This window comes from Pontibacter aquaedesilientis (assembly GCF_014773225.1).
Lineage (GTDB): Bacteria > Bacteroidota > Bacteroidia > Cytophagales > Hymenobacteraceae > Pontibacter > Pontibacter aquaedesilientis.
Genome location: NZ_JACXAJ010000001.1, coordinates 1 through 57,427, shown reverse-complemented (window position 1 = coordinate 57,427; position 57,427 = coordinate 1). Strand labels below are relative to the sequence as shown.

Genomic DNA, 57,427 nt, shown 5'->3' with positions numbered 1-57,427 from the left:
AATAGAATAGCGATGGAAAAAGCAACATTTGGAGGCGGCTGTTTCTGGTGCACAGAAGCCGTTTTTCAGGATCTGGAAGGGGTTGCCAAAGTGGAGTCTGGTTATGCCGGTGGCCACATGGAAAACCCTACCTACAAACAGGTTACCTCCGGCACCACCGGACACGCAGAAGTATTGCAGATCACCTATGATCCGGACAAAATCAGCTTCGAAGCACTGCTCGAGGTTTTCTGGAAAACACACGACCCTACCACGCTCAACCGGCAGGGCAACGACATTGGAACCCAATACCGCTCTATCGTGCTGTACCACAACGAGGAGCAGCGGCAACTGGCCGAAAAATACAAGCAGGAGCTGGATGCCTCCGGAGCGTTTCCGGCCCCGATCGTGACGACGGTGGAACCGCTGCAGGAGTTCTACCCGGCAGAGGACTACCACCAGAACTACTTCAACACGCATGGCCATGAGCCTTACTGCAGTTTCGTCATCCGCCCCAAAGTCGAAAAGGTTCGCCAGGTGTTTGGCGACAAGCTAAAGGCAGGAAGCAGGCAGTAATTTACATCAATACTAAAAAAAGGCGTCAGCTACCACTAAGGTGACTGACGCCTTATCTATGTTATACCTGTACTGTCTGCTTACCCCTGTAACTGCACCCACTGCTGGGCAATAATGGTCTTGGCGTCTGCAAAGGCTTCTTTCAGGAGCTCTTCTCGGGTATAGGCCACCAGTTCGATGTGCTCGTGTTCTTCGTCTTTGCCACCGCCGTCGGCATGCTGGTGCGATACCTCGGCGTAGTAAAGATGTACCTTCTCGGTGGTGCCGCCGGGCGATGAGTAAAAGGTATGCAGGTGTTTCAGACTGTCTACGCTGTAGCCGATCTCCTCCTCTATCTCACGGGCAATGCTGGTTTCCGGGCTTTCCCCTTCATCCACCATACCGGCTACCACCTCCACCAGCTCCGTCTCCGGGCCTACCCGGAATTGCCGTGTCAGGATGTACTTTTCCTGCTCTGTATCATAAACCATGGCAGCCACAGCCACTCCCCTGTCAAACTGCTCCCGCTCAAAGGTATGGCCATGCTGCTCAACCGTGAGTTTATAAATTTTGAAATAGCCGTTGTAAGCTTTCTCTCTTTTCTTGATTTCCATAAGGGCGAATATAGCCAAAGCCAGGTATAGCCTGGCTCTGCAAAGTAGATATTATATTGCTTGATTAAAGTTCGTTGTTCCGGAAAGCGGCTTTCTGAGTCCGCTCCGTCAGACTAGACATGGAGAGTGGCGTTTCACTTTCATAGCCTTTTTTGGCCTTTTGTTCACCGGTTGGCCCGGGCAGCAGGCGGTTCAGTATGGCAAAGAAGTCTGTTGTCGCGGCAGGAGAAATACCATGCACGAAGGCTCCGATTTTGGCAGGTATAGAAGTCACCACTTCCGCATCGCCGTGGCGGCAAGCGTCCAGGATCGTTTTGGCCGAATCCTCGGCGCTGATGGATGTGAGCGGACTGGAATCTGCCAGTTTGAACAAGGCGTACTCCTCTTCATGCTGTCCTTTCACATTGGCATGGCGCGGGCTGCCAGTTTGCATGAGTCCGGGCGATGCACAGGTCACTGTGATATTATGTTGTTTCAATTCTGCCCGAAGTCCCTCTGACAAGCCCACCAGTGCAAACTTACTGGCACTGTACGGCACCAGATGAGGCACCCCCAACTTCCCACCGATAGACGCGATGTTGAGAATGCGGCCTTCTCCCCTATCCTTCATGGAGGGTAGCACCGCCAAGGTGGTATAGAGCGGTCCCCAGAAGTGTGTCTCCATGGCTTCCTCAAAGTCCTTGACAGTCATTTCTTCCAGTGGGCCGGCCGTGATGATCCCGGCATTGTTGATGAGGACATCGATGCTGCCGAAACTGCTTTGCACCTGGTTTACCATCGCTTGTACTTGAGCCTGCTGGGTTACGTCGCAGGGCACTACCATCACGTCGGCACCATTGCCGGCCAGTTCCATGAGGGCATTCTCCAACTGTATCTCATCACGGGAACAAAGCACCAGCCTTGCCCCTTCCCTGGCCAGTTGGCGTGCCATCACAAAACCAAGTCCACGGGCACCGCCTGTGATCAGCACTACTTTATCTTTGAAATTGTATGCGTTGAGTTTACGGTTGATAGCCCTTGCTGCCAAGAGAGCGCCAGCGCCTGCAACCAGCCACCAAAGATTTCGTTTGTTTTGTGTTTCCATAGCTCAGGGTTTTGCGGGTGGTAGTACCAAGACCGCGATACGAAGCCCTGGACAACCATTTTAACTACGGTGAAGAGATGTGGTAGTTCGGTGTTACTTCTTCTTTTTATAGCCGCCTATACCCTGGTTTTTTCGGGTAAACACTTCATTTTTGATAATCGGGGTATAAAGAACTTTGACGGAGGCGACACCATAATGGTCTTTGGTATGCTCAAACCCTACCGGGGGGCCGATATTATCGAGGTAGTCTGTCGTTGTGATGTGATACATCACCTCAGGGGCTACACTCCATTGGTCGGAGAAACGGAAACGAAGCCCGGCACCAAAGGGCAACACGCCGGCGATGGCTGGGTATGGACGCATACGGTCATAGGTCTCCTGCGAGTTTTCGGCCCTGTTTGTCGGGTATGAGCTCGGCGTATAGTAAACAAAGCCGATACCGCCTTTCACGAAAGGAACGATAAAACGCTTACGGGTAGAGCGGTAGTTATTGGAACCAGCATAGCTATCCATCAGGTTGAGGACGAGCAACGTGGAGACCTCGATCACCTCAGACTCAAAAGTAATGTTATCTTTCAGAGTTTTTTCAGTAGCCCCCAGCTTCACATATTCCACTTCGCCACTTAAGGCCATGTATGCGTTGAACTTGAATTGGGCACCAATGCCCATCGCCGGACCAATGTCGTTGCAACCATAGCTGCCGCAAATATCGCTTTTGACAGCTGCCAAGCCTGCTCCAGCCTGAATCACGAGGCCACGCTCAGGAATTTTGCTCATCCCCAAGCGTCTTGTAAAGCTATCTTGCCCGTAGACGGAGGTGATAGAAAAAAAAGTGATCGCCAATAAAAGTACAAGAAGGTATGGTCTCCTGCTCATCTGCCAGACAGGTTTTTTCATTGTGTATTTGTGGATCGCCTTGTTATCAATCGGCGCAGGTCAGTCGTGTTTCTGCGCGAAGAAAGGCAAAAGCAACATTGCTTTCCACCTATCTACGAACTGGGAAAAGAAAGGATAGGGATTTCACTATAAATACATCACTATGCAGGAATAATTCTACCGAATCCTCAAGCAAGCCACTGACTTTCAGCTTATCTGAAGAAAGCCCCAAAGCTGAATTATTATTGCCCTGTCGCCTTTACCTGCAGGCGTTTTTTATCGATAACACGGATAAAGTCGATCACCAGCGCAGCGGCATCCGGGTAAAAGACAGGATTGATATGGGCGAAATCGTCTGTTGGTTTGTGATAATGCGGATGATCCTCCACACCAAAGTACACGAAAGGAATCTGTCGCTTATGAAACTGGAAGTGATCTGACTGCCTGGTCCAATCGTTTTCGCCCTGATCAGGACGGTCATGGCCCAGCAACAGCCTGGCTTGCGGCCGCGCTGAAACTTGCTGTAGGTAAGGTATAAGGAAAGGGTGATGATAGGTACCGCTGGCATACAGTTCGCCCTGCTGGTTAATGCTCAACATGTCCATGTTCACATTCAGCAGGATGTTATACAGTGGCAGCGGAGGATTTTCCAATAGGGCGTTGGCACCCTGCAAACCCAGTTCCTCCCCGTCAAGTGCTGCAAAAACCAAGGTATAGTAAGGTTTTTGCTTCTTGAAATAGCTGGCTGCTGCCAGTAAAGCAGCTACTCCCGAGGCATTGTCATCGGCACCGTTGTATATTTCCCCCTTGCGCACTCCCACGTGGTCGTAATGCGCCGTGATAACGATGGCCTGTTTGGTCTTGCCCGGTATGTAGCCAATCAGGTTGGTGGCATCCTCCACCGTCACGCCCCTGCTTTCCAGACGGAAGGTATGGCGATAGCTTTTGTTATATTGCTGAAGCCCAATTTCGCTGAAACGGTTCAGGATGTAGTCCTGAGCCATTTTGCTGCCCGAGCTGCCACTAAGCCTGCCCTCCATTGAGTCGGTAGACAACACCCGCACATCCTGCAGTAATTGTTGTGTATCCAGCACAGCCTTCTGTGCAGTGACTGAAAGCGTGCTGAGAAATACTAAAACAGCAGCAAAGGCAAGTTTTCGTTTCATACCGGGCGATTATGCGGCGAAATTAGCAAAAAGACTCTATTCCGCCTTCAAAACATTTTATGCATTGAACGCTGGCCATGCCACCCAACTACGCTGGCTGACAGCCTTTTTCTGTTTGGTGTTATTAGCAAAGCGACGCTCTACTTCCTGTGTGAAGCTTCCATCCTTCTCAAATACTTCTCCTTTCAGCACCCAACCGGTCTTTACGTAGTCCTGTACTGTGTTAACAAGTGCCTGAAGGTCTTTTGCTACAATTACATCGAATTCCATGGTGTTCCCTGATTTAAAAGTCATACAAATGGTTTCTTGGATGGTATTTAAACAAGGAGCGTGCCACATACGTTCAACACAACGTATAGTTGCAATTTTATTAAGAAAATTTACAAAGCAGCAAATTTCTTCCGAAAGCCTGCTTTTCTCTTTAAAACAAGTATAGGCTGACATTACCGCCAGCCTATACCTATTATCTATTTAATTGTACTCTAGTTCTTTACATTGATAAACCCCGGCATCTCAACCGGCCCCACAGATGTTTGAATTGTGGGCTTGATCTGAAGCACAATCTCCGGTCTGCTGGGGCCATCTGATTTAGAAAGCAGCGTCACCAGGCGTATCAGGTTGTTATATCCTGGCTTGCCGTTCTCTTCCGATAGCATGATGGGGGTGCGCACGTTAATCGTATTGAGCCCGTGCCGCAGCTCGACTGGCTCATCCACCAGTCCGCTAAGTGTCTGCTTGCCGTCGAGCAGCAGCTGCCACTTGAGTTTGGTCACGGTCATGCTGCGTTCTTTGCTCCCTTCGTCCAATTCCACATTTAGTCCCAGGTTAGAGTAAGCCAGGAGGTTGTTGTCCGAGAAGGCCGAGAAAAGCATGGCTGCCTCACTGAATGAGAAATCCTCCGGTCGCTTCTTATTGAGCACATTCACCCCGTTTAGCTTTATTTCGTTTATACCTGACAGGCTATATTTTGCCTCCTTAAAAGCATCCAGATCGTTTTTGGTACTGCATGAGAAGGCAAAAAGGGCCATACCCAGCAGCAGTACGATACTCATCAGCTTGTTCTTTTTTCTCATATCTCTGAAAAATCATTAAATGTATGAAACGTAATGGCCTTTGCATTGATTCAAATCAATGCAAAGGCCAAGATACTGTATCTGTTTTGAATTACTAAGCCTGAGCAGCCTGTTCCGCTCACAGTCCAATCCGGATAGGCCAAAAATCTATGCTTAGGCTGCGTCGAATTAATAAATACAATCCAACATTAGAAAACTCACCCGGAAATCACCTTTTACTCAGGTGAAAGTTAGCGTTATTCCCGCGCATCAATTGGATCATGTAACAAAGCAACTAGGGATTTACCCGAAGTATCCGACCTGTTGACCTCGTTTGTTGACCAGTATGCCGCTGTCTGTCACAAAAAGTCCCTGCAGGTAATCGCTCTCGAAGTAGAAGGGATAGTCCCGGCTGTTGGTGCGGGCCAGCGTCCCGATCACGCGCGCGCCATCTTCGGTCAGGTGCACCAGTTGCAGGCGTGTGGTCAGAAAGAACTGCTCGCTGGGCGCATTATTAAAGATCACTTTCCGCAAAACCAGTCGGCTGTCCATCCCCGAAGAAGCAGCCCTTGGTTCCAGTTTTACGGTTGCCGGTACACGCTGTGCTGCCTGAGAGCTACCCGCCATTGGTTGAGACTCGCGCTGCTGACCGTGTATACTGGCCATAAGCTGCGTGTCAGCATTGCCCCAACCCCTGCTGATGGCGGCCAGACGGTAGGCCCGCCCCGGGTGCGTGGGAGAACTTCGCTCATCCGACAGCAATTTCATGGCGGCCTGTGCCTCGTCCAGACTAGCACCCATCTTGCGAAGCACAAAGCCTGAGAACTCATCCGCCTCCAGTTCATCGGGGTGATTACTGCCCGCACGCGACAAGGTATGACCATTCAGGTGATGGCCGATCTCGTGCGCCAGTATGCTCACGCTGGCCCAATCGGTATGCACCGCACTGTTGATGGCTGCCAGAAAACGTTCATTATACAAAATATAGCGTTTGCCATTGTAGATCACGGCAGCGGCATTCTCGATATTGGCGGTGCGCACTTCGAAGCGCGGCTTTAGCCCCACCACATCGATGATCTCTCCAATAATATCGCGGGAGCCTAAGTCAGAGACAGAATAAGTGGTCGTAGCCAGGGTCGGCACTGCCTCGACTGCCAATATCGGAATGAAGACAAGGGACAAAGCCAGGCTTACTTTCTTTATGTAATTCATTTTCTTCTGTTAGTTAGACCGATCAGACATGCTTAAAACGAGAACCAGCAGGAAACTGGTATACCTGAGGTAGCAAGTACTTTGCCAAAATCCGCCCTTTTTACCTATTGCCCAACTTAATTTGCGGCTGACATATTTATACCTAATTTAGTCCGATCGTTTTTCGGGTATGCTGGTATTTTTTGTAGTACTCTACCTACTCTTCAACATTGGGGTGGGGTTCTGGGCTTCGAGGCGGGTGCGCGACACCAAAGACTTTTTGCTGGCAGGCAGAAGCCTGCCTTTCTACATCTCCACGACCGTCGTGTTTGCCACCTGGTTTGGTTCAGAGACGCTGCTAGGCGCTTCCTCCGAATTTGCCTCCCATGGCCTTTTGGGTGTGATTGAAGATCCGTTTGGAGCAGCCCTCTGCCTGGTGCTGGTCGGTCTGTTCTTTGCCAAAAAGCTGTACCGCCTCAACCTGCTTACCATTGGAGACTACTACCGCATCCGATACAATCGCACAACCGAACAGATCGCTGCTTTTTTCATGATCATCTCCTACTTCGGATGGATTGCGGCCCAAATGGTGGCCCTGGGCATCGTGATGAACCAGGTATTCGGCATTTCAACATCGGCAGGTATAGTAATTGGTAGCCTGATCGTGGTGGCCTACACCTACATGGGAGGTATGTGGTCGGTTTCAATCACCGATTTTGTGCAGACCATCATGATCATCGGTGGCCTCCTGCTCATTACCTATACCTTGTTGCAGCGTATGCCCTTGGAGCAAATCACCGCCTCCCTCCCTGACGATTTTTTCCGGATGACGCCAAAGGAACGCAGCCCAACTTCGTGGCTCAACTACTTTGCCCTTTGGATCACGATCGGCTTGGGCTCCATACCGCAACAGGACGTATTTCAGCGGGTGATGTCGGCAAGATCGGAACGTGTAGCGGTGGCTGCCTCACTAACGGCTGGCTTGCTATACCTGACGGTGGCCTGCCTGCCGTTACTTCTTGCGCTATACGCCCGCACGCTGCATCCTGAACTACTGCAAGAGGACGAACAACTGCTAGTGCCCGGCCTCATCATGGGTCTCGATTCTCTTTTAATGAAGGTATTGTTTTTCGGAGCGCTCATTTCAGCGATCATCAGTACGGCAAGTGGCGGTATACTGGCCCCGGCTGCGGTTCTCAGCGAGAACATGTTGCGGCCACTTCTTGGCAAACCTAGCGACAAACAGATGCTCCTGCTCTCTCGGGTAAGTGTGCTCCTGGTGGCGGCTGTATCACTGGCCATGGCACTGCTGCGCAGCAACATCTACGAACTGGTCAGCGAGTCTTCGGCGCTGAGTTTGGTGTCGCTCTTTGTGCCGCTGGTGGCCGGACTCTACTGGAAGCGTACTTCTTCGCTTGCGGCTAATTGCTCTATATTGGCAGGAATAGGGGTCTGGTTGCTTTGCCTCTACCTGAGAACCAGCATCAACCCCATGCTCTACGGCCTGGGTGCCAGCATAGCCGGCCTGCTGATCGGGCAGCTTATTTCTTTCTACCACACTCCTGACCCGAAGGCTGAGACTGCCCGCATGAAGGTATAGACAGAGGTACTGACAGTCTTACCTATACCTGATTATAATTGCGCTACTGCTCCTGCAGGTTTACTTACCGTGATAAAGGTTGGCGACTCTATATCACCAACCGGGGTTTTGATGGTAGGTTTGATCTTAAGCGTGACCCGTTGCCGCATATCGCTGCGCTGACCCAATAGCGTAATCAGCCGTGACAGGCCGGTATAACTGGGTACCTCACCATCCGTAGCCAACCCGACGGGCGTTTGAATCGGCAGCATATTCAGTCCCTCCTGCAGCACCAGGGTTTTCTGAATGGTACCTGTCAGGGCTTCCTCGCCGTCTACTTCCAACAGCCATTTCAGTTCGGTGATGGTCAGGTTGCGCTCTTCTGCTGTCTCTTCCTGCAGGGCGACATGCAATGCCAGCGTAGAGCTTACCTGTAGCGAGTTACTCGTCACGGCAGCCAGCAGACTATCCCGCTCTTCATTGGAAAAGCCCCTTCGCTCCTGTATGCGCTCCTCCACATCAATGCCGTTCAGCTTAATCTCCGACACACCCTGCAGACTATACTTCGCCTCTGTGAATGCCTTGATATCCTGTGCCTGCTTGCAGGAAAGCCCCACCAGCGCCAAAATCATCAGCAAACCTACATTCCATATTCTGTTCATCTTCTGTTTTTTATCAATCGTCCTATTCATGCAAATAACGCACCAGCCAGGTAATAGTGTTTCAGGTATAGCGGCAGATCATAAAAAACCAGGTATAACGACATCAGCTATACCTGGTTCAAATATATTTTGAGGGACAATACCTTAAGTAGCCCCGAGTGGCTGATGATGTTGGTGCAGATCCTCGCCTGTCTCCATAAACCGCTTAAAGTAACGCAGGTCTTTTTCGACCATGCTTTGAAACATCGGGTTCAGCAGCTTGGCAGCCAATCCGCCTACAGAGCCCACGGGCGGACTATAGGAAATAATGGCCTGCACGATGGTGCCTTTTCCGTCAGGAGAGTCCGAGAAGCGTACCTCTCCGGCATTGTCTATGTCAGAATTTGGAAGCGAACGCCAGGCGATGAGTTCATTTTCCTTTTCATTGATGATATCGGCGGCCCAATCGATGGTGCCAATCCCACCCGGAATTTTGGCTTTCCAGTGAGATCGCTGCGGGCCGTCCTGCTGCACGCTTTCCAGATGCTCCATAAACTTGGGCAAATTCTCCAGCATGCGCCAGAACTGGTAAACTTCAGTACGTGGTCTCTCTACCGTGATGGTCTTGATGATGTCAACTGAGATATCTTCATTTTGTGCGTTGTTTCGCCCCAGCATTTGGTTTAGCGGACAATAACCGGTAGCGCCCCTAAAAAGAAGCACACCGCCTGCTATTGCTGCAGCAGCCCCTGCCATACCTGGCCTTCGGAGCCCCAACAAAGTAAGCGCCGCGCCACCCACGGCGGACAGCACGCGTTCCGGTCGGCTCACATTGATATGGCTCGACCCGGAAGCCGGCGGAAAAATATGCTCCGTGTGAAGCATTTTAGAGTAATCGGGATTGTATGTATCCATAGCTTATTGGTTTTGTTCTATTTCGTTTTATAGGATACGTGCTTTGGGACTGTTAGTGTTGCTGCTAGCGCGTATTAATAAATGAAGAACAGGATCGGTTGGGGTAAAACAACAAGAGCCCCAGATTTACCGGGGCTCTTGTTGTTGAAGAGGTATAGCTCTTATTTAAATCTGCCTTTCAGCATGGCCAACTTCGCCTGGAAGTCGTCCATAGGCGCTTCTTCTTTTTTGGCATTGCCTTTTTTGCTGTTGCCACCGCCCATTGGCCGGGCCGCATTTGGGTCGCCTTTCATGCTTAGGGAGATGCGCTTGCGCGGCACGTCCACTTCCAGCACCGTTACGTCTACCCTCTGCCCTACTTTTACCACGTCATGCGGGTTGGTCACAAAGCGGTCCGACAGGTGACTCACGTGTACCAAGCCATCCTGGTGCACCCCGATGTCGACAAAGGCTCCAAAAGCCGTGATATTGGTCACGAGTCCTGGCAGCTTCATGCCTTCGCGCAGGTCCTTCATCTCGTTCACTCCTTCCGTAAAGCTGAAGGCTTCGAACATCTGACGCGGGTCGCGACCGGGCTTGGCCAGTTCGCTCATGATATCCTGCAAGGTTGGAAGCCCTACGGTATCGGTTACGTAGTTCTTCAGGTTGATTTGCTTGCGTAGCTCATCCTTTTGCATAAGATCCTGCACGGTTACACCCAAATCTTTGGCCATCTGCTCCACAATCGGGTAACTTTCCGGGTGTACAGCCGAAGCGTCAAGCGGATTCTTGGCACTACGGATACGCAGAAAGCCTGCAGCCTGCTCAAAGGCCTTGTCCCCCAAGCGCGGTACTTTTTTGAGTTCAGAGCGGCTGCTGAACGGACCGTTCTGGTTGCGGTACTCTACAATATTCTGTGCAAGCGATGGCCCCAATCCTGACACGTAAGTCAACAATTGCTTGCTGGCTGTGTTTACTTCTACCCCTACTGCGTTCACACAGCTCATCACCACATCATCAAGCGAATGCTTCAGGGCGGTTTGGTCCACGTCGTGCTGGTACTGGCCCACCCCAATGGATTTTGGATCAATCTTCACTAGTTCAGCAAGTGGGTCCATAAGGCGGCGGCCGATGGATACAGCACCGCGCACAGTGACGTCCTTATCGGGAAACTCCTCACGGGCTACGTCTGAGGCTGAGTAGATAGACGCACCGCTCTCGTTTACCATCACTACCTGAACCGATGCCGGCAATTTCAGACTCTTCACAAAGGCCTCCGTCTCACGGCTGGCGGTGCCGTTACCGATAGCGATGGCTTCTACTTCAAAGCGGGTCACCATATACCTGACTGCCTGTGCAGCTTCGCTTTCTTTGTGCTGGCCGGTGTGTGGGTAAATCGTTTCGTTATGCAGCAGTTTGCCCTGCCTGTCGAGCACCACCGCCTTCACACCGGTTCTGAAACCCGGGTCAAGGGCCAGCACCGTCTTTTGTCCGAGTGGCGACGAAAGCAACAGTTGGCGCAGGTTATCGGCAAACACACGGATCGCTTCTTCGTCGGCACGTTTCTTAGAGGTCAGGCGCACTTCGGTTTCCATGCTCAGCTTAAGCATGCGCTTGTAGCAATCCTTGGCGGCGAGTTTCACCTGCTCCGATGCCGCGTTGTTTCCTTTCACGAACATGCGTTCCAGTCTTTCTAAGGCTTCTTCCTCATCTGGCTGGGCACTCAGCAAAAGCACCATCTCGGTTTCGCCACGGCGCATAGCCAAAATACGGTGCGAGGGGGCCTTCTCAATCGGCTCTTCCCATTCAAAGTAGTCTTTGAATTTCTGTCCTTCCTCTTCCTTGCCCATCATCACACGGCTCTTGAACGTGCCCTTCTTCTCGAAAAGCTGGCGCATGGTGGCGCGCGCCTCGGCGTTTTCGTTCATCCACTCGGCCATGATGTCGCGGGCTCCGGCTAGTGCCTCTTCAGCATCCTTTACCTCTTTCTCTTCAGAGATAAAATGGGCGGCTTCGGCAGCTACATCGATGTTCTCCTGCTCAAAAATGCGCTGTGCCAGCGGCTCCAGGCCCTTTTCGCGGGCAATGGTGGCACGGGTGCGGCGCTTCGGCTTGTAGGGCAGGTAAATATCCTCGAGCACGGCCATCGTTTCAGCAGCCATAATGCGGGCCTCCAGTTCCGGCGTGAGCTTCTCCTGGTCACGGATGGACTTGAGAATGCTCTCCCGGCGCTTGTCAAGTTCGCGCAATTGTTCCAATCGGTCGCGAATGGCCGCTACCTGTACTTCGTCAAGGGAGCCGGTCGCTTCTTTTCGGTAGCGGGAAATGAAGGGCACGGTAGCGCCTTCGTCGAGCAAGGTTGCCGTGGCTTCCACCTGTTTGATGGTGATGGACAGCTCAGTGGCAATCTTGAGTAAATGGTCAAGGTTTAATTCCATGTATTTTGGTAAAGAATAATCAGTAACAATGCCGAGTGAATCGCAAAGGCAGAAGGTGGCCGCCCCACATTTTCACCCGCTATCCCCGATTCGCCGGGAGGTCCTCAATCGTTTAAGGAACGTCAAATTTAAGCGATATTGCCTGAAACCGAAAGCAAGTTTTCCGGGTAAATTGGCCTGACCTCAAATTAACTGCACGACTGGCTTCCTGTTTTTTTATACCTTGGCCTGATTGAAAGCCCTGTACATTCATAAAAACACCCGTCTGGCATTGCTGTGCAGCCTGATTCTCTGCCTCACACAGGCCTGTGTGATACAGCGTATAGACCACATGCCCTATCAGCAAACCGATTACTACCGCCATACCTTACAGACTCTTAAAAATGTGCCACCGGTCAAGAGCACAGCAGAGGCGCTGCGGGTGGGCTGGGCGAAAGTGAACATCACACCGCCCGTCGGTACGCCATTGGCTGGGTATGGCAAACGCAAAGGGCTTCGGTACACAGAGGTGCATGATTCGGTTTGGGTACGAACTTTCGTTTTCGAGAACGGGCAGGCTGAGGTAGCCGTTGTGACGCTGGACATGCTCATTGCCCCCATGACCGTGGCTGCCGCCCTCGAGAAAGAATACCAGGCCCTGGGCCTGAGACCTGAGCAGGTATACCTGACAGCCACCCATACCCACACGAGTTTTGGGGGGTGGGGCCAAAAGCTGGCAGGATGGCTGATGGCCGGAAAGCGGGACAAGAAACTGGTGCAGGAAACCACGGCCCGCATTGTGCAGAGTATTGTGGCGGCCCGGCAACAAAGCCAACCTGCCCGTTTGGGCTACGGCATAGCCTATGCTCCCCATTTGGTTCGCAATCGGCTGACAGGCTCGGCAAGTGGTCGCGATACGACGGTGCGCTTCCTAAAAATTGAACAAAAATCCGGGAAAACGGCCGTGCTCACCACTTTTGCGGCACACCCCACCATCCTGCCCTCGATGGCCCGGGCACTCTCCCGCGACTACCCGGGTGAGTTGGTGGATCAATTGGAGCAACAAGTTGACTTGGCGGCTTTCGCAGCCGGTGCCGTTGGGAGCCAGGGGGTTGTGGCACCATATGGCGACACTTACGAAAGCACGGCAGCAGTTGGGCAGCAACTGGCACAGGCTGTGCTACAGAGGTTGCCTGAGGTAAAGACGCATGATACAGTTACGATTGGCTTTGGGCGAGTCGACCTCAGATTGCCTGCACCGCAGTGGCGCATCAACACCACCCATCGTTTCGCCCCGTTTCTGTTCCATGCCTTGTTTGGGAGATACCCTGCCTTTGTCAGTAGCCTGCAACTGGGCAGCACAATACTTGTAGGTGTGCCAGCAGACTATTCGAGTGAGCTGTTGCCCCCGCTTGAAAAACAGGCGGCACAGCAGGGACAGCAGGTGGTGGTAACTGGATTTAATGGTGGCTATATCGGCTACGTCACACCAGACGAGCATTACAAACTCAAAAAGTATGAGACCCGGTCTATGAATTTCTATGGCCCACAAACCGGAAGCTACCTGACGGAAGTAATCCTGCAGGTCATCCAGCAATACCAGAAATAGTTGCCGACTATCGTAGAAAATTCAAAAAAAATAATTTTTTTCTCTCCTGCTAAATACAATATTTTAGCAATTTGAATCCTGTTTATTCAATTTGATTTTGTTTATAATATCCAATTATAAATTATCATCATAATAAACTGTTTGCACGAGAAGCATGCTTTTTTGTATTTATTCACAATACTCCAACGCTATACAAATCGCTCCTATAGGTAAATACCTTGTATTCCAGCGCTGACACATCCCTTTACTGCCATTTTATTCAACTCTCTTTGTACCCCATCCACTGTTACCCTTTCAGCACTTATCAGGATGCAATTATGGACTTAATCTAACATCAATCAGTGTTACAACCCATAAATCCAGTTAAAAACAACACTCGTAATTTCGTTATTGTCAACTGCTTATATCAAATCTTTACAAGTAAAGAACTGTAAAAATCACAAGTAAAAAACTGCCATCAGATTGGCGCAACATCACCATTGTACAATTTAAAGCAGTTAGTATTAATTCTAACCCCCAATTTATAGTACCATATGTAACATTTTTAATTTAACTCATTTTCTATGACTGTAACACTCAAAAACAAACTAATGTGTTTACTTGGGCTACTGCTCATGCTAACCCCAGGGTTTGTACACGCCCAATCTGCACTGGATGTGGCGCTTCGGCATATTGACCAGCAAAAGGCCAATTTCAAACTGAACGCCGCTGACCTCTCCGATTATGTAGTAACAGACCAGTATGTCAGCAAAAAAAGTGGCATCACGCACATTTACCTGCGTCAGCGCTTTCAAGGCATCGAGGTCGTAGACGCGAACATCAACATCAACATCGATCGTGATGGCAATGTCATCAACATGGGGAACCGCTTTATTCCCAACCTGCGAGGCGCCATAAAGAGCAGTGCAGCTTCCCTCTCTCCCGAACAGGCTGCCAATGCTGCAGCAGCAAGTCTCAAACTGAAAGTAAAAGACCCCATCAAAATCAAAGAGCGCAAAGCACCCACCCCTAAACTAGCGGTTGCGGCCAAGGCTGTTGTACTCAGTGATGGCGGTGTATCGCTTTCGCCTATACCTGCCAGACTTGTCTACCAACCCATGCCAAATGGCGATGTGCGACTAGCCTGGGAGGTTGACATCTACAATCTGGATGCACAGCACTACTGGAATATGCGAGTAGACGCTGCGACAGGACAAGTGCTCAAAAAGGAGGATTTGGTCATACACGACAATTGGGGCCTTCCTGTCGTTACGGATGCCCCGGCGCAAGAGAAGGCCTTTGTAAAACAGAGCACTACCGGCAGAATAGCCACAAAAGCAGAGCGTCTGAAGGCACAACAAAATTTCTATACCCAGACGATCGCACCACGTAGCGTGGCGGCTGCAGCAGTAGCCACAACCGGTTCTTACCGGGTATACGACATACCTTTCGAGACACCAAGCCATGGCGACAGAACCCTGGTGACTGGCAAAGAAAATGCGGCGGCTTCGCCACTGGGCTGGCACAACGACGGCCTGGCATCCTATACTATCACAAAAGGCAACAATGTGCATGCTTACGAAGACCGTCTGGGGGCCAACGCCGGCACCAGCCCAGATGGAGGCGCCAATCTGTCTTTCGACTTCCCGCTGGATCTTGCCAAAGAACCTGACACCTATGTAAAAGCGGCAACTACCAACCTGTTTTACTGGAATAACATCATACATGACCTGTTTTACCTGTATGGCTTCGATGAAGCGAGTGGCAACTTCCAGCAGACCAACTTATCAGGCGAAGGTCAGGGGCTGGATGGTGTAATGGCCGAAGCGCAGGACGGCGGCGGCACCAACAACGCCAACTTCCTGACACTGCAGGACGGTGTTCCCGGCCGCATGCAGATGTATCTCTGGACTTCTTCTCTCCCTGCCAAGTTGCTCCACATCACCTCACCTGCCTCTGTGGCTGGTTCTTATACTGGTATACAAGCGGCATTTGGACCAGCAATTGATGAAAACGGCGTAAGCGGCAAGATCGTAATGGCTGACCCTGCAACTGGGTGCGGCACGGCCCCCGCCCTTCCTAAAGGATCTGTTCCAGAGCCTTTTAATAACCAGACAGAAGTTTCCGGAAACATCGCTTTGATTGACCGGGGTGGCTGTTCCTTTATATCAAAAGCGCTCAATGCGCAGGCTTCCGGAGCTACAGGTGTTATCGTGGTCAACAACATAGATGGCCCCGCTTTATCCATGGGCGGCGATGAAACTGGCAGTTTGATACTTATACCCACCATCATGATCAGCAAGGCTGATGGGGACAAACTGAAGGCAGCCCTGGCAGCAGGACTGAACGGAGCGTTGCGACGCGAGGGCGGTGTGCCTCCTTTGCGTGATGGCGACCTTGACAACGGCATTATTGCGCATGAGTACGGTCACGGCATCTCAACGCGCCTGACCGGTGGACCAAGCACCCAATGCCTCTCAGGCGCTGAACAGGGCGGCGAAGGCTGGAGCGATTTCTTCGGTTTGATTATGACCATGCGTGATGGCGACACCGGACCGAAACGCCGCGGTATCGGCACTTATGTTCGCTCAGAGGGTACAGACGGCGACGGCATCCGACCTGCACCTTATACCACCGACATGGGCATCAACCCCTATACCTACCGCATGATCTCTAACCCGGAAATATCGGTACCACACGGCGTTGGTTTCATTTGGGCCACTATGTTGTGGGAAATGACCTGGAACCTAATTGATGAGTATGGCTATGACGCCGACCTTCACAGTGGCAAAGGCGGCAACAACATCGCACTGCAATTGGTAATTGATGGCCTTAAACTGCAGCCTTGCAGCCCTGGCTTTATCGATGCCCGCGACGCGATTCTGGCAGCTGACCGCATCAATAACGGAGGTGCCAACCAATGCCACATCTGGCGTGCTTTTGCCAAACGCGGACTGGGGTACAGTGCCACACAAGGCAGCAACAACAGCCTTACCGATGGTACCGAAGCATTTGACATGCCACCATCATGCGAGCCCCAGTTTGCCATTAACCTAAAAGCTACTCCGACGCCGGTAACGGATGGCGAAGAGTTGCTGTATAAGATCACCGTTAAAAACGAGACAGCCGGCTCTGTAAACAACGTTTCCATTACGAACCCGCTGCCAGAGGGTACCGTTTTTGTACAGGAATCTACGCCAAATGCTCCTAAGCTTACAAAAGGCGTAGTTACTTTCAAAGCCGTTAAAATGGCTCAGGGAGAAACGATTGAGCGCTCCTTTAAAGTACGGGTGAATAAAGGCACAGGCAGCACCCTGTATTTCCAGGATGATATGGAGAAAGGCGCCGCCAAATGGAAGACTTCCCACGGAATAGGACTAAACGACTGGAAGCTAAGCACCAAAAATCCATTCAGTGGCACATCGTCTTGGTTTGCAGCAGATCCCGACGCTTTCAGTGACCAGTACCTGGTAACAGCTCAGCCTGTGAAAATAGGTGAGAATGCCCTGCTCCGCTTCTGGCACAGTTATGCCACCGAAACCGAGTTCGACGGCGGTGTGGTGGAGATCAGCACTAACCAAGGACTAACCTGGAGTGACCTGGGCAGCAAAATGATCCAGAACGGATACAATGGCAATATTCCGTTGGCCAATGCCTCTACCATCGCGGGTCCTGCCTTTACAAGAGGCAGCAACGGCTATATACAAACAATTGCCGACCTCAGCAGCTACAAAGGCCAAAGCGTATTGATCCGTTTCCGATTCGGATCTGATGTACTCTCGGGTGCTACCGGATGGTATGTGGATGATGTCGACATTGTGTCTAATCCAACCGTGGTGAAAAGCACGGCGTATGTAACCTCCCGATTTGGGGGAGATGCCAGCGCTACCATCGAAACAGTGGTCCTCAAGGCTGGCACGCTATCCCAAACTGGTTTGTCAACTGCATTGGCTGCTGAAGCGCGCGAGATACTTTTCCCGAACCCTACGCAGAACAGAATTAACCTCAAGCTGGCAGAGAAAGCAGAAGGAAGCGTTCTGATCAAGGTAAAGAATGCACACGGCCAACAGGTATTCCAACAGGAACTGACAGCTGACGAAGCCAACGATGGAGCTGTGCTATCGCTGGAAGGTTTAGGGAACGGACTCTATTACTTCACCATCAGTACAGGACAACAAACATCCACCCACAAAGTGATAATTAAAAAGTAATCGAATTTAAATCGCAAGTTAAAGCCGCCTCATGATTGGGGCGGCTTTTCTATTTTCAGACCCCTGTTTCACTTAAATACAAAAATTTACCTTCCATATCATCCATATTCAAATATCTATCTTGAGATAGTTATAAACTAAAATACCTTAAACAGGTTTATACTATAGTAAGAAGCTGATAAACAGCTCTTTTTGTGTTATTTAAATCAACTACAATGGAAACTTCATTGCCTGATATTGCAAGTATCCTTTTCTTCCTGACTTTCGCGGTTTATGCTGTCTTGGTTATGTTTATACTGGTATGGATGCACCAGGACGCGGAAAACAGAGGCATTCGGGGATTGCTGGTAGTACTACCAGCTTTTATGACAGGCACACTGCCAGGTATGGTGCTATGGCTGGCGTTCAGACCATCGCTCAAACCTGAGCCAGTTCTGGTAAGGGTCAGAAACGATTAATTGACATAGTGATAACCTGAAGGCAGCTGGAGATAATTCAGCTGCCTTTTTAAATGATCTACGGGATTAAGTTCGTTAATTTGTGGTATAGCCATCCCAAGCATTATGAAACAGATCTTTACCACCACTACTTTAGTGCTCTTTGCCATCCTTCTTTTTTTCAGCTCCTGTAACGACTGTAGCGTTAGTGTAGCGCAGTTTGAGAACGGCGATAGCAACTGGACTGTCTACAACTCTGGCGATACCCTGCACCTGGTGGATGAAAAGAATACCGTTTTCCGCTTCGTGAATACCCGCATCACCTCCGATCCCGTACCCGGCGAGGGTTTCAGCCCCACAGACGCCTGCATTGAACAATACGATACCCGACGTGCCAGCGTGATGCAGGAAACCACCAACCCCAAGCGGCTTCCGGGCCTCAGTGTGGTTGCCCTCAAAAAGCCTAGCGTTATACAGGTCAGCCTGGTGGTTGTCAATCGGGGAGAGCTTCCAATTCCAGATCTCAACACGCCGCAGCATGCTTCACTACAGGTAAATGGCTTTACTTACCAAAATGTATTCGACTTGGTTAGTAATGACAGTATACCGGATGGTGTTCGCCGTATCCTGTTTAACAGGGAGTACGGCTTCCTGCAGGTAGAGTATTTTAGAGGAGTGACCACACACGGACGGGTATTGAAGCGCGTGCCTTAGACTTTTTATTCCTGAAACAGCTTATACTGTAGGCAGGCAATGGCTAATCCTTTTTTCTACAGCTTGCAACCCCGCGCTCCGAAATCGGGTCATGTAGCTGGAGTGCCTCAATCCTCTAAGTAGACATTCCCTAAATAATTTTAGCTTACTTCACATTTTTCATCCAATGATCAAATCATTAAAACTTGCGAGCGCCATTATAGGGGCCACACTACTTTTTACTTCCTGCAAAGATTGCGACACGACCGTCATACAGGTAGCCGACGATGAAGCCGAGTGGCTGGTGTACGACCGGAACGATTCCGTGACCTTTATAAATGAGAAAGCAGAAGAAGTACTTTTTGTCAATACCCTGCTTAATGCCCAGCAAGTGCCCGGCGAAGGTTTTAATGTGTCCGACGATTGCATTGAACGCTACGATATGCAGGCGATGAGCATTATCCAGAACACCCAGAGGAGCTACCCGGGTCTTGCCACCTATTTTCTCAAAAGGCCTGATACCTTTGAAGTCATACTGCTCGTGGAGAACCAGGGGGAATACACGATTGACGAGACCCAGCCTACCTACCCTAGCTTGGACGTTAACAATACACTGTATACCAATGTGTTTGAGGTTACCAACCCGGATGGTTCCAAGGCTACCAACATGAAGCGACTGCTTTTCAACAAGGAGTTCGGTTTTATAAGCGTGGAGTATTATGATGGCAAAAAACTGGAGCTGAAGTCATAATCGCTATACCTGCGCAAAAAAGAACGGGCCCGGTATTTACGAATACCGGGCCCGTTTGTCATCAGGTTTATTTATTTAGTTCTAAGCATATTCGGCCACACTCTCGTGGTTGAGGTCGTGCAGTACGTCCAGCACCTGCTGCACGTGTTCGGCGGGTTTCGAGAGGGAGTTGAAAACATATTGCACTTCTCCTTTTTTGTCTATCACGTAGATGGCCCGGCCCGGCATGATACCGAACTTGCGTGGTACCCCGTACAGGTTTCGGATTTGGCCATCGCAGTCACTCAGCAAGGTAAATGGCAGGCGATACATGCGCTCGAAGCGTTTATGGGCATCTGCTTTATCATAGCTGATGCAAACCACCTCGGTCTCCAGATCGCAGAACGTGTCGTAATGGTCTCTGAACTCGCAGGCTTGTTTGGTGCATTCCGATGAACTATCCTTCGGGTAGAAGTACAGTACCACATTTTTCATTTTCAACAACTCGTAAAGCCTGAAAAAGCCACCATCCAGACGCTGCAATTCAAAATCAGGGGCCTTGTCACCAATCTTAACTACTTCTTTACTCATAATATAAAAAACTACTTACTAAAGCCCTTTCGTTTGTGAAAGGTTCAATTTGCAAAGTTACTACTCTTCTTATCACAAAAACCACACCCAAGGCGCAATAGTTTGTAAGATTTTTTTTCGACAACTTGCGTCATGCCCCGAATTCACGTCATCATACCCGCCTACAACGAAGAAAAATCTATCTCTCACGTAATCAACGCTATACCTACAAACCTTGTGCAAGAGGTGATCGTGGTGAACAACAATTCGAGTGACCAAACGTCAGCGGTTGCCCGGGCTGCCGGCGCCACGGTGCTCGACGAGCCGCGGCCTGGCTATGGCAATGCCTGCCTGAAAGGGATAGCCTATGCTGCGAACAAGCCCGTTGATGATCAACCAGACATCATCGTGTTTCTGGATGGCGACTTCTCGGACTTTCCGGAGGAGATGCCGATGCTTGTTGAGCCTATTGTGGAAGGCCGGGCTGACATGGTGATCGGGTCGCGGGCGCTCGGGAAGCGAGAAGGCGGTGCTATGATGCCCCAGCAGATTTTCGGCAACTGGCTGGCCACTACCTTGCTGCGTTGGCTCTATGGGGTCAGGTATACCGACCTGGGGCCTTTCAGGGCCATCCGTTTCGATACCTTGCAGCAACTGGGTATGTGCGACCGTAACTATGGCTGGACCGTCGAAATGCAAGCCAAGGCCGCCAAGCAGAAAATCAGGTATACCGAAGTACCGGTAAGTTACCGCAAGCGCATTGGCATATCCAAGGTGTCGGGTACGGTAAAAGGCACCGTGCTGGCAGGGTATAAAATTATTCTCACTATATTTAGGTACCTGTAAGCCGAATAAAAGCCAAAGCGCATGACAATCCTCCAGTTTCTGATCGTTGCCGTGTATGGTCTTTGCCTGGCCTTCATTTTCTGCTACAGCCTGGTGCAGCTACACCTCACTTACCTCTACTGGACACGCAAAAAGCAGCCCGCTATACCTACTCCCATACCTGACCAACAGGTATGGCCGCCCGTGACGGTACAGTTGCCGCTTTACAACGAACGCTATGTAGTCGAACGCTTGATTGACGCAGTGGCTGCCCTCGACTACCCTCCTCACCTGCTGCAGATCCAACTGCTCGACGATTCGGATGACGATACCAGCGCACTTATCCAACGGCGGATTGAAGCCTATACCTACAAGGGGATTGACATGGAGCACATCCGTCGTCCGGACCGTGTTGGCTACAAGGCAGGCGCCCTGCAATATGGGCTGGAGCGGGCCACCGGTGAGTTTATCGCCATTTTCGATGCCGACTTCGTGCCTGACCCTGATTTCCTCAAGCGCACCATACCTGCGTTCACCCACGAGAGAACAGGTGTCGTACAAACCCGCTGGGGTCACCTCAACGAGAACTACTCACTCCTTACCCGGCTGCAGGCTTTCGGACTGAACGCCCATTTTACGGTAGAACAGGCTGGCCGGAACAGCGCCGGCCATTTCATTAACTTCAACGGCACGGCCGGGGTATGGCGCAAAAGCTGCATTGTGGACGCTGGGGGCTGGCATGCCGATACCCTGACTGAAGACCTGGACCTGAGTTACCGGGCGCAGTTGCGCGGCTGGCAGTTCCGCTACCTGGAGGGGGTAGAGACACCCGCTGAGCTTCCGGCAGCCATGGGGGCACTTAAGTCGCAGCAGTTCCGCTGGACAAAGGGCGCCGCCGAAACAGCCCGCAAACATCTGTTGCGAGTGTTGCAAACCCCTTTGCCGTTTTCAACTCGTCTCCATGCCGTTTTTCACCTGCTCAACAGCGGAATTTTTATCTGTGTGCTACTCACTGCCTTGCTAAGTTTGCCTATGCTGCACCTGAAGCACGACTTGCCCGGATTGGAGCCTCTTTTTAAACTTGGTTCCCTGCTTATCCTGAGCCTCTTGGCCTTGCTGGCATTTTATTGGACTTCCCTTTATCAGCACCATGCATCTGTTTGGCAAACCACCAGGCGTTTTGTTCCGGATTTTTTTCTGTTTCTGTCTATGTCGATGGGCTTGTCGCTGCACAACACCGTGGCGGTGATAGAAGGGTATCTGGGACGTAAGACCCCTTTCATCCGGACGCCCAAGCACAACCTGGTGCACCAGCAGGACTCCTGGCGTAAACATGCCTATGCCATGCGCAGGGTTCACCCGGTAACCTTGCTGGAGGGGGGGCTGGCTATTTACTTCGCATATGGCATTGCATTGGCCTTTGAACTGCAGGATTTCGGGCTGTTGCCATTCCATGTTATGCTCACGCTCGGATTCGGCTCCGTTTTCGTTTATTCCCTGTACCACAGCTGGCGCGCATGACCCTGCCTCGTAATCAAATAGCGTCTTATACAGCCTTGGGCATTTCAGCACTGCTATACCTGGCACTGGGCTATGCTACGCCCCGCGAGAACTTCACCCAGCTGCTCCTGTTTACACTGCTCGCCTTTGGGGCTTATGCCTATGTGACGAACCATAATATAAACGTGTGGCACGGTATAGGCGCAGGGCTGTTTTTCCGGCTGTTGCTGCTCTTTGCCATACCTGCTCTCTCCGACGACTACTTCCGTTTTGTGTGGGATGGGATTCTACTGGTGGCCGGAGAAAACCCATATCGATACCTGCCGGCTTATTATTTAAGTGAATCAGCTCCCACCTTGGTCGGTATCACACCCGAACTGTTCCGCCAACTCAACTCCCCTGAATACTACTCAGTATACCCACCGGTGCTGCAAGCGGCGTTCTGGCTGGCTGCCACCCTCTCCCCAGACAGCCTGTTGGGCAGCATTATTGTGATGCGGGTGATCATACTAGCCGCAGAAGCTGGGTCTATACTGTTGTTGCTTCGGCTGTTGCGCCGTATGGGACTACCTGACCGGCATGTGCTCCTCTATGCCCTAAACCCGCTCGTGATCCTGGAGCTGACTGGCAACCTGCATATGGAAGCGCTCATGATCTTTTTTCTGCTGCTCTTTCTGTACCAGTTGCATTTCCAGCGCCACCTGGTCGCGGCTATACCTTTTGCATTGGCCGTAGGTGCCAAACTGCTGCCGCTTATGTTTCTGCCTTTTGTATGGCAAAAACTGGGATTCAGGCGCTTTGCCGCTTTTGGAGCGGTGCTGCTGGCTACGTTATTTATGCTGTTTTTCCCACTGCTCTCTTTGGAGGTGCTGCGCAATTTCTGGCAAAGTATCGATCTGTATTTTCAACGCTTCGAGTTTAATGCGAGTGTATACTACCTGCTGCGCTGGCTGGGGTTTCGACTAACTGGCTATAACCAGGTTGCCATAATAGGACCACTGCTTTCCCTGGCAACCCTGCTTAGTGTGCTGGCGTTGGCGGCCATTAATAAGCTTGGCTCTGTGCGGCGTCTGGCTGGTTACATGGCCGCTGCCCTGACGGTATACCTGTTCCTCTCCACCACGGTACACCCCTGGTACCTTACCACGCTGGTAGCCCTCACCGCCATGAGTCAGTTCCGATTCGCCACCGTATGGTCCTGCCTGGCCATTTTCAGTTACTCCGCGTACCGCACCAGCGCCTACACGGAGAACCTTTGGCTGGTTTTGCTTGAGTACTCCTTGGTAGGCTTGTGGCTGATAGCGGAGCTATACCTGTACAGGCAGCATAAAAAGCATGCGAATCTGGCGCAGTAAGTTATAGGTTTATTAATCGAGCCATGAGATGAGAGTATTGACTAATCAATAAAATGATCTCCGGCCTTCTTGAGCTCAAGAGGATTTAAGCTTATTAACCGTCAAAATTGAACGAGTAAGTTAGTTAGTGGACGTGAATGCTTCTTTAAGCTGCTAGTTGGGTCCACCCAACTTCTGACCCCATCAAGATATCTTCCATTACTCCTCTCCCAAATCCCGCAACGGTGCTGTCAGGAAATCATTGAATGGTTTCACGGTTTTAAACGCCTCCAGCACGACGCCCATAAAATCCTTACTTAGCACCACTTTATCCGATAGCGGCATCACGGCGTTCCAGCTTTTGAAGCGCAGGTACTCGATGGCCGGGTTTTCTTTGTCGTAACCTTTGGGTGTCGTTTTGAGCTGCTCTCCTTGTATGCTGCCGAAACGCTCTTTGAAAGCCGGAGCCTGAATGATGCCCTCCAGCTCCTCCATGCTGTAATCAATCTCCTGCCGCACGGCTTTGAGGTAGTTGGCGGGAGGCATCCAGAGGCCACCGGCTACGAAGGAATTGTTGTTGGCAGCCAGATGCAGGTAATAGCCTGGCAAGATGGATTTGCGTCCGCCTTCGGCAATGTAGGCACCGAAGTGGTCTTTGTAGGGTCGCTTGTCGTGGGAGAAGCGCACATCGCGGTAAATCCGGAACACCAGGTCCTTGCCCTTCTGCCCATGCGCCACCGGCTCAAAGGGCTCCATGCTTTCGAGTAATTCGTCCAGAAAAATCAGGAAGTTTTTGCGGGCCGTTTCGTAACGGGGTTTGTGCTCTTGAAACCACTCGCGGGTGTTGTTTTTAGAAAGATCTTCCAGGAAGGAGATCGTGCTTTTATCTATCGTTGTCGCCATGGGCTGTTGGTGCTGTGCTTATACCTTGTAAGATAAGAATGGCCTTTTATACTGCCAAGCAGATTGCTTTGTTTGTAAGCCTCACGACCTAATTTCCATAAATCTCTCGTTTGAATATCCACCCACAAACACTCTTGTACAAATAGCAAAGACTCTTAACGCACTGATTCCGTACACATTAATAAGTCTACCTATACCTTACGCACATGCCACGCCTGCTTCTTTTGCTCCTGTTGTTCCTGTCCCCAATCTGGGGGATGGCCAGCGATTCTACGGAAGTATGGCTACTAGTGCCGGACCAGAAACAGCGGTTACGACTGGCTATCGCGCAATATGAGGAACTGAGCAACCATACCTGGCATACCTTCCCGAACAAACTTCTAATACGGCCGGGCGACTCCAACCGCTATGTGCCCCAGTTGCGGGCCAACCTCCTGCTCTCAGGCGATCTGTCAATCCCTGACAATGCGGAAGACTCTCTGCATTATACCCGAACGCTGGCCTCGGCGGTGGTGCATTTTCAGACCCGGCACGCTCTTAAGGCCGACAGCATTATTGGTCCCCGAACGGTAGCGGCTCTTAACGTGCCACCAGCCCAACGCCTGCGGCAGCTGCAACACAGCCTAGAGCGCTGGGACAACTTCAGTCAGAACATCAGCCAGCCTTATATCATCATCAATATACCTGACTACTCGCTGCGCCTGATCGAGCATAACACCGTGCTCCTGCAGTCGCGGACTATCGTAGGCAAGCCGGACCTCCCGACTATCGTGAACCGCACTGACTTGCACACCATCGTTTTCAATCCTTTCTGGTACATTCCCCGGTCTATCGCTTCGAAAGAGATATTGCCTATTATCAAGCGCAACCCGGCTTACTTGGCCAGTCGAGATATGGAGGTGTTTCGGCCTACGGCACTGGGCGGTTGGCAAAAGGTGGATCCCTGGAAGATAGATTGGAGTGGGGTAACTGAAGACAATTTCAACTATAGGATTGTGCAGGTAACCGGGGAGCATAATGAACTGGGAAAGATGAAGTTCCTTTTCCGTACCCGTGTCAGCCAATACCTGCACGATACCAAGGACAAGCACTTATTTGAGCTCGACAAACGGGCATTTAGCCACGGTTGTATTCGCCTGCAGAACCCCGAAGAACTGGCGCATTACCTGTTACAGGAGCGCTCTGGCTTGTCTGACAATCGCGTAGAACGTGTGCTGGAGACAGATAAGGATGAGCAGTTTATACGTCTCAAGAAGCCCGTTCCGATACTTATTGTCTATATGACTGCTTGGGTCGATCAGCATTCCGGACTTCAGTTTCGGGAGGATATTTACGGCTATGACAAATTGGAGCAGGTAGTGCTGGGGCAATAAAGATTTAGTTGAGATCCGGCCAGCTTTCCTGCAAGTCCTCCAGCTTGTCTATATCCGACAGGTATGGCAACAAGGTATGCGACAGGTGCAGGCGTTCGATGTCGTAGAGCGTGTCCGGAAAAACGTGCTCGGTGCTCCATCGTTTGTTGTGGAACAGCTCGGGGTGCAGGTGCCGCATACCCAGCAGATAGTAGCCACCGTCCAATGCCGGCCCGATCACCACCTCGTGAGTTTTTAGTTCATCAAAAGCCTGGTTCACGATGTCGGAGGTCAGCTGGTGGCAGTCGCTCCCGATAATAACCACGGAGGTATAGCCCTCGGCAAAGGCAGTTTCAAAAGCCAGCTTCATCTTTTCCCCCAGATCACCAGGCGGCTGCACTTTTTTCAGGTAGCGTGCATCGGGCCACAGATCCTGTTGCTCCACCTTTTCGGAGTAATAAACAACCTTGTCCACTGGTAGTTCCTGGGTGATGTCGCGGGTATGGCGCAGCAGGTGCAGGTAGATGTCGAGGGCTGTCTCGGGCCCCACGCTGGCCGCCAGGCGGGTTTTCACTTTGCCCAGTTCCGGATTCCGGACGAAGAGCATCAACAGTTTTTTTTCAGTCATACACTTTTTCTCCTTTGCGCAGCCAGATACCCCAGGCACGGGAATAGGCGTGCACTCTATCTGTTTCGCCTTGCCGGTTAAAGACCGGATGGCCCTGGTTTACCCATTCAAAAATACCACCATACAGGTTTTGCACTTGGGTATACCCGGCCTCCTGCAGCTTCTCCCCTATCTTTTCGCTGCGGTAACCCACCGAGCAGTATACCACGATGGGAGTATTTTTCGGTACGTCTTTCAGTTGAGAAAGGTCAAAGCTTTCATACGCAACTAAACGGGCACCCGCCAAATGGCTTACTAGAAACTCTGCTTCAGAACGGGTATCGAGAAGCACTGGTTGATTTGGCTGATGTGTAGCGGCTTGCAATTCTGTCGGGGTAATCGTTTCTACCGTATCACTATACATGCCTTTCAGCATGAGTTCATAGGCCTTGTCTGTTGTTGCGCCGCAGGCCTGCAGCAACAGGCAAAGGAATCCGATCAGGTATAGCGATTTAGGCATGATTAAGCGGTTGTCTCGCCTCCGCAGCTGGAGCCGGCCCCGGCGGTGCAGCCATAGCAGTGCTGGTTGAGCATGATGCTGCGGCCGTCCAACTGCACCAGGTTAAAATCACGGATATGCTGCGGCGTACCTGGCTGCACCTTCAGTTCCAGCATCTGGTTAAAGTCACAGTCGTAGAGATAGCCGTCCCAGCCAACCGAAATGGTGCTCCGGCACATCACATTGGCGGCTGCTGTCGGGTTGAAAGCATTTACCAGCTTTTCCATGTAACTGCTGTAGTTACCGCTCTCCACCAGGTAATCGAGGTAGCGGCTCACCGGCAGGTTGGTAATGCAAAAGAGCTGGTTGAAGACAATCCCATAACCGTTCAGCAATCTTTTTTTAAACTCCGCTTCCAGTGATTTCTGGCTGGCAGGCAAAAAGGCCCCCGAGGGGTTGTAGACCAGGTCGAGCATCAGACCGCTTCCCGCCTGCCCGTAACCCGCCTCATTGAGCATTTGCAGTGCTTTTATTGATTTTTCGAATACGCCATCGCCTCGTTGGGCGTCGGTGCGGGAAGCCGAGAAGTAAGGCAGCGAGGACACCACCTGCATTCCATGCTTCTTGAAAAACAACGGCAGGTCATGGTATTTTTTGTTGGCCAGGATGATGGTCAGGTTACAACGCACGATCACCTGCCGCCCCATACCTGAGAGCCGCTCCACAAACCACCGGAAATCCGGGTTCATCTCGGGCGCCCCGCCGGTCAGGTCTACCGTTGTGAGCTGCGGTGACTGCGCCAGCGCATCCAAACAGAGCTGCATCGTTTCCCGGGTCATGATCTCTTTGCGGTCCGGGCCGGCGTCCACGTGGCAGTGGCGGCAGGTCTGGTTGCACATCTTGCCCACGTTCACCTGCAGAATACTGGCGCCTATCGGCCGAAGTGGGTATAGCCCGTGCTCCTGCAGACGTTTCGCGAAAGCCGGGAATTCGTTCTCCCCGACTCCGGCGTGCCGCAGCACGTCCAGCTGGTAGGCCGGGTCTGCGAACTGGTGCTGTTGCGCCTTGAGCGACTTGACAGGTATAGCCATAGTTTACATGGTTAGCTCTTTGATTTTATTCATCATCTGCACCCCGTGCACCAGGGCCGCCCCGCCCTTGATGGCCGCCGCCACATGCACGGCCTCCATCATTTGGTTCTCGTCAGCGCCTTTCTCCAGGCAATCAGAGGTATAAGCGTCAATGCAGTAGGGACATTGCACGGCGTGCGACACTGCCAGTGCGATCAGGGCTTTTTCACGCTCGGTGAGGGCCCCTTCTTTAAAGACCTCGCCGTAGTAGTCGAAAAACTTGCGGCCCATCTCTGGCTGCAATTCCGAAATGCTGCCGAACTTTTTCAGGTCTGCGGGATTGTAATAGGTATTATCCATGGGATTTTAAATTGAGGTATAGCAGAAAACGGGCGACCAATGCGCACGGTCCTTAGTGAGTATATAAAAATGAGGTATAGCGTATACCGCTGGCCACTTAAACCAAAAAGATACACGCAAGGGGAAACACCCCGAAGCGAAAGTTGTTTAGAAGATTAAATAACGGGAGGCGCCCGCAGCAGCATCGACCTTTCAAACCGCTGCTTGGGTTTGCTCAGGGGAATGTACAGGCGGTAGTCACATAAGCCTGCTTGCGAAAGTATAAGAGCCAGGCTGTTCTTCACGGCATGCCCGTCAGGCAACTCGACCAGTTGCCGGGCAAGGTCCTGAAAGTTGTCCACGTCACTTTTCTCGTCCAGCAGACTCAGGCAGCCCAGGCAGGCTTGTCTGCGGTAAGAGTAGAGCATCAGTTCATTCAAAAGCTCATCTGTCTGCCAGTTTAGCATGGCGAAAGCCTCCGGGTCAAAACTGTTGATGTGCAACCCGATCAGGTAAGCGCCGCCGTCCGATGCAGGCCCCACCACCATGTTGACGCTACTGAGCTCCTCCTGCGCACGCAGCAGGTCTGTTGCAGTCAAGGCAGGGCAATCGCTCCCGATGCAGATCACTTGCTGGTACCCTGCCGCAAAAACCTCCTGAAAGGCGTTAGCCAGCCGCTCCCCGAATGTTTTACCAACCTGTTTGTCCGATAGCACGGGAAACACCGGTATACCTGACTCTCTGGACACCTTCAAGGCATGCTGCTGCAGGGTTTGGGCAATTTTCCTGTTCACACCGAGCCCATGCTGTACCGAGAAGGTCTTATGCGCTACCTCCTGGTCCACTGTGTGGGCAAACAGCAATATGGCGGTGTCGGTGTACAGATTTTCCAAAGTCTTCTTTCTAAGCCCTCCTGCCCTGCAAGCTTTTACAAGAGGCATAAAAACGCCCATAGAGTTTTACAGGTGAAGCAAGTTAAGAATAAATGCCGTTTATAAAAGAGAATTCTCGCATTAACACACACTAATAGCTGCATAAAACTGCAAACTTAAATATATAAATATACAGATGTACTTAAACAAGTGCACCTGACTTCCTATACCCTGCTTTCAGTACACAATGTTCTTCCTTGCGTATATTTACTGCACACTCCAAGCACTTCGATTCATATGGCAATACAAACAATCAACCCGGCAACTAACGACATCATCAGAACCTTTGATCCGCATACAACCGCTGAAGTAGTACAGAAGCTGGAAGCGGCTAGCGCAGCTTTTCATAGCTGGAAGAAAACGGGATTTGAGAAACGTTCAGAGCTTATGCTGCAATGTGCGGATATCCTGGAGAACGAGGCAGAAAAGTATGGCCGAATCGTAACGCTGGAAATGGGCAAACCGCTCCAGGACTCCATCGCCGAAGTAAAGAAATGCGCCAAAGTATGCCGTTACTACGCGGAGCATGCTGCCGGTTTTTTGCAGGACGAGGAAGTGGAATCCGGTGCCAGCCGTAGTCTCATCGCTTACGAACCGCTGGGCGTTGTGCTGGCCGTCATGCCTTGGAATTTTCCGTTCTGGCAGGTCTTCCGTTTTCTGGCCCCGGCTCTCATGGCCGGCAATGTGGGCGTTCTCAAGCATGCATCCAATGTGCCGCAATGTGCCCTGGCCATTGAGGAGATCATTCATAAAGCCAGCTTCCCGAAAGGTGTCTTCCATACCTTGCTGGTGGAGTCCAAAGCGGTGGACGCGATCATTGAAAGCAAATATGTGAAAGCGGTGACCTTAACAGGAAGCGAGGGTGCCGGCTCCAAAGTGGCGGAGAAGGCAGGCAGCGAGATCAAAAAAACGGTGCTCGAACTTGGGGGCAGCGACCCTTTTATCGTGCTGGAAGACGCCGACCTGGAGGCAGCCGCCACAACTGCGGTGAAGTCCCGTATGGTGAACACCGGCCAGAGCTGCATTGCAGCTAAGCGCTTTATCCTGGTCGAGGGTATAGCCGACGAGTTCCTGGAAAAAATGAAGGAAAAAATGCTGGCCCTCAAAACCGGTAACCCCCTCACCGACAATTGCGATTACGGCCCGATGGCCCGCAAAGACCTGGCCGAGGAATTGGAGAAACAGGTGCAGGAATCGGTGGAAAAAGGAGCCAAAGTGATACTGGAAGGCGGTCGTGAGGGGAAAGACTCTGCCTACTTTAAGCCCATGATCATTCAGGACCCAAAGCCCGGCTCCCCTGCCTACGACGACGAACTGTTTGGCCCGGTAGCTATTGTGTTTGTGGTGAAAGATGAGGCAGAAGCCATCGAAATAGCCAACGACCACCGCTACGGCCTCGCCGGCACCGTCTGGACCAGCGACCGGGAACGCGGCCTGCGTGTAGCCCGCCAGGTAGAAACCGGCGCCATGTTTATCAACGCCATGGTCGCCTCCACCCCAGAGATGCCTTTCGGCGGCATCAAGAAGTCAGGGTATGGCCGCGAGCTCTCTTACATCGGCATTCGGGAGTTCACCAACCAGAAGAGTATCTGGATGGGGTGAGATTCGTTATTCGTTGATCGTTAATTGTTGAAGGGTGATTGTTGATTGCCAATTGTTTATTGTTGGATCACTTATTCTGCTTTGGGCTTTCTGAATATGTGGTGCTCTATTTGAGATGAGCTGCTTTTATCGTAACGCCCGATCAACGAACAACTACCAACGAACAACGCACTTCACGCATACCCTACCACTTTATAAACGATATAACCCATCATTTCGTGAATGATGCGGTGCCAGAGGCGGAAGGCATCCGGACTGGGCACAATCAGTTCGTCGGGGGTATAGCGGTTCTCGGAGGTATAGAAATCGGCGGGAAAAACATCGGTGGCTATACCTGCTTTGTCGAAACAGGCCTTGGCGCGGCGCATGTGAAAGGCCGAGGTAACCAGCAGTTTGCGATCCAACTTTGGTAGCGTTTTTAGCAGCTCCCCGGTGTAAACGGCATTTTGGTAAGTGTTGTCACTGCGCGTTTCGATGATGATGTCCTCTTGGGGCACACCAGCCAACAACAGAATTTCCTGCAGCATTTCCGCCTCTGGCCTACGGTCCATGGCCACGGTTCCGGTGCCTCCGGTTATCAGGAACTTATCCACTTTGCCCATGCGGTACAGTTTGAGGGGGTGCAGAAATCGGTCGGCCCCTTTGTGGGTATGCACCCGATCCGGTGTGAGTGCCCGCATGCTGGTCACGCCTGTCAGGATAATGGCCACATCATAGTGCTCCACTTCCTCCAATGGCACGCTGTCGTATTCCCAGGCCCGCATGGTCACGTTGGCCAAAAAGGGATTGGAAAAAACCAGCAGCAGTCCCGTGGCCGAAACCAACGCTATCCGCCGCCATTTAACCGACTTAAGGAAAATTGCCAGCAAAAGCAGCCCCGCGATCCAGATGATGGGCATCAGGAAATACTGCAGCAGCTTGGAGAGAACAAAAAACATAAGGGCTGTTTAGAATTGGATGAGCCGCAAAGGTATAAAAGCCCGCGCAATCGTCGAGCAATTATACCTAGAACAATCGCCTGAATACCCACAGCAGCAACGAGAGCAAAACACTGATCAGAATCATGCTCGTGATGGGCATGTAGAAACGAAAATTCTTATGCTCCACCCGAATATCGCCTGGCAGGTTGCCGAACCAGTCCAGCTTGTCGCCTGCCAGCCAGACTACCAAACCAATGACGACAATAGCTATACCTGCGATCATGATGTATTTCCCGATAGGCTGCATAGGAGAGGATGATGAGTTGAACAAGTATATACTTACGGCTCCACAATTTTAGGGATTTATACCCTAAAAGCGTAAATTTGAGTGTTAGCGTAAATCCTAAATATCCCTATACCTTGAAAGTTTGCATTGCTGAAAAACCGAGTGTCGCACGAGAGATCGCCATGGTCATCGGGGCCAAATCAAAGAAGGATGGCTACTACGAGGGCAACGGCTACCAGGTCACCTGGACCTTTGGGCACTTCTGCACCCTGCGCGAACCCGACGATTACCGGCCCGAGTGGAAACGCTGGAGCATGTACGATCTGCCCATGCTTCCCGAAAGGTATGGCATCAAGCTGATGCAGGACAAAGGCGTGGTGAATCAGTTCAACATCATCAAAAAACTACTCGATAATGCGGAGGAAGTGATTAACTGTGGTGACGCCGGACAAGAGGGGGAAGTGATACAGCGCTGGGTGCTTACCGAGGCCAACTACCGCAAACCGTTCAAGCGCCTCTGGATCTCCTCACTCACCGAGGATGCCATACGCCAGGGTTTTGCCAAGCTGCGCGAAGGCTCCGAATTTGACTCGCTCTACCAGGCCGGCAAGAGCCGCGCCATCGGGGACTGGCTGCTGGGTCTGAATGCCACGCGACTCTTCACCCTTAAATATGCACAGGGACGGCAGACACTCTCCATCGGTCGGGTACAGACGCCTACCCTGGCCATGATCGTGAACCGCCACCATGAGATTGCCAATTTTGTGCCGCAGCCTTTCTGGGAACTCAAAACGGTATACCGCGACACGACTTTTTCGAGCACCAACGGCCGCTTTCACAAGGAAGAGGAAGGCCAGAAGATACTGGAGGCAATCCAGCAGGATGAGCTCACCATCACCGACATCGAAACCAAGAAAGGAACCGAGAGTCCGCCCAAACTATTTGACCTGACCTCGCTGCAGATCGAATGTAATAACAAGCTCAGCATGTCGGCTGACGAAACCCTCAAGACCATCCAGAGCCTTTATGAGAAAAAAGTAGTGTCTTACCCGCGCGTGGACACCGTGTTTCTACCAGACGACATTTACCCAAAGATATCAGGTATACTCCAGGGCCTGAGCGGATATCAGCAGGAAGTGGCGCCTTTGCTGCAAAGCAAGATCCGCAAGAGCAAAAAGGTCTTCAATAACAACAAAGTAACCGATCACCACGCCATTATACCAACGGGCGCACAAGCCAGCCTGTATGGTCGTGAGGCGGATGTGTACGACATCATCACACGCCGCTTCCTGGCTGCTTTTTACCCGGACTGTATCGTGAGCAACACCACCGTCATGGCGGAGTCGGCGGGCTATACCTTCCGGGTACGCGGCAAGCAGATTCTGGAGCCGGGCTGGCGGGTGCTGTATGGCGCTGAGGAATTAAAAACAGACAGCAGCACCGGTAAAGACGGTAAAGAGGAAGAGGAAACAGCCAGTATACTGCCTAACTTTATCAAAGGTGAGCACGGACCGCATGCGCCGCTGCTCGACAAGAAATGGACCAACCCTCCAAAGGAATATACCGAGGCGACCCTGCTACGTGCCATGGAAACGGCCGGACGCCAAATGGACGACGAAGAACTGAAAGAGGCGCTGAAGGAGAACGGCATTGGACGGCCTTCCACCCGCGCCGCTATCATCGAGACGCTTTACAAGCGCCAATACATCCGCAAGGACAAGAAAAAGATCGTGCCTACCCAGATGGGCATCGACCTGATCGGTGTCATACGGAACCAGACCCTGAAGTCGGCGGAGATGACTGGCCAGTGGGAACGGAAACTGCGACAGATCGAGGGCGGTTCTTTCAAAGCAGAGGCTTTCCTGCAGGAGCTACAGGATTTTGTAATCAGTTTGGTGCAGGAGGTGAAGTATGACAAAGCCACTGTGACTATGGAGGCTGCGCCAGAACCAACACCTGCCGCCACTAGTAAAACGAAGGCTGCCCCCAAAACTCCCAAAGCTAAAACCAATGTTGTGCCGGGCAAAGGGCTGGGCTCCTGCCCTGCCTGCGGCGAAGGCCACATCCTGAAAGGCTCAAAAGCCTATGGATGCATCCGGTTTAAGGAGGGTTGTCGCTTTCTTATACCTATCGAGCAACAAGGAAAGTCTATCACAGACAAGCAGATTACGGCGCTATTAGCCAAAGGGAAAACCCCAACCATCAAAGGTTTTCAGGACGAACAGGGCAATGGATTTGATGCCATCCTAAAGCTTGACAACAACAAACAACTGGTGTTAGAGCGGGTGGAGAAAGCAGAGAAAACACCTGGAACAGATCCCTTTGCCAAATGCCCGAAGTGCCAGCAGGGCAGCATGCTCAAAGGCAAATCAGCCTATGGCTGCAGTCGCTTCCGGGATGGCTGCCAGTTTGTGGTGCCTTTCGAGATGGGCGGCAAACAGCTGACCGAAAAGCAAATCGGCACGTTGCTGACCAAACGCAAGACCGGCAAAATCAAAGGGTTTACCTCAGCCAAAACAGGCAACACTTTTGAGGCAGCCCTTACCATCAACGATAGCTGGCAGGTCGTTTATCAGTTCGATTAGAACAAAGGAGGTGCTAATCAACACTAGCACTGCCTTTGCTTTAGTTCTCTGATTTTACTTTAAAACCCACTTCTTTAGAAGCAACGTTTGTGCGAAAATCCGTTGCGCTTATAGTGAGCATATACTCGCCGGTACGCAATCCTGGAACAGTTAACAACGTGTCTACTTCCAGAATTTTCTTGTCTGGAAAGGTCGTAAAGTTTACCAATTCAGCGTTCCCGCCCAATTCATGCACACGCACTTCCAGCGCCTTTATTTTGTCCTTGTCTGTGGCCGTCAGCTTGATGCGTAGCTCTTTGGAGGTTGCAAGGGTTTGGTTTGCTGTAGGGTTTTTCACCGTCAGGTTTGGTTTAGAACCGTCAGGCTGCAAGCTTCCATCCTCAAACAAATCCTCACACGCTGTCATAAACGAGATAGCAGCCAGGGAAGCCAGCCATGTTTTCAATTTCATATGTATAGCATTGATTAGGTTTTGATAAGTGACTTGGACCAGCGTTGGTCCGTTGTTATACCTGATTCACAATTTCGCCGCCCTAAATCCTTAAGCGAGTAGCAATTTACAAATTCAAAGCAATTCACAAAAACTTAAACCCAAAAAATATACAATTTCGCAACCTCCTATACCTAAACCTCTCCCACAACAAAACATTCATCCATACCTGATTATAAATAGTTTACACCACAACATAGCACACCATTAAATCATTTATCGTATTATTTAAGTACAATTAAATCTAAACTGCAACTAATTTATATAGGATAATCCTATGCTATTATTTCACTGAAATTATATACTCCGACGAAATGATTTGAACTCTCCTTTGTCGCTAACATAACATGCATGGCATCCTAAATAACTTATAGCCCATATCGTCGTAAAAAATAACCGTCGCGCCCTTTTTGAAGGATATGACATAAGTTGATCTTTTTTAAAACCTAAAAACAAAAAAAGCTATGAGAAGCTATGAGAATCTGGGTAGTAACCCATACAATGACAATTACAAATCAGAAAGCAGGGGGTCTGCCAGGAATTATTACTCCGGCGAGTATGACCCTAGCAGCCGCATAAGAAATTCATATGGAAGCGAGTCATCCGGCAGAAGCGACTCCGGTAGAATGGGTGGTTTCGGCAGTGGCCGCGATACACATGCTTCATCAGGCTATGGAGGCACCTCTTCCTATGGCCGTTCTACCGGAAGCTCCAATTACGGATCTAATTCCGGCAGCTCCGATTACGGATCCAACTATGGCTCCAACTCTAACCGCCGCTATGGCAGCAGCGACTGGGATTCATCAGATCGCTATGGTGACCGCGACGCATGGGACCGTGGCTCCGATGAGGTAAAATCCTGGTTTGGTGATGACGATGCCGAGCGCAGAAGAAGAAGAGATGAGATGAGAGACCGCAGCAGCGATAGTTACCGTTCTAACCGTGGCTATACCGGCACTTCTGGATACGGAAGCACTGGTAGCGGCAGCTACGGATCATCTTCCAACTATGGCTCTTCTAACTACGGATCAGGTTCCAACTATGGCTCGGGTTCTAACTATGGCTCAGGCAGCTATGGATCAAACTACGGCAGCGGAAGTGGAAGCGGATACGGCTCTACCGGTTACAGCAGCAGCAACCGCTATTCAAACGATTGGGACCGAAACAGAGACAGAGATGATGACCGTGGATTCTTTGACCGTGCAGGCGATGAGGTAAGATCTTGGTTTGGCGACGAAGAAGCAGAGCGCAGAAGAAGAAGAGACGAAATGCGCGACAGAGAGCACGACAGCGACTATAACAGCCGGTACAGAAGTCACACCAGCTATGGCAATACCTATAGTGGACCGCCTTACTCCTACGGTTCCTCTTCACGCAGAGATTACGAATGGTAAGCGGCCAGGCAAATGTTAGTTTTTGAGCTGACACCCTGATCGATTTATCGACAACATACACAGAAAAGCCCGGTTACAGTTGTAGCCGGGCTTTTCTTATGGGAAAAATAGTACAACTTATATATATCCTCCATTGCTCTATGCTGCACTTTCGGCTAACTTCACGGCGTGTAAATCAAAATATAAGTGATACTTTCTATGAAAAGAACTTTACTCGTAATGTTTTGCCTGGCCCTTGTGACTGGCACAGGCTTCGCCCAACACCTGGGTTTCAAGGGTGGCCCTACTTATACAACGTTTTCGGGTGCCGATACCGATGACTACAAGTATAGAGTTGGGTATACGGGAGGCCTATACCTGCAAAAGCATTTCAGTAGCCTGATGGGTATCCAGGTGGAGGCGCTCTATACCTCTAAGGGCGCTCGTCGTGAAACCACCGTTGGAGGCACCTTGCAGACTGCAGAAGTGTTCAAGCTGAACTACATTGATGTGCCCGTGTTGCTGCATATGTCAGCCAGTGGCCTGTTTGTGGACCTTGGCCCTCAGGTTTCCTTTATTTCCAGCGCCAAATATGAACTGGAAGCGCACTCCAACAATGGCGACAAAGTGGTGACTACCAAAACAGACGTGAGCGACAATCCTTATACCATAGACTTTGGGTATGTAGGCTCAATTGGCTACCGCGCGGGCAACGGTCTTGGCCTGGAAATCAGGTATACAGGTGGTCTGAAAAAAATTGATGATGAAGGCCCCTTCGTAAAACAGGAGCGTCGAAACGCAGGTTTTAGCCTATTGCTTAGCTATAACCTGGGCTACAGCCGATAGAACCACAAAAAAAGCTCTTCTACTTCAGAAGATCTTTTTTTGTGGTTTGTTCAACGCCTTAAAAAATATGCTATACCTTGGTCTGCATGATATCAGACTAAAGATACAGTAAAACAAAACCCCGCAAAAGCGGGGTTTTATCCAATGGTTTTTAAATAGGGAAATAGGTAGTAGTTATCTAATTTTATGCTTTCTGCAACCGGCTGTAGTTGCGCTTAACCCCTTTTTAAGCAGGTGAATTATACTCTTCACATTGCGTTGCCAGTTTGCAGAATCATTCCCTGGAAGATTAGTGCATATCCAGCACAGGCACTTCTTTCACATTGAGCACCTCTACAAATATTCCGCGTTCATGGGCTGTGTCCTTAAACGCCTGTATCGCCTCCAATACGTCGTAATCAATGTATTCTGAATTCTCACCATCAATAATCACATGGCTGTTGGCAGGCATGTGTTCCAGCGTCAGCACTATGCTGGCCTTGTTGAGGAAAGACACGTGCTCACTCAGTTTGATCCGGATCAGGTCTTTGTCACGCTGCTGCTCTTTGTGGAAGAAGTAAGGTGACTTATAGTTTGCCTTCAGGATAAAGAACACACCCACCGCTAAACCAATCAGGATACCTACAAGCAGGTCGGTGAAAAGAATGGCAAGTACCGTTACAACAAAAGGTATAAACTGCTCATGACCCAACTTAAACTGCCCTTTGAAAAGTGTAGGCTTGGTAAGCTTATAACCAATCACCAGCAACACAGCAGCCAACGCCGATAGCGGTATCTGATTCAGAAAACCTGCCAGAAACAATACGGCCAACAGCAGGAAAACACCATGTATAAAGGCTGACATTCTGGTTTTTCCGCCGGCGGCAATGTTAGCGGAACTCCTCACAATCACAGCAGTCATCGGGATACCACCCAGCAGACCAGCGATGATGTTACCAACACCTTGCGCTTTCAACTCCCGGTTGTTTGGCGTACGGCGTTTGTGGGGATCCAGCTTATCAACCGCCTCCACACTCAGCAAGGTCTCCAGACTGGCGATAATCGCGATTGTAAAGGCCACTACATACAGGGAAGGATTGGTAAACTGCCCGAAATCGGGAAAACGAAGCTCATTGCCTAAAGCCGCCGCGCTGGTAATCTCTGGCAGGTTGACCAGGTGCGTACCTGCTATGGCCAGCTCAGGGAAAAAATTGATAAACAGATAATTGATACCCACAGAGCCGACCACGACGATAAGGGCACCAGGTATAAGCTTGAAGAGTTTGATGCGCTTCATAAACGGCATGTCCCAAAGAATCAGGATCGCCAACGAGAGAAGGCCAATGATCAGGGCTCCCACCTCTATGACACCAAAGGCATGGGATATCTCGGTGAAAGTATTGCGGCCATCCAACTGAAAGAAATTCATCTCACCAAAGAAGTCATCATCAGCTCCCATGAAATGCGGAATCTGCTTCAGAATCAGGATAAGGCCAATGGCCGCTAGCATACCTTTAATAACCGAAGAGGGGAAATACAGGCCAATGACACCGGCTTTCAGGAAACCTAGCGCAACCTGCAATACTCCCGCCAGCACCACCGCCAGCAAAAAAGCTTCATAAGTCTGCAGCGTCTCAATACCATTGAGCACGATGACAGTCAGGCCGGCCGCAGGGCCACTCACACTGAGATGGGAGCCACTCAACCAGGACACCACGATGCCACCCACGACACCAGTTACAATTCCGGCAAACAGCGGCGCACCAGACGCAAGCGAGATCCCCAGGCAAAGCGGCAATGCAACAAGAAATACTACAAGGCCAGCAGGCATGTCTTTGCCTAGGCTGGCGAGGTAGTTAGGTTTAAAGTCAGTATTTTTCATGTATCTATTATATCATAACAAAAGGCTCCAACTCACATCCCTTCGCCAGTTACGGACCAACAGCCGGGACATAAGTCAGATTACTCACCTAATGTTTTCAAAGGTAAGGGTGGGGAATTAAGCCCATATTAAAACCACATTAAATTCGCATTAAAATGTGTTTTTAGCTGAAATAAGGCCATAAGCCTGGGGTAGGTGGATGGTCACAACGGTACCTTCGTTAACTTTGGAGTTAATGGAGATCGACCCTTTGTGAAGCTTTATGATACTCTCAGCCAATGGCAGCCCTATGCCATGACCGGTAATGTTACGCACGTTATTAGCCCTGAAAAATGGCACAAAAACATGTTTAAGATCATGGGGTGCTATACCTACGCCTTTGTCTGCTACCTGCAACATCACCTCCCGTTCATCGGCGGAGAGACGCACAATAATATACTCCCCTCTCGGCGAGAATTTGGCGGCATTCTCCAACACGTTTACGATCGCAATGAGGAGCAACGCCTCGTTTCCTTTCACAATCAGGCGGTCCTCATCATCGGGCAGCCTGTCGAAGTCGATATTATAGAGTGCCCCCGGCTGCCTTTTGAGCGCCTGCTCGTGTGCCAGCCACAGCAGCTCATCGAAGCGCAGGTGCGCCAGCTTTATTTTGGATGTGTCCAGGCTGGCCTGTGCTATCTGCAGCAATCCGTTCGAGAGTTCAGCTAACAGCCTGGCATCCTCCAGGATAGAGTCAAGCACACGGCGGTATTCGTCTGCTTCCCTTGGTTTCATCAGCGCCACTTCCAACTCCCCGATCATGGCGGTGAGGGGCGTGCGCAACTCGTGCGAGGCATTGGACACGAAAGTACTCTGCATCTCAAAAGAGAGCTCAAGCCGATCCAGCATGTTGTTAAAGGTCTGGGCCAGGTATGACAGCTCGTCTTTCCCCTCGGCGTTGCTGAGGCGCAGGTGCAGGTCTGATGCGCTGATCTTCTCTACTTCTTCTACCACCCGCGTAATAGGCCGAAGCGCCTCCTTTGCAAAGGCCCAGCCAGCCAGCAGCACAACCACCATAGACCCTAGAAAACCAACGATCAGAATAACTTTGAGATGCTGCAGCTTGCGCAGGCTATAAGCGTCCACCGACGAGGAAAGCACAACAAAGTCTCCTTCATTGTCTTCATACAGCATACCCACTACCTGCCGTTCATTCTGCTCATACTGTACGATTTTCTGCTCCTTAACCCGGTCCAGCACATCCTGCCCTATATCCAGCCGCCCTTCCCCATCTGTAAAGTAAAGGCTGCCGTCTGTTTTGTATATCCGCACAATCTCGTTTGGCAGCACCCGATAGTACCGGATCTGGTTGTTGCGGCGGGCCTGCTCACTTAGCTCATCAGCCTCCAACACATGCGCTGCCGTATCGTTTGCCCGGCCCTCAATGCGCTTATAAAAATCATCCTGCCGATATAGCGATGTAAAATAATAGACCACCAAGGAGAACAGCACCAGGATGAGGGCAAAAATACCGGCGAACTGCAGCGTGAGTTTGTTTCTGATTTTCATGCATCCCCCTCCTTCAGCACGTAGCCCATCCCTACCAGGGTATGGATCAGTTTGTTCGGAAAGCCTCTGTCAATCTTTTTGCGCAGAAAGTTGATGTACACATCAATCACGTTGCTGCCCGTGTCAAAGGACGTCTCCCATACATTTTCGGTGATATCGACACGCGACACGACCCTGCCTCTGTTCCGCAGCAGGTAATGAAGCAATGCAAACTCGCGGGCAGTCAGGTTTATTTGTTTGCCATCCCTCGATACTGCCTTACTCCCCAGGTCCATTTCCAGATCACCGATGGTTAGCTTCTCACCCCCGCTGCCTTCTCCTGCCCTTCTGGAAAGGGCCCGGATGCGTGCCAGCAACTCTTTGAACTCAAAAGGCTTGGTCAGGTAATCGTCCGCACCGGCATCCAACCCAGTGATCTTGTCATCGGTTGAGCCCAGGGCGGTTAGCATCAGCACTGAGACAGAGGGCTTCTTTTTGCGGATCTCGCGGCATACCTCCAGGCCGTTCATGTTGGGCAGAATGATATCCAGAATGATCAGGTCATACTCATTCTGGAGCGCCAGCTTAAGTCCAAAATTGCCATCATAGGCCTGCTCCACTTCATATGTCTGCTCTTCCAGCCCTTTTTTGATAAAGGAGGCTACCTTGGGTTCGTCTTCTACCAGCAAAATTTTCATGGGCATTAATTTGGTTAGAGGTTGCGATGGATGCACGTCTGTGGCTGCAATTTACAATTTGTTATGCAATACTTGCCCGTACCTGGGTTGATGCTAATGAAGTATCCAATTAGTTCGGAGTTCGTTTAGCAAGGTATGGAACACGATCATAACCATGCAGAAGGCCACGGCCATCATCATCATGCCACGGAAAATATTAAGGTAGCCTTTTTTCTGAACCTGGGGTTCACTGTTATCGAGATATTCGGAGGCCTTTGGATCAACAGCATTGCCATCCTTTCGGATGCCTTGCATGACTTGGGTGACTCCCTGTCGCTGGGTTTAGCCTGGTATTTCCAGCGGCTGTCTCAAAAAGGCAGTGACCAGCACTTCTCTTACGGATACAAGCGCTTTTCGCTGTTGGGGGCCGTTATCAACTCGGTAGTGCTGCTGCTTGGTTCAGGTATAGTCCTTTGGGTAGCTATACCCAGGCTTTTTGACCCGGAGCCAGTGCATGCGCCGGGCATGATCGGCTTTGCCCTGCTCGGTGTGACCGTGAACGGCATAGCGGCTTTGCGGCTAAAAAAAGGCAGTTCGCTTAACGAGCGGGTCGCCATGTTCCACTTGCTCGAGGATGTCCTGGGCTGGGCTGCGGTATTGGTGGGTGGTATACTCCTTTACTTCTTCGACTGGCCTATCATCGACCCGCTCCTTTCAGTGCTCATCACCTGCTTTATCCTATACAACGTGGTGCGCAACCTCCGCAAAGGCCTGCAGATCCTACTGCAAGGTATACCTTCCAATATCAGCATCGGGCAGGTACGCCAACGCCTGGAGCAAGTTCCGGATGTACAATCGGTCCACGATCTGCATCTCTGGACGCTGGACGGCATCAGCCATGTGCTTACCATGCATGCGGTGGTGACGCAGAATTTGAACCTGCTGGAGGCAAATGAGGTAAAACAGCGCATACGTGCCGCCATGCAGGATGCGCACATCGAACATGTGACGGTAGAGCTGGAGATGCCGGGTCAGGAATGCAGCCAGCAAAGCTGCACCCCTTCTGTCGTTTAGTTCTGGTTTAGCTGCACGGCTTCCCTTACCAGTTCACTGAAGTAAGCGTCGTCAATGTCTTCGAGGGTGCGAAGTTTGATGTGGGGTAGCTGGCCATTGCGGCTCACAAGGCGTTTAGCCGGATCGGCAAGCTCCTTGCCACGGAAAAAGCCGAAATGCATCCCGCTGCGCGAGGAAGCGAAGTAGCATACCGGGCCGTAAAAAAAATAACACGGGTTTTCCCAACGCACGCATTCTTCCAGGTGAGCCGCCGTTTGGTTTATGATGCGACGCACAGCCTGTGCCATTTCCTGTCTCTCAGGAGAAAGTTTATCGATGTACTCGTCGACTTGGTTAGTAGTTATCTTGCTTCTCATACAAAGGTATGTGTTGGCCTGGGGCCGGAGCTGTTAATTAACAGCTAAATATACATATCTTTTAATATTAGAGCAAATATTCCCTTATTCTTAAACCGGGGACAAGTGGATAATGAAAAGGATGTTACACCATCTCCAAATGCTGGAGCAGCCGCTCCTCAAGTTCGTCCAGCTGGCAAAATCCCCTGACGAGCAGCTCGGGGCCCATGCCGCCCTCGATGTAGACGCTGGGCAGGTCCGTTACACCTAGCATCTCAACGAACTCAAACTCCTTTTCTGTTTCTTCTATTATTTCATCGGCCTCAAACAAGGTATAGAACAGGCTTTCGTTGATTCCAAATGGCCGGATCACACTGGCCAACACCGCCGGATCGGCCAGGTTAAGACCATCGGCATAGAAAGCAGAATGGAGCGCACGCAGCACTTCGAGTGTCAGCGCGGGTCTTAGTCGCCTCACCACATGCAGGGCACGGCAAGCAGGTTCTGTATTATACACATAGCTCTCGTTAAGGAAAAGACTATAGTTGAAAGGGAGACTCGTGCGCTCCTGCACCCGGTGCCAGCTTACCGCCAGGCGTTCCTTGTACTCCCGTGCAATGGGCTCTGTGGCGTAAGGGTGAAGCCCCCCGGCAATCACCTCGACTGAAAGCCGCCCGTGCCAGAGTGCCCGCAGCCTGCGAATCACCTGCGTAAAGCCATAGCACCAGGCACACATGGGGTCTGTCACATAAAGCAAAACCGGATTGTAAGGACTATTCAGCATAGGCATCAGTTGTTCGCCTATAGTGTACTTCTACAGGCCCGTAATGGTTAGCTTAATCTTCGATCAGGTATAGATCATCTTCACCGTCATGCCTCCGTCAACGACCAGATGCTGCCCCGTGATAAAGCCTGCCCTGTCGGAGCAAAGAAACAAGGCCGCCTCCGCAACATCGGCAGGTATACCTACCCGCCCAACCGGATGCTGGGCTTTGTCCTCTTTGGTATGGCGGGGCTCGTAGCGCTGGCTCTCCTTTTGCCAGGGCCCCGTCTCGATCCAGCCCGGCGCGATGGCATTCACCCGAATCCGGTCCTCAGTCAGGCTAACGGCCAGGGAATGCGTTAGGGCCTCTATACCTCCTTTGGAAGCGGAGTAGGCAAAGGTATTGGGCTCCGACATAAAGGCGCGCGTGCTCGATAGGTTCAGTATAGCCGGGTGCTCTGCCTTCTGCAGCAACGGGAAGCCATATTTGGTGCAAAGCATGGGGCCACGCAGGTTCACGGCTAGCACCCTGTCAAACTCTGACATGCGCATTTCCTGCAGATCACCGGTGAAGGGGTCGGCTATACCTGCATTGTTGATGAGCACATCCAGTTTTCCGTATTTCTCCCCCACTGCTTTCATCAGCGCCACTACTTCTTGCTCTGAGCTGATGTCGCAAGGTATAAACGCTGCTGTCAGCTTATTCTCCTGCAGTCTCTTCAGGGCGTCTTTTCCGGCCTCTTCATCGGCATCGGTGATGACGACCTGAGCGCCTTCGGTGGCAAAAGCCTGTGCCATGCCCAGACCTATACCTTGCGCTCCGCCGGTAATCAACACCACCCTGTCTTTGTAGTATGTATCAGTCATATACTAAACTTATTGTTCGCCTAAAATACGAAAGGCGCCGCACAAAACAGCAACCCCGAACAGGTATAGCAACAATAACAAACCCGCTGCATGCCGGGGTCATCCCAGAATGCACCGGGTCCGCTGATTGTTTGCTATACCGGAGGTTAGCGTTTCTCCAGCTGTCGTTTCACTTTCTCCTCCACATTCTTGAGCAACTCATACCAGTTGTTGCCAGAGTCTTCGGCAAAGGCGTCGTTGCCCGGTATACCTACCCGCATGCTTACTTTTTTGGAGTCGGTGGCATGAGTTGCCTCCTCTTTGAAATACACGTCTACGGAGTCGATTTTTTTTGCGTGGCGCTTAAATTTGTTGATCGCGTTGCGAATATTCAGCTGGATATCCTCCGATATAGAGATGTCCACTGCCTGCACATCAATCTTGATGCCTTCATAGTTTTCTGTATAATTCATCGTCGTTTTAGGTTAAGGGTTGAGAGCGGAAACGGGAAGCCTCCGCTCGTAAGTTCTGAATTTAAACGAGGGCTCCGTTTTTAAGTTGACCCGCAGGGGCAGGTAAATTTTGACCGGCAACATCACGGGCCCCTGATTCGTTTTTTAGGTATTCAACCAAAATATGACCGTTATGCAGAAACTTCCCATCAACTGGTTGACAGAAGGATTGATAGATTTTGAATACAAAAAATACCTGCTGCTGGCGTACCTCAAAACCGCCAAGGCAGAGTTTGGACAGCAACGCCTCTACCCGGTTTTCTCTGATCTTATTATGCACTACAACAACCTGAAGCAGGTGAAGGAGCGCAAAAAACTGGTATACGAAGCCTTTCCGCAACGCATCACCCGCGCCGATTTTGAGAAACTGGAGCTCGTGTACGAAAAGATCGTGGCCGATGACGAAACCATGCAGCAGATTGAGGACGTGATCCAGTTTGCCTCTCCCCTCTTTACCAATGCCCTGCAGGAAGGCAAAACGCTTTACGACTTTATTGAGCGCCATATTGAAATCAACCCGGTAGGAATCACGCCGATGTACTTCGACGAAGGTTATCTTTTTCTGGACGCCTTCCCCGGCAAGGAAACGCAGGTATATGTGTACCGTATCAGCGTGTTTGAGAACACTTACGAGAAATATCGGGGCATCAACACGCAACTGCTGCACACAGTGAGGCGCGGCCTTACCCAAACGCACGAGCACCTGAAGGTACAGCTGGTGAAGCAACACCAGGAGCTGCCCAACCCCGCTACGTTTGTGGTCGTGTCCCGGGTGCCCTGCCCGCTCGACAGTGCGCTGCTGCCTATTGCCAAACGTACCCTCGTGAAGTACGTGACCGAACTGGCAGCTTAGCCGATGTTGGCAGGAAGGGGATAATTCCTTAATTTCGTAGCTCAATTAAAGAGACCAACCACATGGAAATAAACCTCACCCGCGTTGACCAGGACTACCACTTCCAGGCCCGGGGCGCTGCTAATGTAGCCATAAACATCGACGCCAACCCTGAGATTGGTGGCCATAACGAAGGCGCGCGCCCGATGGAGCTCATGCTCATGGGGCTGGGTGGCTGCAGCGCCATCGACATCATTTCAATCCTGAAGAAACAGCGACAGCCGATCGAAAGCTTCGACATTAACATCAAGGCGGAGCGCCAGAAAGTAGAGGAGTTCAACCTGTTCAGCAACATCCACATTCACTTTGTGCTGGGCGGCGCACTCGACGAAGAGAAGGTGCGCAAGGCCATTGTGCTGTCGCTGGAGAAATACTGCTCAGTGGCGGCCATTCTTTATAAAACCGCAACCATCACGCATTCATTCGAACTGGTATAACTCGGGCAGTTAAATTCATTATAGAGGCCCTTCCAGCTAAGCTGGAAGGGCCTTTTTTGTCTGGCGACCCCGGTTCCGCCTACCTGGCCCACCAACCTCCCTTTTTTACCGACGAATGCCTGATAGGGTATTTAGGCCTTTTCATATAGAAATGCAGTGCATTGGTATATTCTGTTTTTCTGGTTCAAAAAAGCCGCTTTATTTTGTATGAAACAGAAAAGAAGAAGACAGAGGATATGGAAAATACACCTTTACGCCACATTGACAAAACTATGAAAAAGCATCTGCTCCTTGTCCTGTTGGGACTGAGCACTGTACCAGCATTGGCGCAGACACAGCAAGCAGCTCCGCAGGGAGCCTCCCAGCAACAGCAGGGCGGCGCAGGTGCCGTGGTTCCGCGCGGCAATGCCACCATCACGGGCATTGTGCAGGACGCCGACACCAAACAGCCGGTCGAGTTTGCCACCATCGCACTCATCCACCCGGCCACCGGCAAGCCCATAGACGGCGCTATGGCCGACGACAAGGGCCGTTTTACCATCAACCGGGTCGCTCAGGGCAAGTACAAACTGCAGGTGAGCTTTCTGGGTTATCAGCAAAAACTGGTGGAAGACGTGACCGTTAGCTCCGATAATGCCAGCGTAAACGTGGGCACCGTATCGATTGCCTCGGACGCAAAGAAACTAAGTGAGGTTGTAATCACAGGCGAGAAGCCGCTGGTTGAGGAAAAGATCGACCGCACCGTGTACAATGCCGACAAGGACATCACCAATTCCGGTGGCAATGCCGCCGACGTACTGCAGAAGGTACCGTCTCTCTCCGTGGACACCGACGGCAATGTGCAGCTGCGCGGCAGTTCCAATGTACGGGTGCTCATCAACAACAAACCATCAGCCATCATGGCCGGTAACGTGGCCGACGCCCTGAAGCAGATTCCGGCAGACCAGATCAAATCGGTAGAGGTGATCACCAGCCCATCGGCTAAGTACGACGCAGAGGGTACAGCGGGCATCATCAACATCATCACCAAAAGAGACGGTGGCCTGCAGGGCGTAACGGGCTCTATGGCGCTGGCAGCCGGTACACGGGGCAGCAACGCCAACGGTAGCCTCAACTTGCGCCGCGGCAAACTGGGCATCAACGGCAACTTCGGCAGCAACATGTTCTACAACCACGGCGACATGACCAACACGATCATCATACCTTCCACGCAAAGCCAGTCTTTCCAGTCCGGCGATACGGAGATTAATGGCATGTTTATGAACGGGCAGCTGGGTTTTGAGTATGATATCACTCCAAAGAACAGCCTGAGCGGTGGGGTGCGGCTGAATGGCGGTAACTTCCGGATGGAGAACGATCAGGAGAGCACAGACACGAAGAACGGCGAGATCACCAACAATTTCTTCAACGACATCCGCAACCGCAACAACCGCCAGGGGATAGACTACAATCTGGACTTCACGCACTACTTCAAAAAGCCGCAGCAGGAGCTTGCCATCCTTTCGCAGCTCAGCACAACCGACACGAAGACGCGAAACTTCCAGGACAGGTATAATGCCGGTGAGGCCCCTTATTACCTGCAGCGCAATACCAACGACGGCGGCAACGATGAGCTGACCTTCCAGGTAGACTATGTGCATCCGTTCGAAAACAAAACCATGCTCGAAGTCGGTGCCAAGTCTATTTTCAGGGATGTGACCAGCGATGGTCTGTACGATGTGACGACGGCAAATGGCAATACGAATAGAGAAGAGTCCTTCCTTTACGAGCAGGATGTAATGGCAGCCTACCTGACCTACGGATTTAGATTCAAAAAATTGCTGAACGTGAAGCTGGGTACCCGTTATGAATATACCGATATCAAAGGCGATTTCAACTCCAGAGGCATGACACAGCCCATCTCGGATGATTACGACAACCTGATCCCTAGCGTGGCGCTCTCTTATACGCTCAAGCAGAAGCATACCTTCAAGGCCAATTTCACACAGCGTATACAGCGCCCGTCGCTGTTCTACCTGAACCCTTTCCGCCAGGAGCAGACTTCCAACACCGTGATTCAAGGCTCGCCGAATCTGGAGCCAGAACTGACAGACCTCTACGAGGCCGGGTATAGCACCTTCTTCAAGACTACCTCGCTAAGCGCCAACCTGTACATGCGCCAGACCGACAACGCCATCGAAACGGTAGTGGACGTGGATAAGGCGACAAACACCACGACGCTTTCATTCCGTAACATTGCCCAGAACAAAACCTATGGCATCAGCTTGTTCGGCAACACCAAGCCTACCAACAACTGGACGATTGGCGGTAGCTCTAACGTATACTTTGTAGACCTTGCGAGCCAGTATACCAGCAACAGCGGCTGGATGTACAACATCAATGCGAACTCTTCCTATACCTTTGGCAAAGGAATCAGCGCCCAGTTCAACGGTGGTTTCAATTCCCGCCGCGTGCAGCTGCTGGGCAAGTTCAACTCTTTCTCTTTCCACAGCCTTGCCCTCAAAAAAGAGCTGTTTGACAAGAAGGGCGGCATCAGCCTGGCGCTTGACAACCCGTTCCGGGCCAGTATGCGCATGAACAACGACGTGCTGGTGAGTGAGGCCACCGCCATCAACCCGGTGCCTTACGAGCAGCGTATCCGCATCAACAACTATAACCGTGGCGTGCGTGTGAGCTTCAACTATACCTTCGGCAAGATGGACCAGCAGCGTCCTCCGAAGCGCAAACGCTCTATCCGCAACGACGACGCCAAGCAGGGCGACGGCAACGGCATGTAAATAATATCACTACTACCTAACCTATGCAAAAAGCCTCTCCAGTTTGGAGAGGCTTTTCGTTTTATGAGGTATAGCAACAAATTATTCAATTGTCTTTTGCTTGAACTGCTGAAGCCACTCTACCGCCTCTTCCCTATTGGTGAACATGCGCGTGGGGTTTTTGGGCTTGTTTACTTTGATGTAAAAGTTAGCCGCCATCTTTATCATGGGCGAACTCACCAGAATGGCGCTGGCTGTTACACCGGCATTGCCCTCGTTGGCCATGTAGTCGCGTGCCCGCTTGGTCGACTGTCTTATCTTGGTGATATCGAACAGACTCGGATAGGAATATTCACCGATATACGCCAGTCGATCCTTAACGCAAATCTCGGCGATGTTTAGATCCATTTCCTCAATTTCATCATAAATACAGTACAATACTCCATCCGCTAAAGACAACTCTAAATAAGTCGTCTTTTTTGAATTTTCTTCATAATCTTTTCCGAAATTTGCCATTCAATTTTGAATTGGATCTTTAGTTTGCTTGTTGAGCCTGCTTAGCAATGTAACTATAGGCGCGCAACATGGCAAAGATAAGACATAATAACATCTTAGATACGGTAGACTCCGTACTTTCTGTTTCTAAAAAGAAAGGAATTATTCACCTTCACGCAGAGGATCAATCCCTTAGTGGGCAACACCTTACGTTAAATGGCCGTAAAGTCCTGCACTTTGGCACCTGCGGTTACCTGGGTCTGGAGCATCATCCGGCCGTAAAGCGTGGAGCAATTGACGCAATTGAGCGTTTCGGAACGCAATTTCCGATGTCACGCACTTACATCTCGAACCCGCTGTACAGCGAGTTGGAGAGCCTGGTGCAGCAGCTGTACCACGCCCCGGCAGTTATTTCTAAGAATTGTACACTTTCTCACCTCACCACTATACCTAGCATCATCCGCCAGTCTGACCTCGTTATACTGGACCACCAGGTGCACGCCAGTGTGCAAGAGGCTGTTAAAAAACTTTTGAGCCAGGGGGTAACCGTGGAGATGGTGCGCCACAACAACCTGGAGATGCTCGAAGACCGCATTAAAAAGCAGCGGGGTAAGTTTGAGCGAATCTGGTATATGGCGGACAGTGTGTACTCTATGTACGGCGACTTTGCCCCGATCAAGGAAATGATTGCCCTGGCCGAAAAATACGAGCAGCTATACCTGTACGTGGACGACGCGCACGGTATGAGTTGGGCCGGAAAGAATGGAACTGGCTATGCCATGAGCCAAATGCCTGATGGCCTCTACCGCAAAATGATCCTGACAGCCAATTTGGGCAAAGCCTTTGGTGCCTGCGGGGGCCTGTCGCTTTTCCCGAACGAAGAGTGGTACAACAAAGTGAACAACTTCGGTGGCCCGCTCACCTTCTCGGTGCAAATAGAGCCCGCCACGCTGGGTGCCGCCATTGCTTCGGCCAAGATCCACCTGAGCGACGAAATCGTTGGTTACCAGGAAGAGTTGCAGCGTAAGATCGCCTACTTCAACACCTTGCTTAAGCAAACCGACTTGCCTTTGGTGCATGAATGCGAGAGTCCGATCTTCTACATCGGCACTGGCACCATGGACATGGGCAACCATCTCGTACAGGCCCTGTTGCAGGACGGTATATACGTCAACCTGGCCACTTTCCCGGCGGTACCGGCTAAGAACATCGGGGTGCGCATCACCATCTCGCTGACCAATGCCTATGAAGACATAGAGGAACTGGTGAGCAAACTGCAACTGCATTTCCACAAGGCACTGGCCGAAACAAACCAGACGCTGGAGAACATTCGCAAAGCCTTTAAAATGGCACCTGTCGCTCTCTCTGATAAACGGCCTGCAATCACTTATGCACAGGACGATAACACAAGTATTGTGCTTCAACGCTATACCTCTATAGAGGCTATTGACGCTTCGCTGTGGAACAAGCACCTGGGGCACCGGGGGATGTTCGACTGGGAAGGTATCCGGTTTTTGGAAGAGTCTTTCAAGGACAACCAGGAGAAAGAGAACAACTGGGCCTTCCGCTACTATACCGTGGAGGATCCGCAGGGAAAAGTGGTGCTGATGACCTTTGCGGCCGTAGCCTTGCTGAAAGAGGATATGTTCTCGCAGGCATCCATCTCCAGAGCACTGGAGCGTGAGCGGGAAACCAATCCCTATTACCTTACCTCAACGGGTATTGTGCTGGGCAGTTTGTTCACGGAGGGCAACCACCTATACCTGGACCGTGAAAGTCCTCACTGGAAAGAGGCGCTGAAAACGCTGCTGGCCGAACTGAACAAAGAGCAGGAAACGGAGAACGCCGGCAGCATTCTGCTGCGCGACCTCGACGGCAACGACCCGGAACTCGATGAATTTATGGTGGAGCAGGACTTCGTAAAGCTGGATCTGCCGGAGTCTTGTGTCGTGGAGAACCTGAATTGGAGCACGGAGGAGGAATTCAGGAAGACGCTATCTAAAAAAGGAAGAGAGAACTTTGTGCAGAAAATCAAGCGCAATGAGCACTTTTACGACGTGGTGGTGAAAGAACGCCTGGAGGAAGAGGAGTTGCAGCACGCCATGGCCCTGTTCCGTAACGTGAAGAACAACAACTATGCAATCAACAACTTCCTTTTCCCTGAAAAGCTGTTTCAACTCCTCAATGAGAGCAACACCTGGGAATTTATCGTACTTTATATTAAGGAAGAGTACTCTATCAACAGAAAACCGGTAGCTGTTGCATTCTGCCATCAGAATGCGGCGAATGTCTATAGTTTTATGCTGATCGGGATGGACTACGAGTACCTGATGGAGTACGGCGTGTACAGACAGACGCTATACCAAGTGATAAAACGGGCAAACGCCCTGAAATGCCAACGAGTAAACTTCGGAATTTCTGCCACCATCGAAAAGAAAAAAGTAGGCGCAACACCTTACCCGAAAGTTGGTTATTACCAAAGCAAAGACAACTTTGCCCTGGAAATGATGGGTGCTACCTTTGCAGTTGAAAAAGAGTAAAACCTGGTGCCGCCCCTGAGCGGCACCTAAATGATACTAAGTGAAAGTATTAAAAGAGAGAATAGAAGAAATTATTACCCTGATCGCGGAGGTTGCCAACGGTAATTTCGATTACCACATAGAGGCCTCCGAAACCGGCGATGAGTTGGATGCCATTATCGCGGGCATCAATATGCTCGGACAAGAGCTCAAAAGTTCCACTGTCTCCCGGGATTTTATGCAGAGCATCTACCAGGGTGTCGTGGACATGCTCCTGATTCTCAACACAGACTTCACCATCCGGAATGTGAACGAATCGTTGGAAGACGCGCTTGGGTTTAAGGAAAGCGAACTGAGGGGGCTTCCGTTCTCCTCTCTCCTGCACCACGAGAGTGTGGCGGAGTTGCTATACCTAGTCGACCTGTGTAAACGCCAGGGCAAGTGCCTGAACAAAGAATTGCTTTTACAAACCAAGCAGAAGCAAATCATACCGGTTTCTTGCTCCTTCTCGCATATTAAGAACAATCGAGAAGAGGCGGATGGCATTCTGATCATCGCAAAGGATATATCGGAGCTCAAGAGAACCGAGAAGGCCCTCCGAAAAGCTAAACGCAAGGCAGAGGTCGCCAATGAGGCTAAAAGTGATTTCCTGTCGAGCATGAGCCACGAGATCCGGACGCCGCTCAATGGCATCATGGGTTTTACGGACCTTTTGCTGAAAACGGAGCTAAACCCAACCCAGCAGCAGTACATCAGCCTGATCAAAACTTCCGGGGTTACGCTTACCAAGCTGCTCAATGACATTCTGGATTTGCACAAGGTGGAGCAGAACAAGATCTACCTCGAGGCCATCCCTTTCAATGTCAGGGAATCGCTTGCCTCCAGCCTGGAACCTTACAAACACTTGGCGGAAACAAAAGGCATCAGCTTCTCTTCCACCATCGAAGAGTCAGTACCAGACTGGACAATCGGCGATCCTACCCGAATCAACCAGGTGGTTGTCAACTTGGTCAGCAATGCCATAAAGTTTACCCAGGAGGGCCGGATAGATGTGCACTTCCGGGCCGATCAACTGGAGGGCGACGAAGTATTGCTCACCTGCTCCGTCACCGACACGGGCATCGGCATACCTGCCGACAAGCAGGCCATGGTGTTCGAGTCATTCACCCAGTCAGACCAATCGACATCCCGTAAGTTTGGCGGCTCAGGTTTGGGACTGGCCATCAGCAAAAAACTGGCGAAACTTTTGAAGGGAGACCTGCAGTTGATCAGTCCGCTGCCAGGCCAGGAACGAGGCTCGCTCTTCTGGTTTACGATCCGACTGAAAAAGGTACACCAGACAGAGCAGACCTCCGATAACATACAGGACGACACCTCCTACATGGTGCCCGCAGGTACGCGTATACTGGTGGTCGACGACAACGAGATCAATGTGATGATTCTGCAAACGGTACTCGAAAATATGGGTGCGACCGTTCACACAGCCTTCAACGGGCAGGACGCCGTGGACATGGCTCAGGCCGAGCCTTACCAACTGGTGTTCATGGACATCCAGATGCCCGGCATGAGTGGGCTGGAGGCCACCAAATTGCTACAGGAAGCGAATTACAAGACCCCTATCATCGCATTTTCTGCCAATGCCTTCCCAAACGACATAGTCAAGAGTCTGGAGGCAGGCATGGTTGATCACCTCTGCAAACCCTTTGAGCAGCATGATCTGGTCATGATGCTCCGTAAATGGCTATAAGAAAAGCCCCTCTCATGCGGAGGGGCTTTTTTATGCGATGCCATACCTGCCCATAACGCACAGCCCGCAACGCCCGTACTAGAGGTATACACCAATAATGATAAAAAAGCTATGAACGAAACAGAATATAGAACCAGAGGAAACTGGAACGAAATGAAGGGCAAAATGAAACAAGCATACGGCGACTTGACGGATGATGACCTGACCTACAACGAAGGCCAGGAAGACGAGTGGCTGGGCAAGCTGCAGCAGAAAACCGGCAAGGCGAAAGGCGATCTCAAAAAGTGGATCGACTCGCTATAAGGTCAATACATTTTAAAAAAGAGTCCCCGCATCATGGCTTCGGCCAGATGCGGGGACTCTTTTTTAAATTTCTGTCATCCACTCCAAGCCATCACTCTCAAATAAGAAATATTTTGTGTCGAAGTGGGGCGTTGACTCTTTTACCCTGGCATCAAGCCGTTCGTTTGTAAGCTGCTGCACAAAATCTGTGGAAGACACAATGGCTAAAAGGCGCAGAGTGCTTTTGGAAATAATCTTGTGTTTTATCGGCGAAAGTGTCTGCTTTAGACTCTTAGTCAAACACAAGTTTCAGGCAGGTTATCATCAGAGATAATTCTCTCTAGGCATGCTATCCAGAACCGCTAGCTATATACATTGGCAACCTATCAATTAACAACCAAAAACTCAACTGTTTCAATGTTATTTCCTAGATCCACTTTTATGAAATATATACCAGGTACAAGACCACAAGAAGAAAGAGTAGTTATCTGAGCTGCTAACCGTACTTGCCTTACCATTTTACCATCCAGATCGTATACATAAGCATTTTGAACTTTATCAGGTACTTTGGATAGTTTCAGCGTGATCTCTTGACTCCCGGCAACAAGAGAGGGGTATACGCTTGGTTTGTTTGCCAAAGATTGGTTTCTCCAGTCAATATATATAGTGTTAGAAAACTCGCAAGCTCCATCTAAATCAACTTGTCGCAACCGATAATAACAGGCACTTGGACCAAAATTAAAAATTTCTTCATCGACAAAAGCATACTGCTGCTTGATGCTTGTGTTTCCTGCACTGATGACAGAACCTACACTGTCAAACATGGCACCATCAAAACAACGCTCGACCACAAAGTGGCTACTGTTTTCCTCCGATGCTGTCTGCCATTTCAGGCTTACACCAGTTGTGGTTACGTTTCCTGTAAATGACACAAGATGTACGGGTAGCGGCTCAATCGGAGGGGCTGCCGAAGCTGAATAAATACGCAGGTCGCTCCCCATACTGATGAGTGCCGGAAAAGTAATATGTAACTCTATACGTGAATAAGGCAACGAATTAACAAAAGATATACTGGTAGGCTGGGTTGCGCTGGTTAAAAGCGCAGATTTTAAAACATCAGAACTAATAGCGACCTCCTGCACTTTCGTGTTTCTTTCATCATATGTTATAATAGAGATAAGAGGGAGCACTTTGAGGTTGATAATGGCAGAACTTGCGCCTATCATGAAACCTGAGGTATAACCCGCCGGAACAGAACCAGGAAATTCCAAACGCAAGTGTTCGCTTCTTAAGGCAGACAGAACTGGTGAAACGATACTTGCATAAGTTGTAGGATCGTTCCCTAAAGCATTTTCAGGATTCTTGACAAATCTTGAAAAAGGGGAATTGCTCGTTTCTATAACAGCGGAAGCATACTTAATGCCATCGGCGTGTGCTTGATAAACCAGAAGTGTGCTAAGCATAAACACACTTAGACAGATGAAGCGTTTCCAAACGCTTGAATGAAAATTATGCATGCAACTGAAATGAGTCAATCGAAAAATCAGATTGGGAATTTATCAAAAAGAAAAGGCAACAAAGGATTGCATTATAGGAAGAGGCACACTTAATCGGCTTTAGAAACCATTATGACTCGATTTGGGATACAGAGCTCTGGGTGTAAAAATATTTTATCTAAACTATTACATAATAACTAATTGCAATTATTACACGAACTAATTGCAATTATTACACGGTTGGTTTATCAATTCAAGTTATTTGATATACCAAATGCTTAAGCAGGTGTAAAACTATTGCTTAGCTAGAATCGTTCCTGATTATCTTATAATTTTAGATTAAATTTAAAATTCAGCCAAAATTGCATTTATCAACCAAACACTTAGATTAAGCGGTCTTCAAAAGAAACTATTAGAATCAACAACAAGGCTCCATTTAATTACTAGTGCCGGGTAAGGCCCAAAACCTACTTTTTCGTTTTTTTCTCTAGTAAACAAAAAAAGCACTTACCTCTCTGCGAGATAAGTGCTTGATTTTCTGTGGGCCCACCTGGAATCGAACCAGGCACCTACTGATTATGAGTCGAAAAAGTCATATTTTATATACTTTTATATTTTTTGTTATTTATTGATAGCCAGTTATTTACACAATATTTAAACAAAAACAATCTTAGTATATTATTGATTTTTACAATATTTGTATGCAAATTGTATGCAAATAAATCTCCCATTTCAGTAGTTATAAGCTCATGCAAAGTATCGTCACTTCCATCATTCTGGATACCCGACGTGCACTAAAAGATGGCACTTATCCAGTCAAGCTCCGAGTAACTTTCCAGCGGAAGCAAAAGTACTATCCCACCGAATTCAGCTTTACCCCGGAGAATTTTGATAAGATGATGTCTCCCAAACCAGGCAAGTTTTTAAAGGAGGATAAACTCAAGCTCCAGACGGCAGAGCACAAGATGAACCAGATCATCCAAAAGCTTCCGCATTTCAGTTTCAATGAGCTGGATAGGAGATTGCTCAAAAACTCTTCCAGGCATGAGGCTTTCTCTTCCTATGAAGAAGCGATCGCACGCCTGAAGGAGGAAGGAAGGCTAGGTAATGCTAATTTTTTTGAAAGCGCCCGCAATTCGCTCTGGTGCTACGTGCATGGGGCTCCATTCACGAAAATCAAAGGCACCACAAAGAAAAAAAGGTTGTGGTCTACAATGTATGATGGTTTCTATAATAGAAAATTAGCTTCATGGCGCTGTAATGGTTCTGCTCTTTTTTGGAGAAGCAGGCCGTTTTTCTCACGATTCTTCGGTTTCTGGTCCTCAGGCACAGGTTCACTCCCTCAATGTGTTTGGTAAACGCTTTGCCAATCAGGTGCCTTTCCCGGGGCAGTACTTTCGTAAAAGCCGGCCAGTCATCGGTGCAGAAGCAGTCTATTTTGAGCTTCTCCAGCTGCCTGTAGAGCCTT

53 protein-coding genes and 1 pseudogene are annotated in these 57,427 nt (G+C 50.5%); 23 read left to right on the top strand and 31 right to left on the bottom strand.

Going from position 1 to position 57,427, the window contains the following annotated elements:
- Positions 1-12 precede the first annotated feature (12 nt).
- Positions 13-555, top strand: a complete 543-nt coding sequence (msrA, locus tag H9Q13_RS00265) for a peptide-methionine (S)-S-oxide reductase MsrA (protein WP_191181759.1) — start codon at positions 13-15, stop codon at positions 553-555.
- An 80-nt stretch (positions 556-635) separates the two neighbouring features.
- On the opposite strand, the gene H9Q13_RS00260 is transcribed toward msrA, so the two are convergent.
- The 7 genes from H9Q13_RS00260 to H9Q13_RS00230 form a co-directional block, all read right to left on the bottom strand.
- Positions 636-1,148, bottom strand: a complete 513-nt coding sequence (locus H9Q13_RS00260) for an NUDIX domain-containing protein (RefSeq protein ID WP_191181758.1) — start codon at positions 1,146-1,148, stop codon at positions 636-638.
- A gap of 64 nt (positions 1,149-1,212) precedes the next feature.
- Positions 1,213-2,232, bottom strand: coding sequence for an SDR family NAD(P)-dependent oxidoreductase (locus H9Q13_RS00255; protein ID WP_191181757.1), 1,020 nt, complete (start codon positions 2,230-2,232; stop codon positions 1,213-1,215).
- 93 nt (positions 2,233-2,325) lie between these two features.
- A complete protein-coding gene (locus tag H9Q13_RS00250) occupies positions 2,326-3,009 on the bottom strand; it encodes an outer membrane beta-barrel protein (protein ID WP_224743974.1) in 684 nt (227 codons plus the stop codon).
- 341 nt (positions 3,010-3,350) lie between these two features.
- On the bottom strand, positions 3,351-4,274 hold the full coding sequence (locus H9Q13_RS00245) for a M28 family peptidase (protein WP_191181756.1): 924 nt from the start codon (positions 4,272-4,274) through the stop codon (positions 3,351-3,353).
- 57 nt (positions 4,275-4,331) lie between these two features.
- On the bottom strand, positions 4,332-4,568 hold the full coding sequence (locus tag H9Q13_RS00240; RefSeq protein ID WP_224743973.1) for a hypothetical protein: 237 nt from the start codon (positions 4,566-4,568) through the stop codon (positions 4,332-4,334).
- Between the two features lie 188 nt (positions 4,569-4,756).
- Positions 4,757-5,347 (bottom strand): hypothetical protein, encoded by a 591-nt coding sequence (locus tag H9Q13_RS00235; RefSeq protein WP_191181755.1) that lies wholly within the window; start codon positions 5,345-5,347, stop codon positions 4,757-4,759.
- Positions 5,348-5,629: 282 nt separating this feature from the next.
- On the bottom strand, positions 5,630-6,538 hold the full coding sequence (locus tag H9Q13_RS00230) for a M48 family metalloprotease (RefSeq protein ID WP_224743972.1): 909 nt from the start codon (positions 6,536-6,538) through the stop codon (positions 5,630-5,632).
- Between the two features lie 169 nt (positions 6,539-6,707).
- Here H9Q13_RS00230 and H9Q13_RS00225 point away from each other — a divergent pair, with 169 nt between their 5' ends.
- Positions 6,708-8,117, top strand: a complete 1,410-nt coding sequence (locus H9Q13_RS00225) for a sodium:solute symporter family protein (protein ID WP_191181754.1) — start codon at positions 6,708-6,710, stop codon at positions 8,115-8,117.
- Between the two features lie 32 nt (positions 8,118-8,149).
- Here the strand turns inward: H9Q13_RS00225 and H9Q13_RS00220 are convergent, their stop codons facing one another.
- From H9Q13_RS00220 to H9Q13_RS00210, 3 genes are all read right to left on the bottom strand, one after another.
- Positions 8,150-8,758, bottom strand: coding sequence for a hypothetical protein (locus H9Q13_RS00220; RefSeq protein ID WP_191181753.1), 609 nt, complete (start codon positions 8,756-8,758; stop codon positions 8,150-8,152).
- Positions 8,759-8,902: 144 nt separating this feature from the next.
- A complete protein-coding gene (locus tag H9Q13_RS00215; RefSeq protein WP_191181752.1) occupies positions 8,903-9,652 on the bottom strand; it encodes a YgaP-like transmembrane domain in 750 nt (249 codons plus the stop codon).
- Between the two features lie 161 nt (positions 9,653-9,813).
- Complete coding sequence (locus H9Q13_RS00210; RefSeq protein ID WP_191181751.1) at positions 9,814-12,069, bottom strand: Tex family protein; 2,256 nt, start codon at positions 12,067-12,069, stop codon at positions 9,814-9,816.
- 232 nt (positions 12,070-12,301) lie between these two features.
- Between H9Q13_RS00210 and H9Q13_RS00205 the strand changes: the two genes are divergently transcribed.
- From H9Q13_RS00205 to H9Q13_RS00185, 5 genes are all read left to right on the top strand, one after another.
- Positions 12,302-13,657, top strand: coding sequence for a neutral/alkaline non-lysosomal ceramidase N-terminal domain-containing protein (locus H9Q13_RS00205; RefSeq protein ID WP_224743971.1), 1,356 nt, complete (start codon positions 12,302-12,304; stop codon positions 13,655-13,657).
- Positions 13,658-14,220: 563 nt separating this feature from the next.
- Positions 14,221-17,847, top strand: a complete 3,627-nt coding sequence (locus tag H9Q13_RS18150; RefSeq protein WP_191181750.1) for a T9SS-dependent M36 family metallopeptidase — start codon at positions 14,221-14,223, stop codon at positions 17,845-17,847.
- A gap of 215 nt (positions 17,848-18,062) precedes the next feature.
- Complete coding sequence (locus H9Q13_RS00195) at positions 18,063-18,305, top strand: hypothetical protein (protein WP_191181749.1); 243 nt, start codon at positions 18,063-18,065, stop codon at positions 18,303-18,305.
- Positions 18,306-18,410: 105 nt separating this feature from the next.
- Positions 18,411-18,998 (top strand): hypothetical protein, encoded by a 588-nt coding sequence (locus H9Q13_RS00190; RefSeq protein ID WP_191181748.1) that lies wholly within the window; start codon positions 18,411-18,413, stop codon positions 18,996-18,998.
- A 166-nt stretch (positions 18,999-19,164) separates the two neighbouring features.
- A complete protein-coding gene (locus tag H9Q13_RS00185; protein WP_191181747.1) occupies positions 19,165-19,728 on the top strand; it encodes a hypothetical protein in 564 nt (187 codons plus the stop codon).
- Positions 19,729-19,809: 81 nt separating this feature from the next.
- On the opposite strand, the gene H9Q13_RS00180 is transcribed toward H9Q13_RS00185, so the two are convergent.
- Positions 19,810-20,298: a peroxiredoxin gene (locus H9Q13_RS00180; RefSeq protein ID WP_191181746.1), complete on the bottom strand. Its 489-nt coding sequence runs from the start codon at positions 20,296-20,298 to the stop codon at positions 19,810-19,812.
- A gap of 132 nt (positions 20,299-20,430) precedes the next feature.
- Here H9Q13_RS00180 and H9Q13_RS00175 point away from each other — a divergent pair, with 132 nt between their 5' ends.
- From H9Q13_RS00175 to H9Q13_RS00165, 3 genes are read left to right on the top strand one after another with little or no spacing between them, the layout of a single operon-like run.
- Positions 20,431-21,123: a glycosyltransferase family 2 protein gene (locus tag H9Q13_RS00175; protein ID WP_191181745.1), complete on the top strand. Its 693-nt coding sequence runs from the start codon at positions 20,431-20,433 to the stop codon at positions 21,121-21,123.
- Positions 21,124-21,144: 21 nt separating this feature from the next.
- The gene (locus tag H9Q13_RS00170; protein ID WP_191181744.1) at positions 21,145-22,623 is read left to right on the top strand and encodes a cellulose synthase family protein; all 1,479 of its coding nucleotides are present in this window, start codon (positions 21,145-21,147) and stop codon (positions 22,621-22,623) included.
- Positions 22,620-23,957 (top strand): hypothetical protein, encoded by a 1,338-nt coding sequence (locus H9Q13_RS00165; RefSeq protein ID WP_224743970.1) that lies wholly within the window; start codon positions 22,620-22,622, stop codon positions 23,955-23,957. Before H9Q13_RS00170 ends, H9Q13_RS00165 begins: the two co-directional genes overlap by 4 nt.
- 198 nt (positions 23,958-24,155) lie before the next feature.
- Here the strand turns inward: H9Q13_RS00165 and H9Q13_RS00160 are convergent, their stop codons facing one another.
- Positions 24,156-24,839 (bottom strand): DUF2461 domain-containing protein, encoded by a 684-nt coding sequence (locus H9Q13_RS00160; protein WP_191181742.1) that lies wholly within the window; start codon positions 24,837-24,839, stop codon positions 24,156-24,158.
- 206 nt (positions 24,840-25,045) lie between these two features.
- Here H9Q13_RS00160 and H9Q13_RS00155 point away from each other — a divergent pair, with 206 nt between their 5' ends.
- Positions 25,046-26,212: a L,D-transpeptidase family protein gene (locus H9Q13_RS00155; RefSeq protein ID WP_191181741.1), complete on the top strand. Its 1,167-nt coding sequence runs from the start codon at positions 25,046-25,048 to the stop codon at positions 26,210-26,212.
- 4 nt (positions 26,213-26,216) lie between these two features.
- Here the strand turns inward: H9Q13_RS00155 and H9Q13_RS00150 are convergent, their stop codons facing one another.
- The 5 genes from H9Q13_RS00150 to H9Q13_RS00130 all read right to left on the bottom strand — a co-directional run bounded on the left by H9Q13_RS00150 (position 26,217) and on the right by H9Q13_RS00130 (position 29,599).
- The gene (locus H9Q13_RS00150) at positions 26,217-26,819 is read right to left on the bottom strand and encodes a TIGR04282 family arsenosugar biosynthesis glycosyltransferase (RefSeq protein ID WP_191181740.1); all 603 of its coding nucleotides are present in this window, start codon (positions 26,817-26,819) and stop codon (positions 26,217-26,219) included.
- Positions 26,812-27,318, bottom strand: coding sequence for a rhodanese-like domain-containing protein (locus H9Q13_RS00145; RefSeq protein WP_191181739.1), 507 nt, complete (start codon positions 27,316-27,318; stop codon positions 26,812-26,814). Before H9Q13_RS00145 ends, H9Q13_RS00150 begins: the two co-directional genes overlap by 8 nt.
- 2 nt (positions 27,319-27,320) lie before the next feature.
- The gene (gene arsS, locus H9Q13_RS00140) at positions 27,321-28,388 is read right to left on the bottom strand and encodes an arsenosugar biosynthesis radical SAM (seleno)protein ArsS (RefSeq protein ID WP_191181738.1); all 1,068 of its coding nucleotides are present in this window, start codon (positions 28,386-28,388) and stop codon (positions 27,321-27,323) included.
- A gap of 3 nt (positions 28,389-28,391) precedes the next feature.
- Positions 28,392-28,727 carry an arsenosugar biosynthesis-associated peroxidase-like protein gene (locus tag H9Q13_RS00135; RefSeq protein WP_191181737.1) on the bottom strand — a complete coding sequence of 112 codons (336 nt, stop codon included), beginning with the start codon at positions 28,725-28,727 and terminating at the stop codon, positions 28,392-28,394.
- Between the two features lie 155 nt (positions 28,728-28,882).
- The gene (locus H9Q13_RS00130) at positions 28,883-29,599 is read right to left on the bottom strand and encodes a TIGR04282 family arsenosugar biosynthesis glycosyltransferase (RefSeq protein ID WP_191181736.1); all 717 of its coding nucleotides are present in this window, start codon (positions 29,597-29,599) and stop codon (positions 28,883-28,885) included.
- A gap of 276 nt (positions 29,600-29,875) precedes the next feature.
- On the opposite strand from H9Q13_RS00130, the gene H9Q13_RS00125 reads away from it, so the two are divergent.
- On the top strand, positions 29,876-31,240 hold the full coding sequence (locus tag H9Q13_RS00125) for an NAD-dependent succinate-semialdehyde dehydrogenase (RefSeq protein ID WP_191181735.1): 1,365 nt from the start codon (positions 29,876-29,878) through the stop codon (positions 31,238-31,240).
- Between the two features lie 173 nt (positions 31,241-31,413).
- Here H9Q13_RS00125 and H9Q13_RS00120 read toward each other — a convergent pair whose 3' ends face one another.
- Complete coding sequence (locus H9Q13_RS00120; RefSeq protein ID WP_191181734.1) at positions 31,414-32,178, bottom strand: YdcF family protein; 765 nt, start codon at positions 32,176-32,178, stop codon at positions 31,414-31,416.
- A 67-nt stretch (positions 32,179-32,245) separates the two neighbouring features.
- Positions 32,246-32,491 carry a DUF2905 domain-containing protein gene (locus H9Q13_RS00115; protein ID WP_317173859.1) on the bottom strand — a complete coding sequence of 82 codons (246 nt, stop codon included), beginning with the start codon at positions 32,489-32,491 and terminating at the stop codon, positions 32,246-32,248.
- An 89-nt stretch (positions 32,492-32,580) separates the two neighbouring features.
- Between H9Q13_RS00115 and H9Q13_RS00110 the strand changes: the two genes are divergently transcribed.
- Entirely contained in the window at positions 32,581-35,031 is a 2,451-nt protein-coding gene (locus H9Q13_RS00110; RefSeq protein WP_191181733.1) for a type IA DNA topoisomerase, read from the top strand.
- A gap of 40 nt (positions 35,032-35,071) precedes the next feature.
- On the opposite strand, the gene H9Q13_RS00105 is transcribed toward H9Q13_RS00110, so the two are convergent.
- Positions 35,072-35,482, bottom strand: coding sequence for a hypothetical protein (locus tag H9Q13_RS00105; protein WP_191181732.1), 411 nt, complete (start codon positions 35,480-35,482; stop codon positions 35,072-35,074).
- 503 nt (positions 35,483-35,985) lie between these two features.
- Between H9Q13_RS00105 and H9Q13_RS00100 the strand changes: the two genes are divergently transcribed.
- Positions 35,986-36,915, top strand: a complete 930-nt coding sequence (locus H9Q13_RS00100; protein ID WP_191181731.1) for an SWFGD domain-containing protein — start codon at positions 35,986-35,988, stop codon at positions 36,913-36,915.
- A 198-nt stretch (positions 36,916-37,113) separates the two neighbouring features.
- On the top strand, positions 37,114-37,740 hold the full coding sequence (locus H9Q13_RS00095; protein WP_191181730.1) for a porin family protein: 627 nt from the start codon (positions 37,114-37,116) through the stop codon (positions 37,738-37,740).
- Positions 37,741-38,029: 289 nt separating this feature from the next.
- Here H9Q13_RS00095 and H9Q13_RS00090 read toward each other — a convergent pair whose 3' ends face one another.
- The 3 genes from H9Q13_RS00090 to H9Q13_RS00080 form a co-directional block, all read right to left on the bottom strand.
- Entirely contained in the window at positions 38,030-39,601 is a 1,572-nt protein-coding gene (locus H9Q13_RS00090) for a SulP family inorganic anion transporter (protein ID WP_191181729.1), read from the bottom strand.
- Between the two features lie 150 nt (positions 39,602-39,751).
- Positions 39,752-41,149 (bottom strand): HAMP domain-containing sensor histidine kinase, encoded by a 1,398-nt coding sequence (locus H9Q13_RS00085; RefSeq protein ID WP_191181728.1) that lies wholly within the window; start codon positions 41,147-41,149, stop codon positions 39,752-39,754.
- Positions 41,146-41,826: a response regulator transcription factor gene (locus H9Q13_RS00080; RefSeq protein WP_191181727.1), complete on the bottom strand. Its 681-nt coding sequence runs from the start codon at positions 41,824-41,826 to the stop codon at positions 41,146-41,148. Before H9Q13_RS00080 ends, H9Q13_RS00085 begins: the two co-directional genes overlap by 4 nt.
- A 135-nt stretch (positions 41,827-41,961) precedes the next feature.
- Between H9Q13_RS00080 and H9Q13_RS00075 the strand changes: the two genes are divergently transcribed.
- Entirely contained in the window at positions 41,962-42,879 is a 918-nt protein-coding gene (locus H9Q13_RS00075; protein WP_191181726.1) for a cation diffusion facilitator family transporter, read from the top strand.
- Here H9Q13_RS00075 and H9Q13_RS00070 read toward each other — a convergent pair.
- The 4 genes from H9Q13_RS00070 to hpf form a co-directional block, all read right to left on the bottom strand.
- Positions 42,876-43,235 carry a DUF1801 domain-containing protein gene (locus H9Q13_RS00070; RefSeq protein WP_191181725.1) on the bottom strand — a complete coding sequence of 120 codons (360 nt, stop codon included), beginning with the start codon at positions 43,233-43,235 and terminating at the stop codon, positions 42,876-42,878. The two genes, H9Q13_RS00075 and H9Q13_RS00070, sit on opposite strands and share 4 nt — an antisense overlap.
- 124 nt (positions 43,236-43,359) lie before the next feature.
- Positions 43,360-43,998 (bottom strand): DsbA family protein, encoded by a 639-nt coding sequence (locus tag H9Q13_RS00065; protein WP_191181724.1) that lies wholly within the window; start codon positions 43,996-43,998, stop codon positions 43,360-43,362.
- Between the two features lie 63 nt (positions 43,999-44,061).
- On the bottom strand, positions 44,062-44,844 hold the full coding sequence (locus tag H9Q13_RS00060; RefSeq protein ID WP_191181723.1) for an SDR family NAD(P)-dependent oxidoreductase: 783 nt from the start codon (positions 44,842-44,844) through the stop codon (positions 44,062-44,064).
- Positions 44,845-44,990: 146 nt separating this feature from the next.
- The gene (gene hpf / locus H9Q13_RS00055) at positions 44,991-45,296 is read right to left on the bottom strand and encodes a ribosome hibernation-promoting factor, HPF/YfiA family (protein ID WP_191181722.1); all 306 of its coding nucleotides are present in this window, start codon (positions 45,294-45,296) and stop codon (positions 44,991-44,993) included.
- 172 nt (positions 45,297-45,468) lie between these two features.
- Between hpf and H9Q13_RS00050 the strand changes: the two genes are divergently transcribed.
- From H9Q13_RS00050 to H9Q13_RS00040, 3 genes are all read left to right on the top strand, one after another.
- Positions 45,469-46,188: a hypothetical protein gene (locus H9Q13_RS00050; protein ID WP_191181721.1), complete on the top strand. Its 720-nt coding sequence runs from the start codon at positions 45,469-45,471 to the stop codon at positions 46,186-46,188.
- Between the two features lie 62 nt (positions 46,189-46,250).
- Positions 46,251-46,664 (top strand): OsmC family protein, encoded by a 414-nt coding sequence (locus H9Q13_RS00045; protein ID WP_191181720.1) that lies wholly within the window; start codon positions 46,251-46,253, stop codon positions 46,662-46,664.
- 272 nt (positions 46,665-46,936) lie between these two features.
- Positions 46,937-49,441: a TonB-dependent receptor domain-containing protein gene (locus H9Q13_RS00040; protein ID WP_191181719.1), complete on the top strand. Its 2,505-nt coding sequence runs from the start codon at positions 46,937-46,939 to the stop codon at positions 49,439-49,441.
- Positions 49,442-49,522: 81 nt separating this feature from the next.
- Here the strand turns inward: H9Q13_RS00040 and H9Q13_RS00035 are convergent, their stop codons facing one another.
- Positions 49,523-49,936 carry a DUF7793 family protein gene (locus H9Q13_RS00035; protein WP_449578675.1) on the bottom strand — a complete coding sequence of 138 codons (414 nt, stop codon included), beginning with the start codon at positions 49,934-49,936 and terminating at the stop codon, positions 49,523-49,525.
- A 68-nt stretch (positions 49,937-50,004) separates the two neighbouring features.
- Here H9Q13_RS00035 and H9Q13_RS00030 point away from each other — a divergent pair, with 68 nt between their 5' ends.
- The 3 genes from H9Q13_RS00030 (at position 50,005) to H9Q13_RS00020 (ending at position 54,484) form a co-directional block, all read left to right on the top strand.
- Positions 50,005-52,455: a bifunctional aminotransferase class I/II-fold pyridoxal phosphate-dependent enzyme/GNAT family N-acetyltransferase gene (locus H9Q13_RS00030; protein ID WP_191181717.1), complete on the top strand. Its 2,451-nt coding sequence runs from the start codon at positions 50,005-50,007 to the stop codon at positions 52,453-52,455.
- A gap of 40 nt (positions 52,456-52,495) precedes the next feature.
- Positions 52,496-54,181, top strand: coding sequence for a PAS domain-containing hybrid sensor histidine kinase/response regulator (locus tag H9Q13_RS00025; protein ID WP_191181716.1), 1,686 nt, complete (start codon positions 52,496-52,498; stop codon positions 54,179-54,181).
- Positions 54,182-54,292: 111 nt separating this feature from the next.
- On the top strand, positions 54,293-54,484 hold the full coding sequence (locus tag H9Q13_RS00020; RefSeq protein WP_191181715.1) for a CsbD family protein: 192 nt from the start codon (positions 54,293-54,295) through the stop codon (positions 54,482-54,484).
- A 63-nt stretch (positions 54,485-54,547) separates the two neighbouring features.
- On the opposite strand, the gene H9Q13_RS00015 is transcribed toward H9Q13_RS00020, so the two are convergent.
- Both H9Q13_RS00015 and H9Q13_RS00010 read right to left on the bottom strand, forming a co-directional pair.
- Positions 54,548-54,763 (bottom strand): hypothetical protein, encoded by a 216-nt coding sequence (locus H9Q13_RS00015; RefSeq protein WP_191181714.1) that lies wholly within the window; start codon positions 54,761-54,763, stop codon positions 54,548-54,550.
- Between the two features lie 86 nt (positions 54,764-54,849).
- Positions 54,850-55,926 carry a T9SS type A sorting domain-containing protein gene (locus tag H9Q13_RS00010; protein ID WP_191181713.1) on the bottom strand — a complete coding sequence of 359 codons (1,077 nt, stop codon included), beginning with the start codon at positions 55,924-55,926 and terminating at the stop codon, positions 54,850-54,852.
- Between the two features lie 782 nt (positions 55,927-56,708).
- Here H9Q13_RS00010 and H9Q13_RS18230 point away from each other — a divergent pair.
- Positions 56,709-56,936, top strand: a pseudogene (locus tag H9Q13_RS18230) (Arm DNA-binding domain-containing protein); the annotation flags it as partial.
- A 232-nt stretch (positions 56,937-57,168) separates the two neighbouring features.
- Here H9Q13_RS18230 and H9Q13_RS18225 read toward each other — a convergent pair.
- The coding region (locus tag H9Q13_RS18225; protein WP_262892287.1) for an IS1 family transposase at positions 57,169-57,427 on the bottom strand (259 nt) is incomplete at its 5' end.

Bases quoted from the DNA above. Each gene is read 5' to 3' on its own strand.
- msrA (WP_191181759.1), top strand. From the start codon at position 13: ATGGAAAAAGCAACATTTGGAGGCGGCTGTTTCTGGTGCACAGAAGCC.
- H9Q13_RS00260 (WP_191181758.1), bottom strand. From the start codon at position 1,148: ATGGAAATCAAGAAAAGAGAGAAAGCTTACAACGGCTATTTCAAAATT.
- H9Q13_RS00255 (WP_191181757.1), bottom strand. From the start codon at position 2,232: ATGGAAACACAAAACAAACGAAATCTTTGGTGGCTGGTTGCAGGCGCT.
- H9Q13_RS00250 (WP_224743974.1), bottom strand. From the start codon at position 3,009: ATGAGCAAAATTCCTGAGCGTGGCCTCGTGATTCAGGCTGGAGCAGGC.
- H9Q13_RS00245 (WP_191181756.1), bottom strand. From the start codon at position 4,274: ATGAAACGAAAACTTGCCTTTGCTGCTGTTTTAGTATTTCTCAGCACG.
- H9Q13_RS00240 (WP_224743973.1), bottom strand. From the start codon at position 4,568: ATGACTTTTAAATCAGGGAACACCATGGAATTCGATGTAATTGTAGCA.
- H9Q13_RS00235 (WP_191181755.1), bottom strand. From the start codon at position 5,347: ATGAGAAAAAAGAACAAGCTGATGAGTATCGTACTGCTGCTGGGTATG.
- H9Q13_RS00230 (WP_224743972.1), bottom strand. From the start codon at position 6,538: ATGAATTACATAAAGAAAGTAAGCCTGGCTTTGTCCCTTGTCTTCATT.
- H9Q13_RS00225 (WP_191181754.1), top strand. From the start codon at position 6,708: ATGCTGGTATTTTTTGTAGTACTCTACCTACTCTTCAACATTGGGGTG.
- H9Q13_RS00220 (WP_191181753.1), bottom strand. From the start codon at position 8,758: ATGAACAGAATATGGAATGTAGGTTTGCTGATGATTTTGGCGCTGGTG.
- H9Q13_RS00215 (WP_191181752.1), bottom strand. From the start codon at position 9,652: ATGGATACATACAATCCCGATTACTCTAAAATGCTTCACACGGAGCAT.
- H9Q13_RS00210 (WP_191181751.1), bottom strand. From the start codon at position 12,069: ATGGAATTAAACCTTGACCATTTACTCAAGATTGCCACTGAGCTGTCC.
- H9Q13_RS18150 (WP_191181750.1), top strand. From the start codon at position 14,221: ATGACTGTAACACTCAAAAACAAACTAATGTGTTTACTTGGGCTACTG.
- H9Q13_RS00195 (WP_191181749.1), top strand. From the start codon at position 18,063: ATGGAAACTTCATTGCCTGATATTGCAAGTATCCTTTTCTTCCTGACT.
- H9Q13_RS00190 (WP_191181748.1), top strand. From the start codon at position 18,411: ATGAAACAGATCTTTACCACCACTACTTTAGTGCTCTTTGCCATCCTT.
- H9Q13_RS00185 (WP_191181747.1), top strand. From the start codon at position 19,165: ATGATCAAATCATTAAAACTTGCGAGCGCCATTATAGGGGCCACACTA.
- H9Q13_RS00180 (WP_191181746.1), bottom strand. From the start codon at position 20,298: ATGAGTAAAGAAGTAGTTAAGATTGGTGACAAGGCCCCTGATTTTGAA.
- H9Q13_RS00175 (WP_191181745.1), top strand. From the start codon at position 20,431: ATGCCCCGAATTCACGTCATCATACCCGCCTACAACGAAGAAAAATCT.
- H9Q13_RS00170 (WP_191181744.1), top strand. From the start codon at position 21,145: ATGACAATCCTCCAGTTTCTGATCGTTGCCGTGTATGGTCTTTGCCTG.
- H9Q13_RS00165 (WP_224743970.1), top strand. From the start codon at position 22,620: ATGACCCTGCCTCGTAATCAAATAGCGTCTTATACAGCCTTGGGCATT.
- H9Q13_RS00160 (WP_191181742.1), bottom strand. From the start codon at position 24,839: ATGGCGACAACGATAGATAAAAGCACGATCTCCTTCCTGGAAGATCTT.
- H9Q13_RS00155 (WP_191181741.1), top strand. From the start codon at position 25,046: ATGCCACGCCTGCTTCTTTTGCTCCTGTTGTTCCTGTCCCCAATCTGG.
- H9Q13_RS00150 (WP_191181740.1), bottom strand. From the start codon at position 26,819: ATGACTGAAAAAAAACTGTTGATGCTCTTCGTCCGGAATCCGGAACTG.
- H9Q13_RS00145 (WP_191181739.1), bottom strand. From the start codon at position 27,318: ATGCCTAAATCGCTATACCTGATCGGATTCCTTTGCCTGTTGCTGCAG.
- arsS (WP_191181738.1), bottom strand. From the start codon at position 28,388: ATGGCTATACCTGTCAAGTCGCTCAAGGCGCAACAGCACCAGTTCGCA.
- H9Q13_RS00135 (WP_191181737.1), bottom strand. From the start codon at position 28,727: ATGGATAATACCTATTACAATCCCGCAGACCTGAAAAAGTTCGGCAGC.
- H9Q13_RS00125 (WP_191181735.1), top strand. From the start codon at position 29,876: ATGGCAATACAAACAATCAACCCGGCAACTAACGACATCATCAGAACC.
- H9Q13_RS00120 (WP_191181734.1), bottom strand. From the start codon at position 32,178: ATGTTTTTTGTTCTCTCCAAGCTGCTGCAGTATTTCCTGATGCCCATC.
- H9Q13_RS00105 (WP_191181732.1), bottom strand. From the start codon at position 35,482: ATGAAATTGAAAACATGGCTGGCTTCCCTGGCTGCTATCTCGTTTATG.
- H9Q13_RS00100 (WP_191181731.1), top strand. From the start codon at position 35,986: ATGAGAAGCTATGAGAATCTGGGTAGTAACCCATACAATGACAATTAC.
- H9Q13_RS00095 (WP_191181730.1), top strand. From the start codon at position 37,114: ATGAAAAGAACTTTACTCGTAATGTTTTGCCTGGCCCTTGTGACTGGC.
- H9Q13_RS00090 (WP_191181729.1), bottom strand. From the start codon at position 39,601: ATGAAAAATACTGACTTTAAACCTAACTACCTCGCCAGCCTAGGCAAA.
- H9Q13_RS00085 (WP_191181728.1), bottom strand. From the start codon at position 41,149: ATGAAAATCAGAAACAAACTCACGCTGCAGTTCGCCGGTATTTTTGCC.
- H9Q13_RS00080 (WP_191181727.1), bottom strand. From the start codon at position 41,826: ATGAAAATTTTGCTGGTAGAAGACGAACCCAAGGTAGCCTCCTTTATC.
- H9Q13_RS00075 (WP_191181726.1), top strand. From the start codon at position 41,962: ATGGAACACGATCATAACCATGCAGAAGGCCACGGCCATCATCATCAT.
- H9Q13_RS00070 (WP_191181725.1), bottom strand. From the start codon at position 43,235: ATGAGAAGCAAGATAACTACTAACCAAGTCGACGAGTACATCGATAAA.
- H9Q13_RS00065 (WP_191181724.1), bottom strand. From the start codon at position 43,998: ATGCTGAATAGTCCTTACAATCCGGTTTTGCTTTATGTGACAGACCCC.
- H9Q13_RS00060 (WP_191181723.1), bottom strand. From the start codon at position 44,844: ATGACTGATACATACTACAAAGACAGGGTGGTGTTGATTACCGGCGGA.
- hpf (WP_191181722.1), bottom strand. From the start codon at position 45,296: ATGAATTATACAGAAAACTATGAAGGCATCAAGATTGATGTGCAGGCA.
- H9Q13_RS00050 (WP_191181721.1), top strand. From the start codon at position 45,469: ATGCAGAAACTTCCCATCAACTGGTTGACAGAAGGATTGATAGATTTT.
- H9Q13_RS00045 (WP_191181720.1), top strand. From the start codon at position 46,251: ATGGAAATAAACCTCACCCGCGTTGACCAGGACTACCACTTCCAGGCC.
- H9Q13_RS00040 (WP_191181719.1), top strand. From the start codon at position 46,937: ATGAAAAAGCATCTGCTCCTTGTCCTGTTGGGACTGAGCACTGTACCA.
- H9Q13_RS00035 (WP_449578675.1), bottom strand. From the start codon at position 49,936: ATGGCAAATTTCGGAAAAGATTATGAAGAAAATTCAAAAAAGACGACT.
- H9Q13_RS00030 (WP_191181717.1), top strand. From the start codon at position 50,005: ATGGCAAAGATAAGACATAATAACATCTTAGATACGGTAGACTCCGTA.
- H9Q13_RS00020 (WP_191181715.1), top strand. From the start codon at position 54,293: ATGAACGAAACAGAATATAGAACCAGAGGAAACTGGAACGAAATGAAG.
- H9Q13_RS00010 (WP_191181713.1), bottom strand. From the start codon at position 55,926: ATGCTTAGCACACTTCTGGTTTATCAAGCACACGCCGATGGCATTAAG.